Source organism: Roseofilum capinflatum BLCC-M114 (assembly GCF_030068505.1).
Lineage (GTDB): Bacteria > Cyanobacteriota > Cyanobacteriia > Cyanobacteriales > Desertifilaceae > Roseofilum > Roseofilum capinflatum.
Genome location: NZ_JAQOSO010000055.1, coordinates 1 through 57,671 on the forward strand (window position 1 = coordinate 1; position 57,671 = coordinate 57,671).

Genomic DNA, 57,671 nt, shown 5'->3' on the forward strand with positions numbered 1-57,671 from the left:
CTCACTGCTCTTGCTTGAGTATTTGTACTACATTTTGTCGTGCGGAATGTGGGTTATAGGGATGAAGTCGAAGCAGAGTATCAGGAAGTGCTGAAAACTAGAGAAGAAATTCGTCAATACTGGCAAGAGCGAAATCGAGAGCATTTTGCGCGAATATCTGCTCATTCTCCCGCACCTGGAAAAGAACATTTATGGAAAAAACTTGAGGAGCAAAAAGCTAAACATTCCTCGAAAAAATAATGAAATTTTTGGTCGATTACAATTGGGATAGCTATGAGGAGTGCGAGCATCTTGCTCGCTGGTTTCTCTAGCGAGCGAGACGTTTGTCCTGCGGACACACTACGCTACGCATTCCTAAAGCACCAAATTAGCTGAAACAATCTACTACAGATAGATGTAATGCGTAAGTCTTGATGATAAGTTTACGGTCAACTATCAACACGCCCCTGTCCACTGGTATAATTACCTTCAGCTATGCCTTGTCTCTCTGGGCCAAGGTATTGCATTCTGTTTCATCTGCAATTCCTCTATGATGTCTGCCATATCCAACAATTCCCTCACGTTCTTGATCTTACTGATTGCCCTGGGCATCTTGTTTTGGGGCTTTCAACGCGCTCGCCCCTATGGTAAGTTGGGAATCCTGGCTTGGTTGCAGTCCGTGGTGCTGATGGTTCCCTGGTTGTTGTTTTTTGGGCTGTTTTCCCTGGGAATTTATCTTAACCTGGCGGGAATTTTGTTTTTGCTGCTAGGTTCAACGGCAATTTATATTTTCTTGGGTAGGCAGTTGCGAGTATCGGGACAAGATGAGCTGTTGCGTCAACAGGTGGCTGAACGGTTGAAACAACGGGAAGAAAACACTTCGGCTCCGCTCAGTGACCAAGAGTTTGCGGGTCAGACGGGAGAAACGCCTTCATTAGTCTCTTCAGAACCTATGGGTATCCCCACAGAGGAGTTGAATAAGATTAAGGAAATTTTTGGCATCGATACCTATTTTTTGACGGAAACCCTGCCGTATCAGGAAGGAGCGATTTTTAAGGGCAATTTACGGGGTGACCCGGATAAGTCCTATGAGAAACTTGCGGAGCGGTTAAGGGAGCGGGTTGGCGATCGCTATCGGTTATTCTTAGTGATAGGGCCGGATAATAAGCCAGTGGCGATCGTACTACCCCAAAGCCAAGACCCCAAACCCCTCACCCTGGGTCAAAAGGCTTTAGCCGCAGGTTTAGGCGTTGCCACCATTGCCACCAGTTTAGAAGCGGGGGGAATTTTCCAAGGCTTTGACTGGTTTAGTGAATGGACAAGGTGGCCGGAAGCGATGCCGATCGCCCTCGGCCTGTGGGTGATATTATTAGTCCATGAGTTGGGCCATCGCTGGATGGCGCAAAAATACCAAGTTCGCCTCAGTTTCCCCTTTTTCCTTCCCACCTGGCAAGTCGGTTCCTTTGGCGCAATTACCCGGTTTGAGTCTATCTTACCCAACCGCAGCGTCCTGTTTGATATTGCCTTGGCCGGGCCAGCAGCAGGGGGTTTGTTATCCCTATTTCTGTTAATTTTGGGCTTATCCTTATCCCATCCCGGTAGTCTGTTTCAAATTCCCTCCCAATTTTTCCAAGGCTCAGTTTTGGTAGGAACTTTAGCGCGGGCAGTTTTAGGGGATGTGTTGCAAAATTCCCTGGTGGATGTGCATCCCTTAACCCTGATGGGATGGTTAGGTTTAGTTCTCAGTGCCATTAATCTGATGCCTGCGGGTCAATTGGATGGGGGGCGCATGGTACAAGCGATTTACGGACGCAGAATTGCTGGAATTACTACGGTTGCGACTTTGATTGTGTTGGGGTTTGCCTCATTTGTGACTCCTTTGGCATTGTATTGGGCGATCGTTATTTTAGTCCTCCAACGGGATCTAGAACGACCGAGTTCTAATGAAATTACAGAACCTAATGATGCTCGCGCTGCTCTGGCTCTTTTAGCTCTATTTTTAATGATTGCCACCCTCATGCCCTTAACCCCCAGTTTAGCTGGGCGCTTGGGGATTGGGTGATACAGCGCTTCGCGCGGTAATGGGTAATAGGTAATGGGTAATGGGAAAACCATTTTTCACACTATAGTTAATATTCGTAGGGTGGGCAGGGAATAAGCGGCATTATTCAAAGTCTACAACCCTACCCTGCCCACCTTACCCAGATACTTTAGTTAATTATCCGGATTTGATATAATTTGAAAAACAGCTTGATTAACTATGCAAATTCGGGACTACTTCAACTTTCTTGCCCCTGATGATATCCGAATCAAGGGCAGTCGTATCGGCATTGAAAGTGTTCTTTACGAGTATATTTATCGTGCCAAAACTGCCGAAGAAATTGCCCAACAATTTGAAACCATTACCCTAGAAGAGATTTATGCCACTATTCTTTACTATTTACACCACAAAGAAGAGGTGAGTGCTTACTTGGCAGATTGGCTAGAGTTTTGTCGTCAACAACGAGAAGCGCAACAACAAAATCCTTCTCCTGCACGACAGAGGTTTCGCCAATTGAAAGCAAAAGCCGAAGTTAGAATTCTAATGTCTTGACCCAATTCCTAAACATTTGCAGGGCTTGACTACTCCCCGATACTTTACTTTCCTCGACAGATTGATTTACCCATTTAATAATGGGAATGTTGGGAAATGTGGGACTTTGCTCTGAGGTAATATACTGTCCACCTTGTAAGAGATGAATTTCTAATCCATTGGAGGAATAGCGCCAGAGTTCTAGTACCCCTAAACGTTGATAATGTTCTAAGCGAGTTCGAGAAGTCAGATCGATTTCTATGGCTAAATCAGGAGGGGGGTCAAGGGTCAAATCGAGTCGCTCTTTGCCAATAATTGCTGCTTGATTTTGAATATAAAAACAGGCATCCGGTTCAACTGCTTGAGTCATTTGGGCATTTTTTAAGGTAGTTGACCCTAACGATTCATAATTTCTCCCCTGTTCGTTCAGTAGGATTTTGACCATATCGCCAATGATTTCTTTGGCTTTTTCATGTTCTGGGAGAGGAACCATTATTTCTAATAACCCATGACTATAAGACAGCCTGACAGCAGGATGTTCGCCAAATTCAGTTAAAAAGTTGTCTAATTGCTGCCAGCTCACATTGTCTAGCAAGATTTGCTGCCCAGCTTGGATTTTGAGGGGGTTGAATTCTAACAACATTAGAGAAAAAAGTGTTAGATGTAATTAATGGTATGATAATATATCATGCTTCAAAAGTCAATCATATATAGATAAGGAAGATGTTTATTTCTGTAGAATCCCTAACTTTCAATTAACCTCTAACTCATGAAAAGTCTACTGATTACCGGAACGGATACGGAAACGGGCAAAAGTGTCTTAACGACAGCCCTGATTGCTTATTGGCAAACCTATTATCCAAACCAGTCTCTGGGGGTGATGAAACCGATTCAATCTGGGGTGGGAGATCTGGAACTTTATCTCGATTTATTCACCCTCGACCAGTCTCCAGAATCGATTACTCCTCTCTATCTGCAAACTCCTGTAGCCCCTCCGATCGCCGCAGAAGTGGAGAATAGAACCATTGACCTTGCCCCTATATGGCAGGCGTTTACTAGCCTTCAGAAGAGCAAAGAGCGGGTGCTGGTGGAAGGTTTGGGGGGGTTGGGTTCGCCCATTACCCATGAGTTGGTGATTGCGGATTTGGCTAGGGATTGGAAGCTGCCGACGGTGTTGGTGGTTCCGGTTAAGTTGGGGGCGATCGCCCAAACCGTCGCTAATGTTGCCCTCGCTCGTCAATATCGCGTCCCTCTGATCGGACTGGTACTCAACTGCACCCATCCCTGCACCCCCACGGAGCAGGAACACTGGGCCCCCATTGACCTGATCGAGTCCCTGACGCAAATGCCAATTCTGGGCACACTCCCCTATTTAGAGAACCCCAGGGATGTCAAAAAACTGACTCAAGCAGCATCTAATCTTGACCTAGAGCGACTTTTTCAGCCATTAAAAATTAATAAAATTAAAGAAAGTTAATCGTTATTCTCTTTCAGTTTTGCGCTAGAATCCTGTTGCCATAGGCTTTTTTCTCTCATAAAGCAGAGAAATCTCAAGGTGATTCCTATAGTATTTTTAGAAGGTTTAGAACCGTGTTATTGTCGATTAAAAACCTTTAAAAAGCGTTATTTTGACAACATGAAATTAGGGCAAATTACTGGATTAGCGTAAGTGATGAAACTGAAGAACCTACTTTTTTTACCTTTGCTGCTGTTAATGGCCTGTGGTTCTCAGGAGATGGGGTCTAACTCCAATTCTAGGGAAGCGATCGCCGCTTGTCCACCGCGAATGACCTTAGCAGTTACCGATATTGTGGGAGAAGAGCGCCTCAAAAACGAGTTTGGCGCATTTCAAACCGCTCTGGGAGAAATCTTAGGGATTCCCATTGACCTCTTTCCCATGAACGATCGCGTCACCGCCGTTCCTGCACTCCTCTTTGAGCGCATCGATCTCGCCCTAGCTGGCCCCTCTGAATATGTCCTCTTAAAAGCCAATGCTGATGCAATTCCCTTAGTCGGGATTACCCGTTCTGGCTATCATACGGTGATTGTGTCTAATGCTAACAGTGGTATTGAAACCTTAGAACAGCTCAAAGGTAAAACCCTAGGGATTCGGGAAGAGGGATCGACAGCGAGTCACTTAGGCGCTCTGAAAATATTAGCCGGGATGGGGTTAAAACCCAATGAGGATTTTAAGGTCGAAATTATTGGCAGCGATCGCGGATTAGTCGTCCTCAAGGAAGGTCAACTCGACGCTTGGTCAGATGGCAACCCTCACTATCAGCGTGCCCTAGGAAAATACAATCTTCAAGCCTCAGATTTTACCCTAATTTCCGAGGGAGACCCGTTACCCAACGATCTGATTGTTGCTAATCCATCTCTGGATGCCAAGTGTATCACCGCATTGCAAGCTAGGATTGTTGAAAATGAAAGGAGGTTAATTGACGCGATTATCGCCTCTCCAGCGAACCAAAAATATGCACAATCGCGAATGGTTGCTGCTCAAGACGAAGATTACGACCTGATTCGGGAAGGATATCAGGCGATCGGTCAAGAAGATTTACTTTCACCCACTGAAGAATCCGTTATTATTCATGAAACCACTCAAGAAAACATGGAGAAATAACCCATGAAAAAATGGCTGACCAACTGGCAAGTTTCCAGTATATTCCGAAAAATTGCTTACGCCAACTTCCTAGTGGTCAGTATTTCCATTACTGGAACAGTTCTAGGATTTTTCATCGGTGATTATTATGAAGAGCAAGCGCAGAAAAACTTAACTCAAGCCACTCAACAAGAAGAGCTACTTCGCAGCTTAGAAACCTATATTCTTAAACTTCGCGCCCATCCTTATAAACTCATTGGCACAGTCGAACAAGCGCTATGGTTTCGTTACGAAATTCAGCAGTTTGAAGAACATATTGATGATATCAAAAGTTTAATTAATGAACTTAATCAATTAGGAAGTCTTTCAGGAAGTGCCGCCCAATCGATTGATGAATTTTGTGAAGAGGCTGAGATAGCGATCGATCGGTATGAAAAACGCTTTCAGGAAATCTGGCCCCAAGTCGATCCCCTGCGATTATCACCGCAAAGCCGAGCAGAGGCTCAACAACAAGTTTTGCTTTCTGTTCTAGAAGATGAAACTCAAAGTATTGATGTTCAATTTGAGAAATTAACCAGTCAACTTGATAAACTGCTTGACATTTCCGAAGAGCAACAAGAAACCGCACACTTACAAACAAAACAGGCAAAAAAAATACGAAAATTAATTATTTCTATTAGTCTAGTTATTTCTACTTCTATGGCATTTATTTTGGCCATTTATACCGGACGAAAAATTGCGAGTCCTATTGAATTAGTGACCAAAACAGCCCAAAAAGTAACCGCAGATTCCAATTATAATCTGGAAGCACCTGTGATTACAAACGATGAAGTTGGAATTTTGGCTAATGCATTTAATCAACTCATTGTCAAGGTCAAAAAACAGATTTATGAACTATCAGAAGCACAATACTTTTTAGAAAAAAGAGTTGAAGAAAGAACCCATAAATTACAGGAAGCTTTAGACTCCCTGCAAGAAACTCAGGCACAACTGATTCAAACCGAAAAAATGTCGAGTTTGGGTGAAATGGTTGCCGGAGTTGCCCATGAAATTAATAATCCCGTGAGTTTTATCCACGGCAATATTACCCATGCCCAGGAATATATAGATGACCTTTTAGATTTATTACTCCTTTACCAAGAAGTTTATGTGGATATTAAACCTGAAATTCAAAACAAAATCGAGGAAATAGACTTGGATTATATTCAATCTGATTTTCCCAAAATCTTAGCTTCAATGCGTATGGGAACCCGCCGAATACAGACCATTGTCTCGTCTTTAAGAAATTTCTCGCGTTTAGATGAATCAGAAGTCAAGGATGTTAATCTTCATGAAGGATTAGATAGCACGTTAATTATTCTCAGTAGCAAAATAAAACCAGAAATTGAAATCATTAAACAGTATGGAGAATTGCCCCAAATTAATTGTTATCCGGCTCAAATCAATCAAGTTTTTCTCAATTTAATTGTCAATGCAATTGATGCGCTCTTGAATAGTGATGTAGAACCCAAAAAGATCTCGATCATCACGGATAGAATCAGCCGCAATCGAGTTCAGGTTAAGATTGAAGATAATGGGCCGGGAATACCTAAAGAGATTCACCATAAGATTTTTAATCCGTTTTTTACCACTAAGCCAATTGGTGAAGGAACAGGGTTAGGTTTAGCGATTTCCTATCGCATTATTGAAAAACATGAGGGTAAACTTGAAGTTATTTCTGAAGTGGGTCAAGGCACTACTTTTAAAATCACGCTTCCCATAAAATCCTAGGGTGGGTAGCAGGGGGTTTTCAAAGTCCGGGGAAATCTTTAAAAGAAAAGATCCCCCCTTGCCCCCCCTTAAAAAAGGGGGATTTTCCGCAAGCGGACATGAAAGGGGGATCAAGATGTCCCACATAACAGCGAAAACTGCTGTCTTATAGCGCTTTCCGCTTCGCGGACATGAACGCGCTAGGGAATAGGGAATAGGGTTGTGGTATAATTTTGAGAATAAAAAAACCCTGCTTATTAAGGGTAATTTAGGGGGATCTCAAGAGAAAAGCTATATGATAGATAACCATGGATCGATCTGAGTATTATGGCCATTGAAATTGAACGCAAATTTCTAGTCAAAGGAGACAGTTGGCGAGGATTAGGCAAAGCTATCCACTATCGCCAAGGTTATATTCGCACTGAAAATCATGCAACTGTGCGCGTGCGAATTGCCGGAGATCGGGGCTACTTAACCCTGAAAACCTTACCCTCTGGGTCTTCTGGCATTCGTCGCCTAGAGTATGAATATCCCATCCCCTTAGAGGATGCCCAGGAAATGCTAGAGTATTTGTGCGATCGCCCCCAAATCGATAAAACTCGCTACACCTTTAACTGGGGCGGCATGGTTTGGGAAGTTGATGAATTTGCCGGAGACAATCAAGGCTTAATCCTCGCAGAAGTTGAACTCACCGATGCCAATCAAGAGATTCAATTACCGGAATGGGTGGGTGAAGAAGTATCCGAAGATTACCGGTATTTTAATTCTTATTTAGCCAGCCATCCCTATAGTCAATGGAAGTCTTGATAGTATTTTGCCCTCTCCCTTTCATGTCCGCAGGAAAATCCCTCTCCCTAAATCCCTCTCCCACGGGAGAGGGACTTTTCCCCCTTCTCCTGCGGGAGAAGGGGGCAGGGGGATGAGGGGCAGCCATTACATAACTCATTTAGGTTTGCTATATTTTCAAATAAATTCTAATTTTATGTCGATTCAACTTCGGACTGAAATCCTCAAATCCTACGGAGCAACCCCTTCAGAAGTGGAAGAACTTCTGACCTACAATCAAAATATTTTTGACCCCAGTCAACTCAAGGACTCTCCTACCTTTCCCTTAGAACCCGAACCGCATATTCAGACTTGGGAAACCTATCTGAGTGAATCTCAAAACCATGGCGTATTTCCTACCCTGAAATCTAAACTCGTTCAGTGGCAATTTCCCATTCAATCGGGTATCAGTGAAACAGAAAATTATCGCGCTGCCACTCGCAAAGGAAAAGCAACACATGAAATGCCAGAAGCAACGGGATTAGTGTTGCAAGAGCCAGAGAATTTAGCATTACAACTCTATGAAAGTTTAGCGGGAAAAATTCCCGTTTTAATCGTCGGATGTCGCCCCGATTTTGTCTCGATTATCCAAGCCTTAACCCAGCGCAATGAACCCCAACCGATTCCCGATTCTATGGGAGCCAGTATGATTGCAGGATATAATAATTGGGATCGAATTCGTGCCTATCGTCAAGGATGGGAAGAAAAACAAACTCAACCGGTTACAGAAATGCAGTGGAAACTTGAGTTTAAACGCCTCACTCCTCAAAAACATCTGTATCAAGACCGGTTTATTGTCCTCAGTTCTGGGGGATATAGTGGGGTGAGTGCTGCCGAAATGGGGATGACAGAATTGGAATGGTTGCAGGTTTCGCTTCAGATTCGTTTAGCCCATGAATGCACCCATTATTTTACTCGTCGGTTGTTAGGAGCAATGCGAAATAATTTGATGGATGAACTGATGGCAGATTATCAAGGAATTGTTGCTGGAAATGGTGGGGAGTATCGAGCAGATTGGTTTTTACGCTTTTTGGGGCTGGAGAATTTTCCAGAGTATAGAGTTGGGGGACGGTTGGAAAATTATCGCGGAGATCCTGAACTGTCTGAAGGTGCGTTTAAGGTGTTGCAGTCTTTAGTTAAGGATGCGGCAGAAAATCTAGAACGCTTTCATCTCCATCATGCTGAAGCCTTAGCTACTCCAGCAGGACAAGCGCGTTTATTGATTGCTTTGAGTCAGTTAACTTTGGAAGAAGTGGCTCATTCTCAGGAAGATTTTTTAAGTTCCCAGTTTCAATTCATATCAAATCCTTAAATAGTTGTCATTGCGACCGCAGGGAAGCAATCGCTGCAATTAGCTATCTGGATCGAGATTGCTTCATTCCGCTTTCGGCTGTCGCCGACATGAACGCTCCATTCGCAATGACGTACTATAACTAATCCAACGGACTTGATCTAGCTAAAAATATCCAATTCCATAGCCCATTTCTGCAAAACCAGAAGTGGTAAACATACTAAAGTTTATGTCTTGATCTTCGCATTGCTGGGCAGCAGCAGCTACAAATTCTTGATGTTGAGTCAAGGGGTGGGGGAGATTCTGACCGAGTTGACAAAACTGCTCAAATTCATTGAGTAATTGTGGATGGTCAAATTTTTTTAACTCAGTCTGGTAGTTAGATTGGGCAAATTTCCAAAATTCGCTCTCAAATCTCGATCCCATGGAATAGTGCCAACCGATAAATAGGGCTGTTCGCATGAGATGATTGAAGAGAATTTGATTAAAGCGTTGTAAATTGTCAGGCTTAAGTTTGGGTTTGGTGTGCTTGAAAACTAACTGACGTAGAGGCCAAACGGATAGCGATCGCATAAAAACCAAGATCCAGACGATCGCTGTGGCTTCGAGAGGTTCCAAAAATGACGCAGTATTGCCAATGCGGAACACTGCTCCATCAAAAAAGGAACGGCAGGTAAAGTTAGGGAATGTGAGCTGGCGTTCTTTAGCAACGGACGTTACACCTTCACTGTCTAGAAAAATATCAAAGTCCTGGGTTACGTCCTCAATACTGGTAATCAAATGGTTATAGATATAACCATAGGAGGTGCGGTGAGTGAGGGGAATCATAAAAATCCAACCATGGGGACGGGCGATCGCTCTGGTGGCTGAGTTGTATTCAAACGGATGACCATTGATTTTCAGGTCAACAATACCGCCAGGGATAGCTGGACATTGGCGCAGGAGAGCCGCATTGGTGGGAATAATGTTCACCTTGATATGCTCATCCCCTAGGGTTTTCGGGAGTCCCCGTGCATCGATCGCAAAGTCTACGTCTAGGTGAGTGCGATCGCTAAACTCAATCTTAGCCACCATCCCATCACTCTCCAGTGCAATGACTTTCTTATGAATAGAAGTTGCCGACACATACCGATCCAGCAACTTCACAATTTCCTCAGAAGAAAGATGATAAGCATACTCCTCTCGCAGGGGGCAAAAGTGATGAAAGAACGATTGATGTTGAGTTCCCCAATTCTCAAACTTAATGCCATACTTACGAGTCATAAAACATTGCTCGACTAACTCTAAGTCGCTTAAACCCGTCAGTTCTTGTAACCAATCCCGAAAAATAGCCGTTGTTCCCTCTCCCACACCAATAATGGGGATATTTGGATCGTAAATATGGTACAAATCGAAAGTCGGGAAATATTTGCTCAGGTGTGCAGCCGCCACAAAACCGGCTGTTCCACCCCCAATTACAGCAATTTTCATAACGGCTTACTCTGGCTTGATTCTAAAAGTTTAGTGGAAAAGAAGCTATCGTTTATAATCGTGAGTAACGGATAAACATTCCTGTAAATTAACCACACCATGATACATGCCTCCTGGTGTAAAAACAATATCTCCAGGCTCTGCTATGCCAGTCAGGACGCGATCTTTATCTGGAAAAAACCACCAGTATTTTGAACCATAAATACTCACATTCCAAGCATGACACTCTTCAACATCGATATGAGCTTCTGTCATTGAAGAAGGCGGGCCCAGAAAAATCCATCGATATTTGTCAGGTTGATATGAAGCGTCTGCAAAAAAAGGTGGGATTGAATAATCTTCCTCTAAAAAACGATTTTCTTCTATGGGAATATCACGCAGATAATTGGTCTTTCTATTGGAAAAAGACAATTGAGGGAAATTAGCTAAATATTTCTTGTAGTTATTAATGCAAAATTTCTCAGTGATGAAATTGCGATCCCACTTCTCAAACGCTTTCCAATTCAACGGAAAGTTTTTGATCATCACCGGAATATTTTGTTTTTCATACGTTTCAATAAATTCATCCGTTGAAATAGCTTCAATCACCTGCACTGGCTCATAACTCTTTTGGCGATTGTCTTGCTTTTTTCTAATCAGGTTTTTTAAGACTGATACACTATCTAGGGTTTCTGACATGGTGAGTTAAACTAAAACGACATTGGATTGATTTAAACCTTGCTCTGCCAAAACTTGATCGATACTCATAGCGTTAATCTCATAAGTTTCACCCAGTTTTTCCAGTAATGTCTTTTCAATGAATTGGCATTGATCGTCAGGAGTATAGCCACTAATTCGCGATCGACAGATACAAACCATCTGAATCTCAACGTTGTGGGATACCAAAAAGTTAACTAACTGTTCAATCCGATTAACAATCGCATCCTCTGAGACTTTCAATTGTCTATCAAAAGAGTCATCTGTGAACGGAAAATCATGAAATTGAATATAGTATCGATTCTCTTCAACTCGAATGGAAAAACGGCTGCCATAAAAAATTCTCAAGAAATGATATCGATCTTGGATTAAGGATTCATACTGCTCTTTCGTAATTTCAAGAATGCCTTCACCTTCAAAGACTTGCTCATTACAAGAAAAGTAATCTAAGTCGATATCTAGAACTACAGTTTGATCGTCTGGGAATTCATCATCCACCGTCAAATGTTGAATTTTGGCCAGCTTGCAAGAGGGATCGCCTAATAACTTAATCACATTTTTTAGACCCGTTTCTTCAGGCTTCAGGGGTTTGGCGACTAAGATATCATGCTCTGGATTGGGAAAGTACAGTTTATAAGTACGCCTTTTTGTCGATAATTTAGGCGAGGGATGTCTGAGCCAATATTCTTCCTTAAAGACTCCCTGATAGAGGGCGGGTACAATAAAATTGGCAATGTTTAGCTCATTGTAAGTAAACTGATAAACCTCGGATAGATCGCGGGTATTCAGTTGATCTAGCGGCTTTTTGAAGCTCGGATAATTAAAGTCTGAATGCTCATCGACATGAAACAAAATATTATCAGATTCTGGGATTAATTTTTTATGGATTGCATAATGCCAGATCAAAAAAGCTTCGTTGTGTTCTTCAAAAGTAAAAACGGGAATCATTATTAATCCTTAAATTAACTTTAACTGACTCTGATTAATTGGCGTTAGGAGGCGGAAATTGGTAAGCGACTGTAACTCGCAGTTTATTACATAAACGACTGGGAGCGCAACCCCGATGAGGGATAGTATTATCAAAAATAATTACTCGTCCGGGTTTAGGGAGACAACTATAGATCAGATCGGCCTGACTCAAATCACGATGGCTATAAAATTTGGTTTCTCCATCCCAATCTGCTCTCCACATGGGATTGATATAACAAACTGCTGTTTGTCCTGGATTCTCTAAATTTTCTGAATCCCGATGAATACTATCTCCGAGGGCAAAAACATGACCATTGACGATCGTTCTGGGAGTATCGGGTTTATAGTCGAGTTGTTCGGTAACAAGTTGTCTGAGTTGATCGATACTGTCTGGAAACTCTTCTGTTGCCCAAAAAGAAGTAAATAGGTCGTCTTCATCTCCGTAGTTTTTAAACTCCCAACGCAAGCCAGATTGATAGTAGTTATAGATCTCTGTTAATAAGTCGTGGGGGATTAGGTTATCATAGACTCTGATCCGACCAGAGTCTAGTTTGACTTCAGTGAGTGAGGCTGAGGAAGAACGACCAGAGGAGGAGCCAGATGGACGCTTTGATTCGGATAACTGCATAGAACTGACAATTTTTTTCTTCTCTTGCTTGTACTCTTCTCTTAATTGGTTATTTTCCCAAATTTCATCTAAGGAGAGAAATTGCAATGGATAAATTTGGCTCAGGCGCTCTACCAGTTGTTCTTGAATCCATGGCCATTGTTCTTCTCCCCTGAAGCCACTGATTTGAGAGCGACGAATACAAATCAGTTTGGGATCGATACTATTTTGCTTTAAGAAATCAACCAGTTCATCTATTCTCTGAAGCTGGTCTTCTGGATGAGCAGGACTGGAATTGATACTGAAGTAATCGGAGACAATATCCAAAACGACACCTTGCCGATCGGGTTGATCTAAAATGGTCGATTTGGGGTTTAATGTCTGAAATTCTTGGAGTTTATATTTCGGTTTGATCAGCCATTGCAAGAAAGTCTGGGAATCGATTTCTTCTTTGTGGAACGTTTTGTAGGTTAAAATCTCTCCACTTTGAGAGGTATAAGTACAAACCCACAGGGATTGAGACGGTACTTCTTGATTGGGATAAAGCCAATAGACTTCCTTAAACAAACCCCGATGGATCATGGGTACAAGGAAATGAGCGATGGATATCTCGTGGGGATAAATACCATACAGTGCTGCTAAATTAGGCTGGTCATTAATATATCGATTGATATGAAGGAGAATATTCCCGTCTTCAGAGATCAATTGTTTGTGTATGGCATAGTGCCATAGGATAGAAGACTCTTTCCGGTCTTCAAATATAACGGTATGGATCATTTTTGTCTTCGTTATTATTACGGGGTTTTATGTTTTTTTTGAACTATGTAGTCGCTCTAAATCTTGAAGCTAAATAATGGTAAATACTTACCCACAGTAACCCACAAGACTCATCAAAATCCATTAAATTTAATATTTTCTTAAAATGTATAAATAAAATATAAAGAAAAACAAGATAGCCTTGTCAATTCAGAAAGTACCTGGTTATGATGGCGGGCAAAGTTAGACCGAACTTAACCAACTTACATAAGGAGTTTTTGCTCAATGTCCATTGAATCTTTGTCTAAAAAAATCTCAGAATCCTCAGAATGGTCTCAAAAGTTTGAAGCTTGTGAGACAAACGACCAAGTTATTTTGACTCTTCTGAAGGGATCGGTAGACTTAGGTGAAGGAAACTTAACTGTTAATGAGTTGGTATCCTTCATTGATAATTTGAGTTCCGCAGACGATCAAGAGCTAGATGATGCGGAATTGGAAGCAGCAGCCGGTGGTGGCTGGGCCCGTCGGTCTTGGAGACGTGCCAGTAGAGGAACTTGGTAGTTGTACCCTGAATTCAACTTCACAGTTTGACCCAACGTTCAAGATATAGTATGGAGATTAAGAAGCTATGTCAATTGAATCCCTGTCTAAAAAAATCGCGGAATCTTCGGAATGGTCTCAGAAACTGGAAAGTGCTGAGAGTAATGAACAACTCGTTTTAACTCTCCTGAAGGGATCGGTAGACTTAGGTGAAGGAGACTTAACCACTAGCGAGCTGGTGTCCTTCATTGATAATTTGAGTTCCGCAGACGATCAAGAGCTAGATGATGCGGAATTGGAAGCAGCAGCCGGTGGTGGCTGGGCCCGTCGGGCTTGGAGAGGTGTCTCTAGAGTTTGGTAGTTTTGTCGCTAACCCACTGACCTGAACAACTATAAATCTCATGCAAGGTTTGTATCTTGATAAATATCTAGATATAAACCTTGTTGAGTTTTACAGCCCTTTTGCCTGTTGCCTGTTGCCTGTTGCCTGTTGCCTGTTGCCTTTTGCCTTTTGCCTTAACTGATAATGAATCAAAACCTAACTACTCAAACCCTGATTCGAGGTAATGAACCGCTTCTGTTGAATGACCCTAATCGAGTTTGGTTAATTGAGTCAGGTTCAATGGTCGTTTTTGCGGTCAATGTGGTGGATGGAGTGGCTCAAGGAGCGCGTCGTTATTTGTTTAGTGCTACAGCAAATGAAACTCTATTTGGGTTGGGCGATCTAAGCAATGCTCCTTATCAACTGCTGGCGATCGCCATAGAAGAAACAGCACTAACATCATGGAGTCTGAACGATTTTCTTGAGCCAGGACAAGGCAATGGCCATCATGCAGACTTTGCACAAATGCATGTGGAACAGTGGAGATCTCGCCTCAGCTCCCCTTTTTCCCATACCAATATTCCCTTTACGCCTCCAACGCTTGAAAACCTGGAATCCACTGCCGTTCTGTCTTCCTATCTCGATCACCTGCATCAAGACTTTCTCCACAGTTTAGACCAACTCGAACAGGAAGAACTAGCGGATAAACTCACCCAATTTCAAGAGCGCCAACGGCTGAATCAAAACACTCAGCGCAGCAGTATTGGCGATCTCGTCTCTGTCCTCAAACCCAAACAAGCGGAATTTCTGCAAGAAGGAACGCCTCTGTTGGTGGCTGCGGGGGCAGTGGGACGCTCCATGGGGCTTGAAATTCGCCCTCCTGCACACTCAGAAAATACGGAGCGGACGAAAAACCCCCTCGATGCGATCGCCCGCGCTTCCGGTATTCGCATTCGTCGCGTTCTATTGAGCGATCGCTGGTGGGAAAAAGACTGCGGCGCTCTCCTGGCCTATACTCAAGAGGATAACCATCCCGTTGCCCTGCTACCGGGAAAACGGGGCGGCTACGACCTCTTCGATCCCATTGCCGAAGCCCGCACACCCATCACTCGCGCCCTCGCTTTCCAACTCGATCCCGTTGCCTACACCTTTTATCGACCGTTCCCAGATAAACATCTGAATTTCCTGGAACTGTTGCGGTTTTCCCTGCGAGGTTTAGGACTCGATGTAATTACCATTGTGCTGATGGGCATTCTCGCCTCCTTAGTGGGAATGGTGGTTCCCCAAGCCACCGGTATTCTGATGGATCAAGCCATTCCCGATGCCAACCGCAGCCTAGTATGGCAAATTGGACTTGCTCTCTTAGCGGCTAGTTTTGGTAAAGCCATTTTCGAGTTAGCCCAGGGGTTTGCCATTCTGCGAACCCAAGCCCTTTTCAACTTTGCCAACCAAGCCGCCCTCTGGGATCGACTGCTGAAGCTGCGGATGTCTTTCTTTCGCCAGTATGCGACTGGGGATTTAATGGATCGAGCGACTGCCTTCGATCAGATGCGACAACTGCTGACTGCGAATGTGATGCGATCGCTCTTTACGGGCGTGTTTTCCTTGCTGAACCTGGGCTTGATGCTATTGTATAGCGTACCCCTCACCCTAGCGGCGGCGGCGATCGCGATCGTCAACGTGATCATCACCCTAATTGTCAGCAACATCACCCGCAAAAAAATGCAACCTCTGCAACAAATTCAAGGAGAAATCTTTGGATTAACCGTGCAACTCATTGGCGGCGTTTCCAAACTCAAAATTGCCGGAGCAGAAAAGCGAGGTTTTGCCTACTGGACAAAAAAATATAGAGAACAACTGATGTTAACCCTGAGTACAGAGGGTGTTGAAGATGCCGTAAACCTCTTTAATACCATCTTACCCACCGTCAGTTCCATTATTATCTTTGCCGTAGCCGTTCAACTAATTAACACCGCTCAAGCCCAAGGACAAGCCGGACTCTCAACCGGAAAATTTCTCGCCTTTAATGCCGCCTTTACCATTTTAATTACCGGTCTCACTAGCCTCAGCGATACCCTAATTCAAGTCCTAGAAGTATCCGTTCTCTGGGAGAGAACCCAACCCATTTTACAAGCCATTCCAGAAGTCGATTTATCCAAAGCCGATCCTGGAAAACTCAACGGCGATGTAAAACTCGACCGCGTGACCTTCCGTTACCGAGAAGATGGCCCCCTCATTCTCAATGAAGTCACCGTCGAAGCCAAAGCTGGAGAATTTATTGCCCTGGTTGGCCCTTCCGGAAGTGGTAAATCAACCACCATTCGTTTACTCCTCGGATTTGAAACTCCAGAAGACGGAACCGTATATTATGACGGTCAAGATTTAAGCGGTTTAGACATCTCCGCCATCCGCCGACAATTGGGAGTCGTTTTGCAAGGCGGACGCATTAATACTGGTTCCATTTTCGAGAATATTTCCAGTGGCGCATTAGTCACCATGGATGAAGTTTGGGAAGCCGCACAAATGGCCGGATTTGCCGAAGATGTGGAAAAAATGCCCATGGGAATGCATACCGTAATTTCTGAAGGTGGGGGTAATCTTTCCGGAGGACAAAGACAACGATTACTGATTGCCCGTTCCTTAGTTTTAAAGCCCAAAATCCTCATTTTTGATGAAGCCACCAGTGCCTTAGATAACCGCACCCAAGCCATTGTCAGCCAAAGTTTAGATAGTCTAGATGTGACTCGAATTGTGATTGCTCACCGTCTGAGTACCATTGTCAATGCCAATCGCATCTACGTGATTGAAGCTGGTATTGTTGTGCAGCAAGGAACCTTTGACGAACTGGCATCACAACCGGGTTTATTTGCCCAATTGATGGCGAGGCAAATGGCGTAGAGAGGCAATAGGCAAGAGGCAATAGGCAAAAGGCAAGAGGCAAGAGGGAATCATAAGGCAAGAGGGAATGATAAGGCAAGAGGCAAAAGGCAAGAGGCAAAAGTTTAAGAGGGAGGAGTGAACTGTGTCAGAGATTAAAGATTTTAAAGATTTAATGATTTGGCAAAAAGGAATGGATATTGCAGAAAAATGTTATTATCTTACCCAAAATTTCCCCAGAGAAGAACGGTATGTTATGGTGGATCAAATTAGAAGAGCTGCTGCATCTATCCCTGCCAATATTGCGGAAGGATATGGAAGACGTTCTAGAGGTGACTATGCAAGATTTCTGAATATTGCACAAGGTTCAATTAATGAACTCCAAACCCATCTTATTCTTTCTGAAAGAGTAGATCTATGTACGAACAAAGATATAGAAACAATCCTGTCATTACTACAAGAAGAAACGCGAATGATTGCAGCACTGATCAAAAAGCTCAATCCCTAACAATCCCTATTCCCAAAAGAAAAGGGTAAAATCAGTTTCTAACTCTTGCCTCTTGCCCTTTACCTCTTGCCTTTTGCCTTTTGCCTTTTGCCTTAAAACTATGCAACAAACCATCGCCCAATTCCCCTATTTTGAAGTCCTCAAATCCCAGGATATTGATTGGATTGTTTCCCAATCGACCTCAGAGGACTGTAAACCAGGAACGGTTCTGATTCAACAAGGATCTCCGGTTGAATCAATTTATCTGTCTCTGTCTGGGACTTTAGCGGTTACGGTCTCTGGAGAAAAACAAGCGGAACAAGAACTCAAGCAAATGCATGGGGGAGAAATGATGGGAGAGATGTCTTTTTTAGATAACCATCCCCCTTCGGCTAATATTAAAGTGGTTGAACCGTCGAAAGTTCTATCAATTTCTAAACAAAAGCTGGCGCGAAAGTTGGACAGTGATGGAGATTTTGCGGCTCGATTTTATCATTTGTTAGCCTTAAAACTCTCCGGTCAGTTGCGGGGACTGTCTAATTTGTTAACTCATACAGAAGCGACAGCAGCGAGTCAACCGTTACGCAAGGTTCTGTTGGTGTTTTCGATTTTAACCGATCGCGACATTTCCTGGGCGATCGCCAATGGTACATCCCAAAAAGTGACCCCCGGAACCACCCTGATTGAACAGGGAAAACCCGTACCGGCGGTGTATATTCTGCTCGAAGGAAATCTCGGCATCTATATTTCCCTCTCCGATAATGGAGGGAACCGCGAGAAACAAGTCGCCAATTCCTTTAAGGGAGAGATCCTGGGGGAAATGTCGTTTGTAGAAACCGGAATGGCTTCAGCAACGGTAAAAGCGGCGGAAAAATCTTGGATACTGGCGATCGATCAAGCCAAACTAGCCGCTAAACTGGAACAGGATCGCGGCTTTGCGGCTCGATTTTATCGGGCGATCGCCATTGTACTCTCGAATAGATGGCGCGATCGCCTCTTCCGTCGAGGCTTTGCTACCCTAGAGAGCGAGCCAAGCGACTTGTTATCCGAAGATATTGAAGCCGAAGATGAACTCGATCTCGATGTCATTGACGGAACAGCGATCGCCGGAACCCGTTTTGATTGGATGATTCGGCAACTGCGCTAACCCAGTAACCATAAATGAGGGGTGCATCTATTACATAGCGCTTCGCGCTAGGCAAAAGGCAAAAGGCAAAAGGCAAAAGCTTGTATTGCTTAGGGTCTAAGGCTTGAAGCTGTACTCAATAGAAGATAGAATTGCTATAAAAATTGTTAATTGTTAATTGTTAATTGTTAATTGTTATGCCTAGTCAAGAAAAAGATTCCAAACCGAGCATTTTTCGCCAAGAATCTTTAGACCAACTGTCTTCTCCAGAACGGCTCGATCAGCTCATGCAAGTGGTGAGTCCGAAAGACTGGCTGCCCTTAACGGTGTTGGGAAGTTTAGTCTTTATTGGATTAGTCTGGAGTGTTTTCGGACGCATCCCCATTACCGTTCAAGGCAAAGGCATTCTCATCGATCCGCGCCGCATTGTCGATTTCCAATCTCCTATTTCTGGACAACTGGAATCTTTGCATGTAGAACCGGGCGAATGTGTCGAAAAAAATACGCTTTTAGCGACGATTAATCCCTCGGAACTGCGAAATAAACTCGCATTAGCACAAACGAAAAAGGAAGAATTAGAAGACCAATATAACCAAACTGCTTTGGTCTTAAATCAGAAAAATAGCCGAGAGCTAGAGGCGATCGCCGCTTCTAGAGCCAGTATTCAACAGCGCCTTCGCGATACCCAAGCTGTTACCCCCCTGCTCAAAGAGCGCGGTTTAGACTCCATTGCCGAGCAGCGAGAGAGCTTGCAGGAACAGTTAGCCAATACGCAAAACCTCAGCCCCATCCTCAAAGATAAAGTGTTAGAGGCGATCGAGGAACAGCGCCAAAGCGTGCAACAGCGCCTCGATAATGCTAGAGAACTCGCTCCCGTTTTAGAAGAAAGGCTCACCAAGCGCCAAGAATTAGTGGTAGAAGGGGCGATCGAAGAAGATACCGTCTTAGATGCTCAACAATCCTACATCGGAGCCTTAGAAAATATTTCCGAACTCGAAGCCCAACTGAAAAATCTCGATGTTCAAGAAGCCGATGCTAGACGACAATCTGTGGAAAATCTCAGTCAAGTAAGCAATTTACAAGCCCAAATTAAAGCCTTAGAAGTTCAGGAAACGGAAGCGGAAAAGCGCTATTTAGATAATCTCAATGAAGTAGGCACACTCACCGCCGATCTAGAAGAATTAGACACCAGAGAAAAGCGCCTAGAGCAAGAAACCCTTGAGGAACTGAATACTAAAAGAAATCAAATTCGGGAAGTCGAGCGGGAGATGATTCAACTTGAACAACAAATTGCTGAAAAGAGTGAAATTCTCAGCCCTAACTCTGGATGTATTCTGGAAACAACCGCCACAACCGGGCAAGTGGTTTCCATGGGAACTCGCTTAGGATCGATGAATATGACCGGAGCAGAGGGAAAAATGATCGGCATTACTTATTTTGCCCTCAGAGATGGTAAAAAAATTCAACCCGGAATGCCCATTCAAATCACGCCCGATATTGTTAAACAACAGCGTTATGGTGGTATTGTGGGCACGATTACCTCGGTTTCTGATTTTGCTGTCACTGAAGCAGGAGCTACCACCATTGTGGGCAATTCCGATGTGGTGAAGGGATTAATTTCTAGTGGTGGCGTAATCGAAATTCGAGCCGAATTACAAGAAAATGAAAATAACTTTAGTGGTTATCAATGGTCTTCTTCTCAAGGGCCACAATTGGAAGTTAGCCCAGGAACAACGGCAACAGCACGAGTGAGGGTAGAGGAGCGATCGCCCATTACCTTCGTCTTACCGATTTTGCGAGAATGGACAGGAGTGTATTAATATCAATTAAAAATTAAAAATTAAAAATTAAAAATTAAATTCAACTATTACAATTCTCTAAAAAATCATGGCCCAAGCAACTGCGGAAAAAGAAACAAAAGAGAAAGTCTATAAGCGGGTAAAAACGCCGACCTTACTGCAAATGGAAGGGGTTGAATGTGGTGCTGCTTCTTTGGGTATTATTTTAAGTTACTATGGCCGGATTGTTCCTTTGCCCGAACTGCGAATTACTTGCGGAGTGTCTCGTGATGGGAGTAATGCGGCCAATGTGGTGAAAGCCGCTAGAACTTATGGCCTGCAAGCGAAGGGATTTAAGAAAGATCCCATGAAGCTTAAAGATGTGAAGCCTCCCTTCATTGTGTTTTGGAATTTTAATCACTTCCTGGTGGTGGAAGGGTTTGTCAAGGATCAAGTGTATTTAAACGATCCAATGGATGGCCCCAGGAAGATTTCGTTTGAAGAATTCGATCGCGCCTATACGGGAATCGTTCTGATCATGGAACCCGGGCCAGACTTCAAAAAAGGAGGGCGCAAACCCAGTATGGCTGCTGCCTTGTATAACCGCCTTCAAGGGTCTTTAGGCGCGATTCTATACTGTATTGTAGCGGGTCTGCTGCTCGTGATTCCTGGGTTAGCCGTCGCCGTTTTCAGTCAGGTCTTTGTGGACAATATTCTGGTAGAAAACCGGATGGAATGGCTGCGGCCGCTGATTTTGGGGATGATTCTGACGGCGATCGTGCAAGGGATGCTTTCCCTGCTGCAATTTCGGTATCTTAGACATTTGCAGATTAAACTTTCGGTCACCATGTCCGGTAATTTTCTGTGGCATGTTTTACGACTTCCTCAAAGATTTTACGCACAAAGGTTTGCTGGAGAAATCGGCGATCGCGTCAACCTGAATACCAAAGTCGCCAATGTTCTCTCTGGTGAGTTAGCCAAAACCGTCATTGATGCGATGGTTGTCGTCTTTTACGCGGCTGTCATGTTCGCCTATGACTGGGTACTCACCCTGATTGGCATCTTCTTTTCCGCCGTCAATGTCCTCGTTTTGCAATGGGTAGCCCGGCGACGCAAAGATACCCACAGTCGCTTAACCCAAGATGAAGGTAAACTTGCGGGTGTCAGTATTGCCGCCTTACAAAGTATTGAAACCCTCAAATCTGCTGCCTTAGAATCAGACTTTTTCGCCCGTTGGAGTGGCTATTACGCCAAAACCACCAACGCCCAACAAACATTAGGCGTTCCCGATCAAATATTAGGAATACTTCCTTCCCTCGTCACCTCTTTAACCACCTTATTTCTACTCGTAGTCGGTGGTTTTCGGGTAATGAGTGGCGAACTCAGTATTGGAATGTTGATTGCCTTTCAAAGCTTAATGACCAGCTTTCAACAACCCGTTAGCACCCTGGTTCAATTTGGCTCTACCCTACAAGAATTAGAAGGCGATATTAACCGTTTAGATGATGTCCTTGATAATGAAGTCGATGCCCAAGTCGCCCAAGAGACCAAAAATCAGAATGCTCTTCAAGTTTATGCCAACACTTCCTATAAACTACAAGGATATTTAGAGTTACGCAACCTTACCTTTGGCTATGCAAAAGTCAATCCCCCATTAGTGGCAGACTTAAGCTTAAAACTCCAACCCGGACAGCGTGTTGCCCTAGTCGGAGGCAGTGGTTCGGGCAAATCAACCGTTGCCAAATTAGTGGCTGGACTCTATGAACCTTGGTCAGGAGAAATTCTGTTAGACGGTATTCCTAGAGAAGATATTCCCAGAGAAGTATTAACCAATTCTCTCTCCATGGTGGAACAAGATATTTTCTTATTTGGCGGTACAGTCCGAGATAATCTCACCCTTTGGGATAGTACCATTCCCAATTCCCAATTAATTCGTGCCTGTGAAGATGCCCAAATTTTAGATGCCGTTTTAGCCATTCCTGGAGGACTGGACGGGAGTTTATTGGAAGGAGCTGGAAATTTAAGTGGAGGACAGCGCCAGCGTTTAGAAATTGCCCGCGCTTTAGTCAACGATCCTTCACTTTTAGTGATGGATGAAGCCACCAGTGCCTTAGATGCGGAAACAGAGAAAATTATCGACCAAAATTTGCGTCGTCGAGGTTGCACTTGTTTGATTGTGGCTCACCGTTTGAGTACGATTCGCGATTGTGATGAGATTATTGTTTTAGAACAAGGTAAGGTTGTACAGCGCGGAACCCATGAGGAGATGAAACAGGATGAAGATAGCGTTTATGCTCGATTAATTCAATCGGAGTAATACAGCGCGAAGCGCTGTAAAATTGAGAGTCATTGTATCGTAGTGCCGTGACACAGCTAAAATGAGGTCATCAATGTAGTGCGAGCATCTGGCTCGCTTCCTTTCTCTAGCGAGCCAGATGCTCGTATTCCTAATGTTAACCAGTCTTCAAAATCCTTGGGTGAAACAACTGCGAAAGTTACATCAACCCAAAGGGCGCAAACAAGCCCAATTATGTTTATTGGAAGGAACCCATTTGGTAGAAGCGGCTTGTCAGGTGAATGCCCGTTTAGAGAGTGCCGCCTATACTCCGGAATGGTTGGCGAAATATCCCCAGATTGGAGAAAAACTGCCAGAGTGCTGTGAACGGGTGCAACCGGTGAGCTATGAGGTGTTGAAGTCCATCGCCACTACGGTGAATCCCGATGGTGTAATTGCTACTCTGCGCCGAGATGCTCGTAAACCTCTTTCGCCACAACTGAACCGACTAGGGCTAATTCTGGAAACGGTTCAAGATCCAGGGAATTTGGGCACAATTATTCGCACCGGTGCAGGGGTAGGCTTAGAGGCGATCGCCCTCAGCCAAGATAGTGTGGATTTAGATCATCCCAAAGTCCTACGTGCTTCTGCGGGGGCTTGGTTTCGGGTTCCGATGGCGATGCAACCGAGTTTACCGGATTTTATTTCTCAATGCCGTCAAGAACAGATGCAAATTATTGCTACCACTGCGGATGCACCCCAAACCTATTGGGACATCAATTGGACACAACCAACTTGGGTATTATTGGGCAATGAAGGGGCGGGGTTATCCTCAGACCTGTTGGAGTTAGCCGATCGCCAGGTGAGCATTCCTATTGCGGAGGGAGTAGAATCTTTGAATGTGGCGATCTCTGCTGCTCTGATTCTTTACGAGAGCCAAAGACAATGGACGCAGAAGGATGGATAATTTCCTCAGATTCCATCTTTTGATAAAGTCAAAGATAAATCTGACCAGCTAAAACTTAAGGGAGGCTCAGGCATTTTGGCAAAGCACTGGTGGGAAATTCAAATACTCTGCGATCCAGCCTTAGAAGACCTGATCTTCTGGCGTTTAGACCTATTTGGCTGTCAAGGAACCAGCAGCGAAGCCAAAGGCAACTCTCGGTTAGTTCAAGCCTACTTGCCCCAAGAACAAGCCCAACTCCTCGATTTAGCTGCCTTATCGATTGCTTTTCGCCAAGATGCGATTACCGTTTCCTTGCCGGTTCCTGGAGTTCACTGGCATTTAATTGATGAAGAAGATTGGTCAGTCACCTGGAAAAAGCATTGGCAACCCCAACCCATTGGCGATCGCTTCCTCATCTGTCCCGCTTGGTTATCCGCTCCTGAAGCGCCTGAACGTCATCTTTTACACCTCGATCCAGGGATCGCCTTTGGCACAGGAGATCATGCCACCACCCAACTCTGCCTAGAGTCCCTAGAAATGCGCCTCAGCATCGACCCCCAAGAGAACCAAGAGATTGTATTAGCTGACATCGGCTGCGGCTCAGGGATCTTATCAATTGGCGCTCTTTTATTGGGCGCTCGTCAGGTTTACGCCGTCGATACCGATCCCCTAGCCGTTCGCGCCACGGTCTGTAATAGTAAACTCAACCATTTGGGAGGCGATCGCCTAATGACCTCCCAAGGAAGTATCAACGAACTGATCGAAACCCTTCCCGGCCCCGTCGATGGTATCTTGTGCAACATCCTCGCTGAAGTCGTAATTGACCTCATTCCCAAATTTGAAGCCATCTCTAAACCCAACACCTGGGCAGTCATCAGTGGTGTACTCTTAGATCAGGCCAAACCCGTAGCCGACACCTTAGAGCAACACGGCTGGACAGTTGCCACCCTGTGGCGACGGAAAGAATGGTGTTGTTTCAATATCCGTCGGGAAGAATAGGCAATGGTTAAGGGGTTAGGTTTTCCATCTCGGTGACGACTTGGGCGAGTTCTTGGACGAGGGGGGTATTTTCAGCCTGTTGGAAGGCTTCGACTAGAGCGCCGTAGTACCATAGGGTTCCGGCTTTTCCGCCCTTAAATCGCTCCCAGATGCTCTCTCCAACTTGACGATAGTCTTTGATAATGGAGCGAGCGTTATAGAGTTTATCCGCAGCAGAGACGAGACGAACAGAAGTCGAGGCTTGGGGTAAGTGCGCTAAATAGGCTTGTTTACGTTCTCGCCAAGGGGGTTTAGGAGTTGTGTAAGCATCGGTACATCCTTCGACTATGGCGGTTACTGTGTCTCCAAATTGTTCTCGAATGCGATCGCGGGTTGCTTCTCCTCCTTGGTCTTCGATGGCATCATGTAAAAGGGCGGCGATCGCCTCATCTTCAGTTGCACCGTATTCTAGAGCAATGCTGGCAACACCCAATAAATGGGCGATATAGGGCACTCCTGAACCTTTACGGAGTTGGGTTTGGTGCAGTTGGTGTGCCCAAATCAGGGCGTTTTCAAAGCGTTCAGAAAGCATGGTTGGATCGCAAGAGTAATCGGTAATGGGTAATAGGAAACCTATTTTTCTGTACTATCAGATCATAGATCCCAGGGGTAAGGCGATCGCCACACAATTATGCTTGTCCCTTGCGAGTCATTCCAATTCCAGACAGATAAAGATCGGGAACTTTATACCGTTCCACCTCATTTTCACTCCCTTCATAAATGGACAGCAACCCGACTTCCCTCGCTAGGCTCAACTCATCTTCTAAGCCAGTGATATCAGTTGCTTTAAACGGAGAATAACTAATCTCCTTCAGGCGATCGACTAATTCTTCAAGCTCCCGAAACTCTTCATTAATTAAAGCATCTAAGGCTTGTTTTGAAACTTTTTCCAGAGAAGAACTTAAAGCACGGGGACGAATAATCGTCTTCTCATAGGGATTCTGTTTCTGTTCTCTCTGTTCCCAGTTTTTTGCTTCTGCAAAAAGTTGCAAAAGAGCGCGAGGACTATGATTATCACTTCCATCAGCGATGCGTTTCCAGACCCAATTTCGAGTAAAGGCAGATTTACCACCTCTCATCCGTTCTCCCACGAGCAGATTCCAGATGGCAAAGACTTGTAATTCACTTAAATGATCGTAACTGTTCAAAATCCTACCTTGATCGGCTGATTCTACCACTTGTTTAAAACTTTGAGATTTCAAAGCTTGTTTAACCAAAACCTTAAAGAACGTTGCCTTATCTTTCCAGACTAAAGTCACTGAACGCCCGTAAAAATGACTTTGATTATCAAATTTCAGCTTTCTCCAGATATCCTCGCGCAACAAAACTTTGAATTTCAAATGTTGCAGACTGTCTCCTATATCCGTTACTAAAGAGAGCAAACCTTCAATCGCCCTAGTCCGTCTCTCTCGATCCGTCTGAGTATTACCAAAGCCCGTGTCTAATCCATCAATTAGTAGGAATAGAGGAGATCTTACCGCGCCATCGAAACGGGTTAACCAATCTCTGGATAATAAGCCAATTTGAGAAATAGGTAGGAGATTTTCAAACCAGCGAACGACTTCTAATTCGCTCCTTGGATGGCTTCCTAAAACTTCTAAAAAAGCTGTATCCGGTTTAGGTGCTTCTCCATCCCAGGAAATCCAGCAAGCTAAACAAATTTGTAGCAACCAAAAATCTCGCCAGTTCTTTCCATTCCTTTCTAATATTTGACTAATAAAACTAAATCCTTCCGAATTGATTATCCAAGGACGATTACCTTTAAGAGGACTCGGAGATAAAACAACAATAGAATTAAAATTTGAGTCTTCTAGTAAACGTCTAAAAATTGCTGTTTTACCCGTTCCTTTTCGACCTAGAATTAATGAAATATTCGATTGAAGTGCCCTGTTAACCAAGTCAGTTTGTACAAAGGTTTCTAGAAAATTATCTTGGGATTCTGCTGTTCCTCCTGAGAATCGCAATTCCTGCAAAATTTGGTTTTTACTACTTGACAAATTACTGGGAATCTGCTCTTCGCTGGCTGTAGGTAGAAAGCGCTCTAGCCATTCCGCGATCGCCTCAAAATCACGCCATGCATCGCGATTAAGCAAGATTTTGTCTGAAGTAGCAATAACTTCACGATAGGGAATAAAGTGGGTAATTTCAGGGGCTTTAATCGGTTCTGTACTCGATCGCTTTTCCCGTAAAATAGACAGCCATCCTTCAATCCAATCAATGGCTCGATGTTGATATCTCTCCACCACTTCTGGTGCTTGACTCGCAGGTATGGGAGAAACAAGAAATCGAGGTTCTGGTGTTAAAGATAATTTTGTTCGTCTTGTCTTTGCTGAGAGTAAAGCGCGAACGAGTTCACCTGTCCCGACTAGAGTTTGAGGATGGGGGAAAAATACAATAATAGCCAGGTCAGCTAAATCAAATAGCAGGGGGGCATTTAGAGGTGTAATACCTGTCCTAGCATCGAGTAAAATCACATCGGGTTTAAAGGTTAGATTCTGGCTTAAATTCTGGATCAATTGCCGTAATGGGTTCTGGTCTTCACGATACCATGCACCTGGATCAATAAAGTTGAGCAAACGAGCATAATTCGCATTTGGTAATCCTGCTGGCAGGCAATAAATTTCCTCTGTTTCTGATACTCTAATAATATGATTTTGGATGTTAGGATTTTCCCCTCGATCCAAACTCAATAAAATAGAAACCAAACCCTGTCCCTCCTCAATTTCATCTTCTTTTCCCCATAGAGCGGCTAACCCTGGTGCTTCTAAATCCAGATCCACACAGAGTACAGTTCTTCCTCGACTGGCAAGAATTTGAGCGGTATAAGCCAAGGCTGTCGATCGCCCCACTCCACCTCTGAGAGAATAGAAAGTAGTTACAATGGGGAGGTCAAGGTCATCATCCAGATCGGATGGAAACAGGATGGCTTCAGGATCGGGGGATTTAGCTAATGCTTCCGGCCACAGGGGTAAGTCTTCTAAGGTAGAATCAATAGGGAGAGAACCGGCCCATTCTTGCTCTTCAGGAGTAAGCAAATCTAACCACTGAATAGTCAAGTCTTCCAGTCCTTTTAAGGCTATATTCTTCCGTTCTGCGGGTGATTTTCCCTGAAATTCTGGAGAAATGACAGCAATACGCCAGCCCATAAAAGGATCGGGTTGAACTCGCAAGTCTTGAACCTCTAAAGTAGCCGATGACATATTATTAAGAATATGTTGTTTAAGATCTTGGTGATTCATCGACTTTTCCTCCTAGATTGACGACGAAGTTGCTGCTGTATCTGTCTGGTTAATTGTTTGGCTCCATCTAGTAATTCTGCAATAGAGATACTACTATCCAAACTGAGTTGATACCGTAAGGATGTATCCCAGGATTCGATAAAAAATGTCTTTGCTCCTTTAGAGTCGTGCAAATCTGAGAGGCGAAATTTTGCAGCTTCCCATAAACCCCGGAGGTTATGTCCCTCATTACCATGCTTGGGAAATCCCACATTGCGATCGCGCAGTAATGCTTTTAGGCTACATTCTATCGCATATCCAGCCATATAAACACAGCCGATAGAGGTAGGTCTAGCTTTGTAAATCGCGTCTGCATCACTAGCTCGCTCCTTAGCAAGATATAGCCAATCCTGGTATTGGTTGGGATGTTGAGAAGCCATAGTCATATCAAATCCGAATAATCAGTTACCGTATGTCATTGTGAATAGAACGCAGTGGAATGAAGCAATCTCAACCATCTCAGTAGTTTTGGAGATTGCTTCCCTGCGATCGCAATGACATGCCCTATCACTCAATTATCCACCAGTAACCTAGACGAAGCATTGCGGCCAAACTCCTCTGGTGCATATTGTAGGTGCGCTTCTGCACCCGGCCAGAGATAGGAACCGGGGGTAACCGATCGCGCCAAATAATGCACTTCATAGATCCCAGGGGTGAGGCGATCGCCGTAAGCCACCACTCGGTCTTTGTACACCTGTTGGTAGTCGATTTGCCAGCTATCGGCATCCGCTTGCACCGCTTGATTAGCCGTCTGAAACTCTGTATTCACCGCCTCAAAACCGGCGGGCAGGGGGTCAGTAATCACCACATGATCCACGGGATGATCCGTGATAATCTCTAATGCTACGTCAAACACTTGACCGGCTTCCACTTCAAAGGGTTGGTCGCGATCGTAGAGTCCTGTCGTCCGCAGCACCTCCTCCTCATTCGCTCGGCGCACTTGACGCACCACCCGCAGACCATTTAAGCGCCCCGGTTGATTGCCCGTTAAGCGGTAGCCGTAGGAGACGAGATAATGGAGGTTTCCAGGGCCAGATTTTTGCAACACTAGATCGCTGTTTCCCTTGGGTAACTGAGCCATGGGAACGCTCAAATTCCAGGTGGAATTCTCATAACCTTGAAACTGGGTATTGCCCAAACTTTGACCCGCGAACGTCACCCCTACGCCAAAATTGGGGGGCGTGCTTTCCGTTTGTGCGTAGGCAACCAAAGCATCCAGCGCTTGGGCATTATTATAGGTACTGCCCCAAGTGCCATTACGACGCAAGGATAGCAAACTGGTTAACAAGCGCCCGGTTTCTGCCGGTGTTGCATCTTGGGCAATGAACAAGCGCAAGGCTTCCGCTTGTGCCGTGGTTGCAGAGGACAACCATTGATAGCCCTCTGGTAAATTAATCGTTGCCCTGCGTCCCGTTTGATAGATAGACTCGCGAATTTCATTAAACAGGCTTTGGCTTTCTGTCCTCCATTGGGGGAAATTGGCCAAATAGCGAGCTAACTTAATCTGCGTGACGGGATCGAATTCGCTGCGGACGCTGTAGATATCCGAGAGGAACTCATTTCGCACATCTCCCCAGGCGGCTAGAGCGATCAGGGTTTCTAGGCGGAGGGTACTTTTACAGAGGGAAGAGGTACAGAAATCCTCGTTTTCCGGGTCGGCTAAGAGGTCTCGCAGATAGCGCTTGAGTGGGTCAACTTGGATACCTTCGAGGGCAAAACCAGCGTTGGCGGCTTTTGCGATCGCCTCGGCCACGTAGGGCGTAAGATACGGGTTAGACTGGCGCACTCCTGGATAGCTACTAAACCCGCCATCTTCCCGTTGCAGACTAGAGAGTTGATTGAGTGCTTCACTGGTTTTTTGGGACAGATTGACACCTCGACTCCGCTCGGTGACCGCTCCGTTCCCTGAGCGGAGTCGAAGGGAACCATATTGACTACTCAGACGTTGCAAACTGGCAGCAATCAGCAGTTGACTTGCCATGGGTTCGGCAAAAGGTAGGGGGTTCTCGGCAAACACCTGTTGAGCGGGTGCGAGAATTTGGGGCATTAAGGTACTGGCGAGGTTAATGTCTAGTCCTCCCGTATCGGTGGCCGTATCAGGCGCAACATTAACCGGTAGGGTGACGGTGTTGGTGCTGGTTCCTGACTCAACCACCTGTTCAGTCACTTCTAATGCTTTAATCTCTAAGGGGACTTCAAATGCATCTACGGGTTGGCCGTTGAAATTAGTCGCAAAGGTTACCGTAGCTGTGCCAGGTTCACTGACTGACCCTTCGGCTCCGCTCAGGGCAAGTAGGGGGAACCTCTCGCCCATGGTTCCTTGACTCGATCGCACCTGACGAGAATCCATACTGTTATTAGTAGACTCGAAGGTTAACCCGCCGCTCACGGTTCCGGTGATGTCTAAGTTACCGGTGGTTTCCGTGGTATTGGTGATCGAGAGACCGGCGTTTAGGCGATCGCCCGGTCGGACGAATTGCGGTAAAATCGGATTCGTGAGGATGGGCTTACTGGTGATAAACGTGGTTTCGCCATTGCCAAAGCGCAGACTACCATCTTTGGCAACCACCATCACCCGCCAGGTGGTCAGGTCATCGGGTAGGGTAAATGTAACACTAGCTTGTCCCTGGTTATTGGTGAGGACAGAACCATTGTAATAAGCCAGGGGTTGGAAGTCGCGACGGGTGCGGGTGTCGGCTGCTCCGGCGGAAAATCCCCCCCCATATCCCCACCCTTTAGCCAGGGGGGAAGCTTGGGGTTGCAAGACGACATCGGGACGGTTATCGCTAAACCGGGTGGAAATGGGTTGCTCGGCGTATACGGTGTCGAGCAGGTTGGGGGCGCGATAGCCCGTCAGTTGTAAGATGGCTTCGTTGACCACCATCACCGTCAGTTCTCCCGCTACCGGTGAGCCAGTGTTATCCCTGAGTTGCAGTTGCAGGGTTTGGGATTGTCCCGGTTGCAGTTGGGCATTGGATGGGGTAGCTTCGACGGATAAGAGGCGATCGCTCAAATCAATCTTAAAGGGCGCAAACCCGATTTTGACCAAGTTATCCACATCCCCTTCGACACTGCTCCCTTCGGCTTCGCTCAGGGAGCGTCCCTGACGCACTAGAACCGCCTCGAATGCGGCATTCGGGAGCATCTCTGGCGTGACTTCAAACTGCACTTGGGGGGCCCCGCCTTGTACGGGTTGCAGGGCTTGGAATAGGGGTTTATCGCGGATAATGGCAAAGTAGAGTTGCCCCTGTTCGTAGGGAGATTGAATCAGCGCGGTTGCCGTATCTCCAGGTTTATAGGTCTCTTTGTCCAGTTTAATTTCTAGCTTATCTTCATCTCCTCGACCCCAACGCACCCCACTGCCTCCAGTAGCCCAGATTTGCAAGTCTGTGGCAGTGGCGCTATTTTGACTGCGGGCAAAGTTGGCGCGGATGCGATAGGAGCCGGAGTCCGGGGGCGTAAGTTGCCCAGTGGTGGGGGTTTGGCCAGATCTGACCGTAGTTTCGCCGACGGTTTCATATTCGACTTGGGTGCGATCGCTCCGTCCCCCTTCTACCACACGAGTTACGCTAGAGTAGGTCATTTTCTGTAACTCCAGTCTCACCCGCTCACCCGCTTTCGGGTTCCCCTGTGCATCCGTAACCACCACTTCTACAGGAAAGGCTTGCCCGGCATCCGCCACAAAGTTACTCTTCAGACCGATAATATTGGCACTCGGCAACACAGTCAGGGTTTGGGAGTCACTCACGGACAAATTGGAGACATCGGAAACCGACACATCCACCTGATAGGTCATGGGATAGGGCAAATCGGCATCTAGGTTAAACCGTTGCTCTCCAGCACCCGAATCATCCAGGGTTTGCCGAGTTTGCAACACTTCCGTTTCTACCACAGGCGCTTCTTCCGGCCAAAACCATTGGGGGCCAAAAGTATACTCTTGCCATTGCTGGGGATTAAACTGGGTTTGGCGACGAGTGACATAATATTCTGCGCTGCCACCAATAACAGGAGCGCCAAATAAGTAGTTACTGCTCGTGGTCGCGGTGATAGCATCTCCGGGTTGGGCCACCTCTTGATTGAGAGCCACTTCTACCTTAAAATTGGGCGGATTAAATTCAGCCACCTGGAAGTTACCGGTTAAGGTGATGCCAGAACCTTGAGCGCGAATCACATATTCTCCGACTTCCTGAGTTTCATCTAAGGGAAACTCAACGGAAAACGTCCCAAATTGATTGGTTTGAACCGTTCCTAAGTCCGTTTCATTGCCTTTGGGGTCTTGAATTTCCACCCGATAATTGGCTCGTGCATCGGTTTTCAGGTCTCCCTGTTCCAGATAGTAGGCTACACCAGTAAATGTGGCTTGCTCTCCGGGTTGATAGAGCTGGCGATCGGAAAATATTGTACCCCTAGAAACAGGTTTTGTATCTTCCCAATCGGCATAAATGCCATAACCATAAGCCCCACTATAAGACTCAGTGCGGGTGAATGCCCAATCTTGACCTTCTCTGGCAATAACGAGCAATTCTGGAGCTTCAGAAAACCGACTTCCTCCCATACAACTTCGCAAGTTTTGGGCCGTTAATTGTAGTAATCCTAAATCATCGGTTTGTCCCGTGGCACAAGCTCTAGGTTGGGGTCTCGATTTTGCTCCTAATTGGGATTGATAAATCTCTACGGTAGCACCGGCAACCGCTTGCCCATTATCCAGGTGATTGACACGCACTAAACCCGACTCTGGAAACCATTGGGCAAATACTCCCAGATTGGTCAGTTCTACTAATCCATAAAAGGTGGGGGTATTCCATCGCCGTTCCCCGTTGTCTTCATAGGAGTTGGTTCTGGCTTTCACCCCATAGGCAAGTAGTCCTGATTCTCCGCCTAATTGAGATTTTAAGTTGACTGAATTAATGATCGTTTGGTTTTGTTGACCGGAAACTTGATAGGATTGCCATTGATTTTCGGAGGGTAAAATATCGTTACCATTCCCTTGAGGATAGGCGGAATCGATATAAACTAAATCGGTGGGTTGTAGGCGACGGAATGCGGCTTGATATTCTCCATCGGGGAGGTTAACACTGGAAATATCAAGCTGAATATCTTCGGTGTTGGGTAAAATATTTAATCCACGCTGCACCCAAATATCCGCAGCTACATTACCCGTCTCGTACTGTAGAGTAACTGGATTTTCTAGGGTTTGCCCAAATCGATCCTCTAACTCCGAGCCGATGGTAATCGTATAATTGGTATCTGGCTCTAATGCCCAGGGATTAAGCTGAATTAGGTTGGGTTCATAGGTGAATCGCACCAGGGGAGGGGCGTTTGGTGCAGGAGGGGGATTAATCGTAATCGCATTAACAGCAGACTCAGCAACAATGGGATTATTAAATCTCAATTGGGGGCTACCCTGAACAAAGCGCCCATAGGTTCCACCCTGCCCCGGTTTGCCAGTTGTTTCGAGTTCGTCAAAGTTGAGGGCATTGTAGGTTTTAAATTGACTGGAAAAGGGGATTTCGCTGGCTAAGTTTCCGTTGGCGGGTTCTAATCCGGCGGAGATTTCTAGGCTGTAGGGGGTGTTTTTTTCGAGGGTTCTTTCGGGGGTAATGGTATAGTCGTACTGTTGCTGGGAGGGATCGAATTCGGTTTGGGGCGTGGGGTTTGTGCTGTTTTCATCAAGGGCAATATTCAGGGGGATGTCGCGATCGCTCCCCGCAGAGACTAAGCGAGTATGTTCGGCTAAGGAATTCAGGTCTAAAGCAACGTTAGAGGTAAACTTCAATTCGGGATTAATATCTACCGGTTCCGGGTTTCCCTCCCGATCCACACTCATCCCCGGAAGGTTGGAGAGCTGAATGGGAGGGGTGTTAAACGTCCAAGCAAAATCCCGGTCTAATTGATGGTTATTCAGGTCTTGTAACCCTTGTTTGAGCGTCACTTGTACCCTGGTGGCTAAGGGGAGAGCGCGATCGGCTTGAAATCCCACCATGCGCGGGGTTAAAAAGCGAAACGTTCCCGGTATTCTGGGGGTAATTTCAAATTTATTCAGCAGATCCCGTTGTTGGGGAGAGTCGAGACTTTCTAGGGGAATGAGGGGATCGGTAAAGATAACATTAATTTGATTCAGAGGTTGTGCTTCTTCCGTGGGGTTAATACTCTCGATCCAAGCTGGGGGAGTGGCTAAGGGGAGGGGAGAGACGCTAGGGAGGGGTTGATTTCCCGATCGCATCCCACCGAGTCTACATCCTGTCAATGTCACTGTCAATGTCAGCACAAAGAGCAAGATGAACACCAATGCTCGATGCTTGCGGTAATACTGGCCAATTCCACGACGAAGTTGGCGATATTGTCTCATTCCGAGTATGGAGCGACGACGGGACATTACTGAATCTTCCCTCACTGAATCTGATCTTGTCTTACCTGATGAGGGCAGGATTTGGGAAGGTCTTGTAGATATACTTTACAATCTGTGACCTAACGTTATGGCGCTACGCGCAGGGAATGGGGAATGGGGAATGGGGAATGGGGAATAGGGAAACAGCCAAAAATAATGCTGTATCAGGGTTTCATTGCTTTTCCAGACGGTGGAGAATCTCTACAAAGGTGCTGATAATTGTCTGCTCATTCTCTGGATGGAGGATCGGGACGTGGATGAATAGAGCGCGAGTGGGGAGATTGAGGGTTTTAATCTCGTTTAAGACCCCATAGTACAGGTCTTCACAGACAAATCGACCGGCATAATCGCTAATGTACACCCAATCTAGACCCGCAATGAGCTGTTCTAGGTCGATCGCCGGTCTTAAGATTTTATCCCCTTGCGTCGCATTCGACTCAATACTGAGGCTATCGCGTTTTTCTGCCATACCGCAACACAGCACCCAAACCGGTTGCTCGCGGTGCAAAGACAACAGAGTTTTGGCGATCGCCTGTTGGGAATGCACCGGCAGCTTTCTCAGCAACGATAACCGTTCTGGATGGGGATAATATTGACCAATGCGCTCCAGGAGATCGTCGGAAGAGTTACTTTTCTGATGCGGTTTCCAGGTGGTAAATGAGGTTAACAGAAAGGGTATAGTCATCGCTATCGCGTCCAGTTCAACAATGATTAAACTTGATTGACATGCCCAGGAGGTAAGGGGTAATGGGTAAGGGGTAATGGGTAATGGCAATACTGGCGATCGCTGACCCAACTCAACTATCCGTTATTTTAGTTGAGACGGGCTACAATGTTAAGATAATGGATAAGTTACTCAATCCTGGGCGTTATGGAAAACCCTAATAACATCACCCAAAAATGGCAAATGTTATCCTATTTTCTAGGACAGACAAGATGGAAACAGGCTGATTATGCGACCAGAGATTTGATGCTAACAATTGCTGGAGCTAACACCAGAGTCGATCCCTTGCTGACGCAATCCGATCTCAATAATTTTAGTTGTAGCAGTTTGCAGAAAATCGATCGATTATGGATGAGTGCCAGTCAGGGAAAATTCGGCTTCACAACAACGCTAAACATTTATGAAGACGTGGAAGAAGACTTTCGCCAATTTTGCGCGAGAGTGGGCTGGTTTACCAATGACCATTGGCTTAAACATAATGAAATTCAGTTTAATCTTGAAGCTCCTCCGGGTCATTTACCCGTCACTTGGTTGGTTCCGTTAACATTTGGAGATTATTGGTGTGCCCGATTTTCTCGACCAGGATGGAGAATGCTATTGGGCCGTTTTAAGGAATGTTGTTAGCCCGCGATCTTAGGGATTGCGTCCCTTCAGCTGCATGGTCGCAATAATTCTAATACGGGAGTATTTTCTTGTACAAATCGTGCGGGACGTACCCAGGAGGCGATCGCAGTTTCTGGGGATAAATCTCCCTTAGCTAGGGGGCCAGCCAATTGTTTAAAGTTAATAATTCCCCGAATATCATCCAGGGAATCAGCCATGACTGGATAGCGAGAATGGCCCGTTTTTGCCACTTCATCCGGACGTGAGCAGAAAGCGGGTAGAGTGGTTGAGTATCCAAATGAAGGGATTAAAAAAGCGAGCGATCGCCCAACTGGGTGGCCCTAACACCCTCGCGAGTTGTTCTGAATAGAGCAGAGCAACGGATTTCGGGCATAATTCCCCTAAAACGATCTGTAAATAGGCAATTAGGATAAAGGCTAGGGGAATGAGGGGATCGGTAAAGATAACATTTGAATCGCCCTCAATCCGCCCTTAGACAACACTCACAGGGACTTTCTTACTCATTACTCATACTTTACAGCGCAAAGCGCTGTAAACCCCCAAAGGCATTAAAGATAAGATTTAAGCACTTTACAAGTCGCTTCTCCAGTGCGAGACCAACTAAACTGTGCTGCTCTGTTCAGACTCCCTTGACGAAGATCTTCTCGTGCTTGCGGATCTTTGACTAGGGTTTCCATGGCGGATGTGATTTCGGAAACCTGATAAGGATCGACCAAAAGAGCGGCATCGGCGGTAATTTCGGGAAGGGAGGAGCAGTTAGAGGTAATAACGGGAGTCCCGCAAGCCATGGCTTCGAGGACGGGTAAACCAAAACCTTCCCAGAGACTAGGGAAAATGAGTGCGATCGCCTGATTCATCAGTATCGGCAGTTCTTTTGCTGACACATAATCAATAAATTTGACTTGCTCGGTTACTCCCAGTTCATTAACTTGAGCGATTAAATGGGGGGTGTAGCGGCGATCGCTTGGCCCGACTAACCACAACTGATAGTCTTGACGTTGGGACAAGTTCGCAAATGCCTCAATGACGCGATGCAGATTTTTATAAGTTGCATGGCGACCGACATAGAGAAAATAGTTAGAAGTGGGTAAATTTAATGGCTGAAATTGATGCTGATTATAGCCGAGTAAAATGGGAGTAATCTGCTTAGACTCGATGGAAAACCAGTCCATCATATCATTAGCCGTGGCTTGGGAATTACAGATAATATGAGTGGCTTGCTTGAGAACTTGTGGCAGATAATACCGGGAATAGAGAGTAAGCGGCGATCGCCTTTCCGGAAACCGCAACGGAATCAGATCATGAACCATTACCACAAACCGACACCCCTGCAATAACGGCGCTTCCGGTAGAGGAGAAAACAGCAAGCGCCCTTGCAGCTTGCGATAAATCTTAGGTAACCTAAACTGAGTCCAGAGTAACCGTTTCAGATGTCCCTTAGCCCCCTGTTCCGGCGTTTGTCCCCCTGGAATGGGATAATGGGAATACCCCTCCAATCTCTGGGCACTTAACAGGGTTGGATGCAAAGAAGTCAGATAGGGTAAAATATTCAGAGCATAGGTACTAATTCCCGTCGGTTTGTTCATTAGCACCCCTAAGTTAATTAAAAGGCGATCGTTCATTTTATCAAATAACTATAAATATTCAGGAACTTTTTTATGGCTGAACCACAAATTAAAAATCACTCACTCTATTAAAATTATACAACACATATCGATAAGCTAATCATGATGTCTCATGTTCAACCGAAGCAAGCGTTTCGTATTACTAACAATATTGTTCTTGTCGATGGAGATATGTTCTTTTCTAAGATGCAAACGCTCACCATTACTGTTAATTTACAAGGAGTGATGGGCAAAGGATTAGCTGCTAGGGCAAAGAAAGAGTTTCCTGATGTTTTTGTTCGATATCGGGATGCTTGCAAGAGTACGCAAGTAACTGTCACAACCCCTTATCTGTATAAACGAGAAGCTTCCGTAGATCAAGAATTAGCTGATTTACAGACTCCATTAAATACTCCGAATTCTGTCAAATGGTTTTTACTGTTTGCCACGAAACGACATTGGCGACAAAACTCTAGAATAGAGGATATTGAAGCGGGATTGAATTGGGTTAGACATAATGCCGTTCAACAGGGCATTAAATCTCTAGCTATTCCTGCATTGGGTTGTGGGCTAGGAAAACTGGAATGGTCACAGGTTGGCCCTTTGATGTGTCGCTATTTATCGGATATTGGTATCGACGTGGCTATTTATTTACCCCGCGAACAGCAACTCGATCCTAAATTATTAACTCCTGAGTTTTTACTCAATACTTAATTATAGTGGGGCTATTTTGTATGCAAGTCTTATATAAGCATACCCAAATTGGGACAATTATTCTCATTCTCTTAGCTGCTCTTCTGCCTTTGGTCTTTTTCTATCTCTCCAAAGGCTTTGTGGGGATGGCAGCGAGTCTTTTGATCGGAATTTTAGTGATTACGGTTTTGTTTAGCACCTTAACGGTGACGATTACAGCCGATCGCATCAAATGTTCGTTCGGGGTAGGTTTGATTCATAAAAGTTTTTCCTTGTCCCGAATCACTAATACCGTGACGGTCAAAAATCCTTGGTATTATGGCTGGGGAGTTCGCCTGACTCCTAGGGGATGGATGTTTAATGTGTCGGGGTTGGATGCGGTGGAGATTGAGTTAGATTCTCAGTCCTATTTTCGCATTGGCACAGATCAACCGCGAGCCTTAAAAGCAGCGATTGATGAGGCAATTGAAATCAATCATTAAGGACTTGATCTGATACAGCGCTTTGCGCTGTAATGAGGGACAGCAGGAAACGATCGCCCCTAAATCTCCCTGCTTTCTGAGCTGTGGGGGAGCGATCGCTAACTCCTCACCCAAGTTTAAGTGGATATACTTAAAACAGAACTTATGCTTCTCGATGCTTAAAGAAAGGCGCACATTATGTCATAATAATTCACAGAAATTTTAAGATTTCTATAAAAACTCCCAAGGTTCTGTTAGGGCAATGAGTACCGGATCGTCTGAGACCCCAGAAACATCTAAGCAAACTCCAGAGACGGCACTCGATCGCTATGAGTGTCGTGCCTGCGGCTATGTCTATGAGCCAAGCAAAGGCGATGGAAAACGCCAAGTGCCCCCAGGCACACCCTTTGAGGAATTACCCGAAGGCTGGCGCTGTCCCGTCTGTGGCGCACAACGCCGCAAATTTGAGAACATCGGTACAGCCAGTGAAGGAGCCGGCTTTGCCGAAAATGTGGGCTATGGATTTGGGGTCAACGCCTTAACCCCCGGCCAAAAAAATCTCCTGATTTTTGGGGGGTTAGGATTGGGATTGTTGTTTTTTCTGAGTCTTTACGGTTTACAGTAAAACCCTAACTGGCGGTAAAATCCGGAGTCATGCAATCAATTGTGAAAATTCTGCAACGAGTTGTAACATTAATCGCGGTTGTTCTGCTGTGCGCTAGTTGTAAAAATGCCTATTTACCTTCTGTAGAGTCCAGTCCTTGGCAAGTGATTCAGTTACCCACTGAAGACACCGTTCAAGATATTGGCTTTACAGGCGATCCCAACCATGGGTGGCTAGTCGGCAGTAATGCGACCTTATTAGAAACCAACGATGGTGGCCAAACCTGGCAACCCAAATATTTAGACATCGATCCGAGGACTCGGTTGACCTCGGTTAGTTTCCGTGGTAGTGAAGGATGGATTGTGGGAATGCCTTCAATTCTGCTTCATTCCACCGATGAAGGGGCCTCTTGGTCAAGTATTCCCCTAAGCGCTAAGTTGCCAGGAACCACAAAAACCATTTTGGCTTTAGGGCCTTCCTCAGCCGAAATGACCACAGATTTAGGCGCGATTTATCGCACCGAAGATGGGGGCAAAACCTGGAAGGGTTTAGTGGAGTCTGCGGTTGGGGTGTATCGCAATATTTCGCGATCGCCTGATGGGAAGTATGTCACGGTTTCCGCCAATGGCAACTTCTATTCCACCTGGGAGCCAGGAGATTCTGCCTGGGTTCAGCATAACCGCAATAACTCCAAACGCTTGCAAAAAATGGGCTTCACCACCGACGATCGGTTATGGCTACTCGCTAGGGGAGGCGCTCTCCAGTTTAGTAAAGTCGAAACGCCAGAAACCCCTGAAGATTGGCAAGAAACCCAAAACCCAGAATTTGCCAGCAGTATTGGCTTTCTGGATTTAGCCTATCGTACCCCAGAAGAAATCTGGGTATCGGGTGGCAGTGGTAACCTGATTGTCAGTTTTGATGGCGGAGAAACCTGGCAAAAAGACCGCACCGTGCAAAATGTGCCCTCTAACTTCTACCAGATTGATTTTGAATCTCCCGAAATCGGATTTGTGATTGGCAATGGAGGAGTAATTTTAAAATATGACGACTCCACCCAATCGGCCTAATCTTTCGTATGATATAAACTAATGATCTCAATTGTCCTGTTCTAAAAAGGAGGAAAATTCATGGCAGGTGGTTCCACCGGAGAACGCCCCTTTGGGGATATTATTACCAGTGTTCGCTATTGGTTAATCCATAGCATCACTATTCCCATGTTGTTTATTGCCGGTTGGCTGTTTGTTAGCACCGGTTTGGCCTATGATGCCTTCGGGACTCCTCGTCCGGATGAGTATTTTACTCCCCAACGTCAGGAGCTTCCGATCGTAACGGATCGTTATGAAGGCAAAAAACAAATCGAGGATTTTATTGGTAAGTAGTTTTTCAGAAACTGATCGAAAATTATGACAAGCAGTAACCAAAACCAACCTGTTTCTTATCCCATTTTTACCGTCAGATGGCTGGCTGTTCATACATTAGCTGTGCCTTCTGTCTTCTTTTTAGGCGCGATCACAGCAATGCAATTCATTCAGAGATAGGAAAAAAACATGCCCACCCGTAATCAAAATCCCAATAAGCAACCTGTTGAACTCAATCGGACATCCCTCTATCTGGGCTTGTTGCTGATTTTTGTCTTGGGTATCTTATTTTCCAGTTACTTCTTTAACTAATTGGGTTGCTCTGAAGATTTCCCCACCCACTCATTTTAGGGTGGGGAACTGGTTAATTGTTGTGTTGTGTAAATTAGGAAGAAACATCAAATGTCGGATTTTAAAATTCCTCTTTGGATTGTTGCAACTGTCGCCGGAACTGGCATATTAGTTGTCGTTGGCTTGTTCTTTTATGGAGCCTACGTTGGTGTTGGGTCTTCGATGTAAACGATTGCTATAGTTGCATATCTGTCTTTAACCCACGCTCTACTCAAAATTGGGTAAGTGTGGGTTAATTGTATTGGAAAGATGGCATGATAACTGATGTTTCAAACCACCCGTCGCCGTTTAGCTTTGTGGTACACTGCCGTGACTGCGGTGCTGCTGCTGTGTTTTGCTGGGGGGATTTATGGGTATGTGCGGGCGACGTTAATTGAGCGGATTGATGATACGCTCAATCATGTGGTGGAGGTGGTGGAGCGATCGCTGATTTTTGAGGCTCTGTCTAGCGCTAATCATCAATCTCCCCATTTCCAGATTAACCTAGAAGCGAGTTTTCAAGACCAAGTGGAACCGGCAGAGGACGATCGCATTGATTTAGAATGGTTTAGTCCCACAGGAGAGCTGTTATGGTCAACTTGGGAAACGCCTCTAAATCTGCCTCTCCATTTTAATCGCATGGGGGAAACGGTGCGAATTGAGCGATCGCCCCAGGAGAATCTTTGGAATTATACGGACGATGTACTGTTGCGACAAGTGACCGACCGCGTACAAGTGGGTCGGGAGGTGTTAGGATACCTGCGCGTCAGCCATCCTTGGTTTGAAGTGACGAAACCCACACGCCAGTTAATGGTCGATTTGGCAGCAGTTGTCAGTGTAACCATCTTAGCAGTAGGGGCGATCGGCTGGTTCTTGTCGGGTTTAGCCATGGAGCCGGTGAGAGTGAGCTACCTGAAACTGAAGCAATTTACCTCCGATGCATCCCATGAATTAAGAAACCCCATTGCCACCATTCAAACCAACGTTCAAGTTGCCCTTGCCGATCCCAGTTTAGATCCTCAACAACATCAACATTTACAAGTCGTCGAACGACTGACGCGACGGATGGGAGGATTAGTCAACGATCTGTTATTTTTAGCTCGGCAAGATAGTGGTATGGCAGAGCAGCAATGGCAACCTATTCCTTTAGATGCTTTAGTGATGGAAGTGATGGAAGAACAGCAACTGATTGCCCGATCGCGCCAGTTAACCTTAGAGTTTAACTTAGATGCTCCCGATTCTGCTTGCGATCGAGATCCCTTTACCGTTGCTGGAGATTGGACTCAGTTAAGTCGTCTCTGCACGAATTTAGTGAGTAATGCTCTGCAATATACCCCGACTGGAGGAACGATTACGGTGAGTTTAACCCAGAGTTCTGGGATACAATTGCAAGTCAAAGATACAGGGATAGGCATTGCTAAAGCGGATTTACCCTATCTGTTCGATCGCTTTTATCGAGTCGATCCCGCTCGCAGCCGAGATGCGCGAGATCCTGAAGGTAAAGTAGCCACCGGATCGGGGTTAGGATTAGCGATAGTGAAGGCGATCGTTGATAACCATCAGGGCAGCATTAAAATAGAGTCCCAATGCGATCGAGGGACAACCGTTACTGTGAATTTACCAGAGTATCGCGCCGATCAAGGATTATCGAGTTAGGGAGGAATATCTGTTATTTTGGATCAATCTTCCCATCTGAAATTTCTCCAAAAAATAGAGTGCGTTAAATAACGCACCCTATCAGAAATTGTAACTCTAGGGTATTTTGCCACAACTGAACAAAATAGAGATACTCTCAAAAAGTTAAACAATGATACACAGCCTCATAAATGCCAATTATCCTCAATTGCTTTAATTAAAGATCGAGTAGGATATTCAACCTCTGTACAATAAGCCCATTTTAACCAAGCATGAATTGCTGTTTTTAATCTTTGTGGGTATTGTGCGACAACTGCGAGTAACTCTGAACTCTCAAGGTTGACACCTTGGTGCTGAAGTTCCAGGCTTCTAGGCAATTGAGCAGAATCAAACACTTTTTGAGTCGAGGTGTAACCAGAGGTATTGGTCACTTCAATCGTTTTTAATGAAGGAGAAGCGTCAGCAGCAAAACTCATCAAAGTATTTTTTTGTACCAATTCATGTACCAAGGCTAAGATTTCATATCCTTTGGGATGATTCATGGCAGCCATAGCAACATCCGTACTATTGAATTCGTTATTCATGATTTTCTACTTACTTGGTAAACCAATATAAACATAGCGCCCGTCACACGCGATGTCAAGTGTGATTTTGCAAAAAGAGATGTGGCACTCTTCAGGAATTGTGTTACTATGGTTATGGCAATCACGAATCGTACAATATACAAGCACTATGGTTTCTGAAACGACTACTTTCTCTGAAGCTAACGACAATCAGAGAGACGATGACTCTTTGGTGACGGAAGAACTGACTAAAGCTATCACTGATAGCATTCAACCGATTATGGTCAAGTGGTATAGAACAGGACAAACCTATTTGGCCATCGGATCTCAGCATGGAGGTCGTTTGATGCTTCAAATCAATGCTCATGTTGCGGAAATCCCTACCCTTCTCAGAGGGAGAAGTGTCACTCATCATAGTAATGATCCCAGTTCTGGGAAAAATCGTCCCATTAATGAGGAGCATGTAAAAAGGATTAAAAACTATATTATTGAACGGGCTGAATCAAAAAACAAGTGGATTTTGGGAGCAATTACTGCTAATGTTGATCCATCCAAAATCAAATATCAAAAGATTTGGGGAGATTTGTATGTTGTAGTCATTTTGAATAATACATCACTAGAGATTACTGATGGACAACATCGCAGAAGGGCAATTGTTGAATTAATTGAATCTGATGGAATAGAGCGCGATCTGATTAAAGATTGTACTTTTCCGATTAACTTAATCCTTGAGGCTGAGTTGGAGCAATGTCAAACTGATTTCTGTGATATGGCTCAAACTCTTGCAATTCCTCAATCCCTTTTAGTCGCTTATAGTGGCTTTGGGAAAGATGCAATTGCTAGAATTGTTGTTGAAAATGTCAATATGTTTGATGAAAAAACACAAAAGATAAAATCCACACCCGGATCTAAGACCGGTTACATTTACACTATTAATTATGTAGCCAAGCTGGTCAGTTGTGCATTTACAGGCTATCCTAATGACAAGTTATCTGAGGTGAACAAACAGGATTTGGTCAAACAGTATGGACAAGAACTGAGTAACTGTCTAAATTCCTTTTTCCTTTTCTATTCACAAACCGCAGAATTTCCAAACAAAAGCCGAGAGTGGCAAAAAACAGCACGTTTAGCTGGAGAGATCATTGGCAAAGACCAACTGTATTGGAAGGATGCCGCAAAATTTCGTGAGTCTTGCATTTTAGGCATTAGTGTTGGCTTGGAAATTTTAGGCTCTCTCTTGCACTATATTCGTCAATACAATGAAAATGACGGTTTTGATGAAGAAATGGTGAAACAGATTGCTCAAGATATCGATTGGTCAAAACAAGGGCCATGTTGGAAAGATACAGTTATTGTTCCAGATGGAAAAGGTGGTACTAAAATTAGTGCGGGTCGAGGTTCTGTGAAGACAGCCTTTCAAAAGTGTCTCCAACAACTAGACTGGGAATAGTGACAAAGTAGGGGTAATTGTTAATTGCAGGTGGTGGCTATGTCTTTTATTCGCGATCGCTCTTCCCATCTGAGCAGATCGCCCCATTCTCCTCAATTTTGGTTCTTTTTAGCCTTGGGGTCAATCTTACTCCATGGATTAGCCCTATGGTTCTTACAGCCCCTATTGCGTTTGCGGATCACTGAGGTAAACTCTGCATCTTTTATTCCCATTGAAATGTTGGAGGTTACGGTAGAGGAAACCCCAGCACCGGAACCGACTCCTTCCCCCATTGAGCAGAGGGAACCTGAACCCCCATCCCCATCTCCTGCACCTCCTCCACGTCCTGTAGTGCCAGAAGTGCAACCTGAGCCAGAAGAGGCAATTCCTACCTGGGAAGCATTTCCGGAAGCTTTTCCTTCTCCCACCCTTTCCCCCTTTCCGTTTCCCGAACCAACTCCTGAACCGGAACCAAGTCCTGAACCGGAACCAAGTCCCGAACCGGAACCAAGTCCTGAACCGGAACCGAGTCCCGAACCGGAACCGAGTCCTGAACCGGAACCAAGTCCTGAACCGGAACCAAGTCCTGAAGCGACTCCAACTCCGGAACCGACTCCAACTCCGGAACCGGAACCAAGTCCTGAACCGGAACCAAGTCCGGAACCGGAACCAAGTCCCGAACCGGAACCCACGCCAGAAGAGTCTCCAGTTCCCACACAGAGCGTCGTTCCTCGTCCTGTAGTGACTCCATCACCAGATCTAGAGTCGGTTCCCGTGCGATCGCCTGTTCCCTCTCCGACTCCCCAACCTTCCGCCTCTCCACTCAACCCTTCCCCCCCAGATCCACCGGTTGCAGAAGAAGAATTACCCAATATTGAGGACATCAAACCGGAACAATTTGCCCCCAAACTCTTAGGAGTCCAACCCCCTCCCCCCGAACAACAAACCGATATCCCCGACGAATGGGCAAAAGCCAAACCCTTAGACACCCCCCTGATTTTTGACTCGGAGAATCCCACTTGTCCCCTAGAGTCTGATACGCGGCAATACTTTGGTCAAACGATTACCCTATTCGTCACCATTGATGAGAATGGCAGAATTTTGCCCAGTTATACCAGGGTTTTAGATGCTCAAAATACCAGTATCGCCTATCAAAATTTAGTCCAATGCCTGGTCAATCAGCAAACCTGGACATTTGAAGCGGCGATCGCCGGAAATAACCCAGTAGTCAGCAATGCCCAGCTAGAAATCACCCTCGATCCAATTCTGCCCGATCCTATTCCCGAATCGGGGAAATTTTCTGATTAGACTCCCCTTGAGCTTGTAATTGAGTTAACAAAGCTAACAGTTCTTCTTCTTCAAATTTCAGGGCAAGTTCACGAATGTGTTGGGCTAAAGGTTGCAACCTCCGGTCTTGTTTTTCTAGGGTATCCGCTTCTCGAATAATGCCTTTTAAGTTACCTTGTTGAGCCAGGTGACACAGATGATCTAAGGAATGGGCATCGACTATCATCAATTCTAAGCTTGAGTGTTGCGCTTCACCCTTCTCTAGTCCAACTGTATATTCCTCCTCATAGATCCAAGTCAAGTTCAGTAAGCGTTCCAATTGACACAGTAATTCTTCCAACTGGATGGGTTTACAGATTACCCCATTTTTTTCCTGATTGAGTGTGGAGGCTTCAGGGTTGATGAGACAGGGATCAACAGTGGTTAAAATAGGAGTATCCTGAAACTGAGGATGCGATCGCAGGCGATCGAGGATTTGAGGGCTGTGCTGAGGGTGTTCCCCGAAGGGGTTGCGGAGCGAATCGCCACCCAACCCATCTACAATAATTAAATCCGGTTTTCTGTCCCAAAACTGCCCAATTTCTCCGAGTTCACCCATCATCACCTCAAAACCCAAAGAGGTTAACAGATCTTGGATTAACCCTCCCGAATCATATAATCTCCGATCCCAATTAAAAGCCTTAAACCCACAACGACTTAAGATTAACACTTTTTTCCCTTTTCCCTCATATCCCCGAACTTTAGTCCCAAGGGCAACCGGAGCCTCTAAGCCGCGATCGTTTTGATATTCTAAATCTAGAATAAACTCAAATCGACTCCCTTCCCCCAAGGTACTGGTAACCGTAATTTCACTGCCCATCAAGCGAATAATTTGTTGACTAATGGCTAATCCTAAACCCGTTCCTTGGCTATTTTTTTCCCGATCACCAACCTGTTCAAACGGTGAAAATATCTTTTTGATCTGCTCTTCTGTCATCCCAATTCCGGTATCAGCAATGACAAATTTCAGAGTCGCAAAATCAGCACAGTCTAAAACTTCAACAGTAAAGGTCACTTCCCCAGCATCCGTAAACTTAATCGCATTTCCCAACAAATTAATTAAAACTTGACGTAAGCGCTTTTCATCAGCATAGATAACTTGAGGAATCTCATTCACCCATTGATAGGTTAATGTTAGGTTCTGGCTATGGGCCCGAACTTGCAGCAAATGAACAATCGTTTGCAGAAAGTTAGGAAAATCAATATTATGAGTCACCAATTCTAGTTTGCGGGCTTCTATTTTTGAAAGATCGAGAACATCATTAATCAAGGTTAATAAATGGGAGCCACATTGATGAATCACTGAAATAGCCTTGCCATATTCACAAGTTAATTGAGTATTGCGCTCTAAAATTTGGGCATAGCCTAAAATTCCGTTTAACGGGGTTCTGAGTTCATGGCTCATATTAGCTAAAAATTCACTTTTGGCCTGATTCGCAGATTCGGCTGCTTGTTTGGCTTCCTCTAACTGTTCTTGAGAGTTGCGTAAGGCTTCTTCAACGGCTTTACGCTGTTCAATTTCGGCTAAGAGTTCTAAGTTGAGTTCCGCTTGAGATTGGGTATGATGTTGAATTTCTTGGAAGGCATTGAGGATGCGATCGGCCATCTGATTAAAATTGGCAGTTAAATGGCCAATTTCATCCGTAGATATGACCGGAGATCGCGCTCTTAAATTTCCTTGAGAAAAGGATTGAGTCACCTGTTGCAATCGTTTAATGGGGCGAGTGATGGTAATGCCTAATAAAATAGCTAAAATAATATCAATACCTAATGCAAAAGCTGCGACAATGGCTTGGAAAAGAAGACTTTCTTGGGTTAACTCTGCTAAGGAGGTTTCAGACGTTCCGCGCACTAAAATACCAATGGGTTGGCCTTGGTAATTATGAATGGCTTTGGCGGCAACAGTGTATTGCTGTTCCCCTAGCTGAATTCGCTGGGTAACCGGGTTTTGATTGGGGGTATTAATAGCCTTTTGAAGTAAGCTAAAATCTGGAAGTTGATAATCTAAGACATATTCGTTATACACTGCTGCATAGGCAGAACTTTGGGAACGATCGTCGATTTTTTTAATGGAGGTAATTAAGTGAAACTCCTGTGTTGGTGGATCGTAAAGATAAATGCCACTATAGCCTCCATCGAGAGCTTCTAGAGTTGATTGGACAATCTTTAACTTTTTATTGACTAAATCGCCAGAAACCAGGACGGCAATCGGTTTATTAGTTTGTGGATCTTTTACGGGGGTAATGGTATACCGAATTAAGCCCGGTTTTCCAGGAGTTAAGGCAGCAAGATGTTCGGGAGATTCAGATTCTAAATCTTGCCAAGAGATGATTTCACTGGTTTTGATTTGCTCGCCGGTGTTTAAAGCAATTTTAACCAAGTTGTTTGGATTAAATAATCCACCCGTTCGGTTATGATTGCCATTGACAATAATTTCGAGGTTGTTTCCGACTAAAGTCGCATATTCAATATTACGCGCCCTGAGTTCGTTTTCTAAAATTTGATGAACTTGTGCTTCTAGCTCTGGAGGAATGGGTTGATCTTGACGGTGATATTTTGCTGCTTGGATAATGGCTAGATTATCGGATTGGCCGCGAAAGCCAAATCCCATTTGATCGATTTTGATGTTGTAATTGATTTGGCTAACGGCTAATTCAGATTTGGCTTGATTTTCTAATTGATTTCGTCCAGATTTAATGATTAAATAGGCTCCGACTCCAACGAGTCCAACAATGGAGATGATTTCCGAGGTAAACAGTCCAATGAGTTGTTTTTGGCGAATGGGCAGATTTTTGAACCACTGAATGAATCCAACTCTAGCAGAAGGAGGATGGAGAGATTTTGGGGAAACCAGTTGAGGGTTAGAGGTTGGGTGAGTTAATGGGGCTTCAGATACGGTTAAGTCTGAGGAATTGGGGTGATCCATGGTAAGTCAGAGCATAATATTTTCTCGGTAGATATGGTATAACTGGTTGCAATTATAGCGTTAAAAGACGGTGGTGTTCGTTAAGTAAGATACCAATTGTTGAAGATAGGCTAAGTTTTACCACTCTTGTAGAGCGATCGCCAATCCATCTTGCAGTTTCCTAGGTACATTGGCTTGTTCACTCAGATACTGGAGTTGTTGATAAGCCCGATCGCCAAATGGTTTCAGAGCGGCGATCGCATGAAGACGCACCGTCATCTCCTCTTGAGCTAATAACTCAATTAAACTCGCCAGAGCGCGATACTCCTTTGGAGTCGCTTCGCGATCGCATTTTAAATACCCCAAACTTAAGGCAATTTCCCCCTTAACCCTGGGGGAAAACTCCAAATTTAAGCCCTCAATCAATGCGCTCGTGACTCGTTCTCGTTGTTCTTGCGGTTGCACCTGTGCCACCCCTTTAACGATCTCTAGGGTTATAGTTTCCGAATATCGACCACTCAGAAAACGTTCTAGCAAAGTCTCCAGGGCAAAATGAGCGACTTCTGAATCTGAATCTAGCATCAGTCCCAATCCCTGAATGGTACTCTGTTGTAAGGGTTTAGGGGTACAGTGAGAACGAAGGATCGCAGAGAGCGCGATCGCCCCCTCCAGGGTTGCCAAACGTCCCAGAGCGATCGCCGCCTGTTTACACACTTGCAGATCGAAATCCCAGAGGCGATCGCGCAACTTCCCAACCACCTGCTCCTTCGATACCAGACTTAGGGAATGGCGATCGCAGCGCAATCCTAACCCCACCACCGCAGCAGAGCGCACCCTTGCCATCACATGCTCCAACCCCATCATCAAAGCCGGAACCACACGGGGATCTTGAAAATAACTCAATCCCTCCAGAGCCAAAGTATACACCTGGGGATTCTCATCCGGAACCACCTTTAACAAAGCAGAAATCACCTCTGGATGGCGAATCCGAATCAGAGCGCCCACCGCCAACTCCCTCGTCATCGGATTTTCCAGTAACTCTTGCAACACCGCCAGGGCAGAATCACCAAAACTACTGAGAATATCAGCGCCCAAAGCGCGTAATTCTTCACTCTCAGTCGTTCTTAAAACCTCTAGCAACCCTGCAATCACCACCGGTTGGTTAAACTTCTCCAAAATACTGCCCGCAAACCACCGTAATTCTTCATCCTCCTCTTCATCTGCCAAAAGTTGCAATAATGGGGCGATCGCCCTCGATCCCAACTTGGGTAACAGCTTCGCCACATCCCACCGCATCTGAAAATCCCCAGAGCGCAAAACCCTTAACCCTAAATCCAATAGCTCTAATCGGCGATCGTCCCCTATTCCTTCTTGCCAAACCTGCACCTGATGCTGAAACTCAAGATACAACTGATCCTCTTGTTCTCCATCATGGTGGCCCTGAGACGCGATCGCCGTTTTTAACCTTTTCATATAGTACGACTCAAATATTATGTTGAATTTTTTTTAGAGTATCCAGTCACCCTAAGCAAGTTTTCTCTCGATTTTAGTAATGGAAACAACAAAAATTATAACCCTATGAGCTTTATGCATCCAATCTATGCTTTTTTCCACCCAAGTTAGCCCTTATCGCCAAGCTAAAATGGTGTTCAAGTTTGTTATCCGTGCTAGATCTAGACAGCCATGATTCAACTCTATCCCCATCCCAAGCAGAAATCCCTGCCCACCATGTATGAGCTACCCAGCGAAAACCCGGAGGAACCTGGATTGCCTGATGAATTTCATGACTACCAACCCGATTTACTCACCCAAACTTGTCAATCTCCCTGCTACCAAGAACAAGACTATTTTATCGCCAGCGATCTCAATCTCTACTATGACAGCAATCATCCCCTCTGGTACAAACGCCCCGATTGGTTTGTGGTGTTGGGAGCCAAGCGTAGCCGAAATCAACAAGAGTTACGCCTCAGTTATGTGATTTGGCAAGAAGAAATCAGTCCCTTTCTGGTGATTGAGTTAGCCTCCCCAGGAACGGAAGATGAAGATTTAGGACGTACAGAGCGTGAAGAGAAAAAACCACCGACAAAATGGGAAGTTTACGAACAAATTTTACAGGTTCCCTATTATCTGATTTACGATCGCTATCAAAATCAGTTGCGGGGGTTTATCCTCAATGCTGGCAGATACGAACCCCTGGATTTATCGGAAAAGAAGGTGTGGTTAGAAGAATTAGGTTTAGGTTTGGCACTATGGCAAGGAGAATATGAGGGAGTGGAGGGGTTATGGTTGCGTTTCTGCGATGCAGATGGCAACTGGATACCCACACCAAGCGAGCGAGCAGAACGAGAGCAGCAACGAGCAGAACGAGCGAAATTAGAATTACAACAACTACGGGATAAACTGCGACAGCTCGATATCGATCCCGACTCCCTGTAATATCAAGTCGGTTGGATCGGTTAGTGTTGTTTCGTCCATTGAATTTCGGTTAAACTTTAGACTAACAATCTAGCAATATAGAGAATGACTTGTATGAGCAATGAAGCCTCTCAAAATGCCCCAACTAATATCGAAGTGCAGATGAACTTCAAAAGTTCTGTGAATAGCGCAGTAGGGAAAGCGGGGACGGTAAATGTTAATCTGAAGCAGAGTCTGGCGGATTCGGCGGCTGAAATTCAGCAGTTACTGCAATTGCTCAATCGCTCCTACCCGGAGGACTTGCCTGCGGAGACTCAGGCAGAGATTGAGGTTGCAGTGAACGGGATAGAGAAAAATCCGGCGCTCAAGGAGCGAGTAATGGCAGCGTTGAAGGCTGGAGGAGTCGAGGCGCTGAAGGAACTGACGGATAATGCTTATGTGAATATTTTCGTGGCAGCTTATGAAGGGTTCCAGAATCCATAATGCCCTTTTTAGAAAAGCATGAGGTTAGACTGATGACAGTTGAATCATTTCGCTACGGTAAGGAAGAATTTGCGCGACGGGGGAATGAGATTTATCAATCTCAGGTGCGTCCTCAAGTTGAGGAAGGCAATTATGGCAAGATTGTGGCGATCGATCTGGAGACTGGAGCATTTGAACTAGCAGAGGATACCATGACGGCTTCGGATCGATTAATGGAACGATACCCGGATGCACAAATCTGGTGCGTTCGCATTGGATACAAGGGTGTTCATCGCTTTGGAGTCGGTCGCTTACTGTAACATTATGATGCAGGGAATAGTTAATCACAATTGCGAGGCCATACTCCGGCTGGTGGTGGGTAATGTGGGTTCGCAAAGGCAAGTTATTGATGCTGTGATTGATACGGGTTTTACTGGTTTTCTAACTTTGCCTGTATCGGTGCTGACCGATCTCCAACTCAGAGCTTACAGGCGGGAAGAAGGCACTTTAGGCGACGGAAGCAGTTGTGTTTTTGATGTTTACCGTGGTTCTGTAAATTGGGATGGAGAGATTCGACAAATTGATATCAATGCCTCGGAGACTACGCCTTTGGTTGGGATGAGTCTGCTGTATGGCTATCAGATACAGCTTGATGCTGTGATTGGAGGTCGTGTTACTGTTCGTTCGTTGAGCAGTTTGAACTGATGGGTAGGAAAGAGATTACTGAGGACTGGAGGTTAACCGGTTATGCCGGAAGAGGAGTCTAAGCCAGAAATACAGATGAATTTCGAGGGGCCAGTGGGGACGGCCATTGGTAAGATTGTCCATCAACCCCCAAAACCCCTACCGGTAGGGGTTCCGCAGAACTTGCCACTGACGGGGGCTAGGGTGTTTGTGGGACGGGATGAAGTGATGGAGCGGTTACACGAGCAGCTCCAGAGAACGGAGCGGGTGGCGATTACTTCGGTGACGGGGATGGGGGGAATTGGCAAGACGGAGTTGGCATTACAGTATGCTCGTCGGTTTCTGGAAAAAGCTTATCCGGGGGGAGTGTGCTGGTTGGAGGGGCGCGGTGTGGATGTGGCGGTGCAGTTTTTGAGCTTTGCTAGGTCGCGGCTGGATTTGAATCCTTCGGAAGAGTGGAGTTTGAAAGAGCGGGTAGATTACTGTTGGCAGCACTGGAAGCCAGAGGGTAAGGTGCTGGTGGTGTTTGATGATGTGCAGGAGTACGAGACGATTGAGGGAGTGCTGCCGTCGGATGGACGGTTTAAGGTGTTGGTGACCACGCGCAAGCAAAAGTGGGAATCCTTTCAACGCCTAGAGTTGCAGGTGTTGACAGCAGAGGCGGCATTGGAGTTATTGGTGTCATTTGTGGGAGGGGAGCGGATAGAGCGGGAGTGGGAGACAGCGAAAGCCCTGTGTGCGGATGTGGGCTATTTACCCTTGGCGTTGGAGTTGGTGGGACGGTATTTGGCCAAGAAACGGGATTTATCGTTGCTGAAGATGCGGGAGCGGTTGGGATTAGAGCATCGCTCTTTGCAGGATAGGTCGGCGGAGATGACGGCCGAGCGGGGGGTAGCTGCGGCGTTTGAGTTGAGTTGGCAAGACTTGACAGAAGAAGAGAAGGAGTTGGGACGGTTGCTGAGTTTGTTTGCTCCAGCACCGATAACTTGGTCATGGGTAGAAACGATTCATTCGGAGGTAGATGAGGAAGATTTAGAGGACTGGCAAGCAGGCTTGGTGGAATTGAGCTTATTGCAACGGGTGGAGGAAGAGCGCTATCAACTGCATCCGTTGATGCGAGAATTTTTTCAAGTAAAACTTGTCGATCTACATGATGCTGAGTTGCCAGAAAGTATAACTCATGAGTTTGCAAAAATTGTTAAAAAAATTCATTTAGTGCATCCCAGATACTTCATCAAAAAATGTTAGATTGGGATTTTGGCATACAAAATCCAGCACTTTCTGCTCTGAGAATTGGCAAACTATTTCGAGTTGCGATGCAGAGTTGGTCAATAGGAATTGGTTCTCTCAGTCAATTAGTCATTACCTTCACTAAAGATGGTGATTTCCCTAGGATAGGCACGGCTATGGTTGATGCAAAATGGACGGATGACATTACTCTAACTTCTATGGTCATTGCCTACTACTTCGGTGATAAAATGGGTGATAATGTTGTTTGTTTGCCTCCAGGAGTAAGTCAATATTTTGCAAGTAGAAATTCTAGTTATGATTCAGAACTTAGAACTCTTTTAGATGAAGGATGGAATATTAACTGTATGCCATATGAACCAAAACCTTCTTGGGTTTGGAAGAAAAGTTTTCAAACTATTACTAAAAAACTGTCTAAATTGATAAACCAGAGATCTATTCCTGTTTCAGGAAGTTATCTTTCTTTCGAGGCAGCTTGGCATGGAGCCTTATATGTAACAGGAATACGTTACCCTGATTTTGAACCAATTCGGATAGATGAGATTGAATCTAGGTTAGATAAACTAGAAATTTCTAAAGCTTCACCAATGATTAAATTTTGCATCAGTCAATTAGAAGATCAATTAAACAAAAGTCGTTCACAAGATGAAACTTATTTAACTCTTCCATCCACATTCAGATATTTCTGTGAAACTGATATAGTCTCTCCTGAGATTGTGCTTGAATATGTAGAAGATGTTTATCAAAAAGCAATTGATAGCTATCAACAGTTGCTTGATACTTGGTTCAGTCATCTTCTACCAGAGTTACAACTTGCATCAATCCTACCTGCTAAAATCGTAGGTGTGGTTACACCCCCTAAACATAAGCGAGGCTCAGTTAGTATTAGTTGGTGTTGGGTTCCCTTGCCTAAAGGTTCTAAAAATCGTGTAGATTTTAAATTGGGCGACCAAAGGTTATTAAGGGAAGATTCCCGCTTGCCTCACTTGTCTCGGAAGATAGTGCAAGATCGCTTACATTTACGAGATTGCAGTGAGCCAATTTATCCTTATATTCATATGAGAGAAGATTCTTTAGGATGCTATCCAGTAACTAAGATGGTTTATCGGTGGTTGTGGCACGATTTAGAAAGAATTGGCTGGGTTACAGGTAACTTCAAAGATGAGTTCTCTTGGAAATAACGCCACAAATGCGATCGCCTTCTCCTGAACCCTCTGCTGTCACTTTCGGCGATCGCGATCGCTAACCCTGCAAGACTTCTAGAATGAGAATTACAACAACTACGGGATAAACTGCGACAGCTCGATATCGATCCCGACTCCCTGTAAAATCTCTATCTTCCTCTCCTTATATCAAGTCCGGTTTCCGCAAGCGGACATGAAAATTTGTTAAGAAGCGGGCAAGATGCCCGCACTCCTCAAATTCTTTGATATGACTGGAGTGGGAGCATCTTGCTCCCTGGATTTTTAATTAGGGTATTTCCGCTTCGCGGACATGAATAAGCGAACTTGATATTACTGGGGATAAAAAACAACAGCTCGCTTGAGCCAATCCGCTTGGTTAGGGTTGACATCGGCTGGCGGATAGGCGATCGCCTCCACCTGAAGCCGCTTGGGATCGATGCCCTGCTGAATCAGCACCTTTTGCACCGCTTCCGCCCGTTGACGGCTCAAGGTTTGACCGTTTTCTTCTTCCTGATCGGGACTAATATGGCCGGCAATTTTCAGGTTTAATTCGGGGTAGCGTTTCAACAGCGTTACCAAGGGAATAATTTTTACTCGGATATCTGTCGTCGGTAACTGGGCGGAATTGACGGTAAAATAAATGCGAATCGGAATTTGTGGGGGTTGCACTTGCACCGTATTAGTTACCGCTTCGACTCCGGGAATTTCCGTAAACGCTTGAGTGATGCGAGTAGCATCAGCAGCTTGAATCACCGTCCCAGTTACCGTAACTTCCCCATTGGCATACTCAGCCGAAATGGAAATACCATCTAACTGATCCAATGTTGCCTCTACCCTGGTGACCTCTGCTTGAATTTCTTCCGGTGTGGGAGGGGGGGCAATAATTTCTACCTGATTCTCTAACTCCAAATTCGGGGCATTTTCCTCCATCACCCGTTCTACGGTTGCTTGTAAACTCGGATCGGGCAATTGTCCGGTTAACGTCACCTCATCCCCTCTCACTTGTGCATCTAAGCGATAGGGCGCAAGGGTGGGTGAAGCCGCCAAAACTTCTGTAATTTGGCGACTTAACCGGGTTTCCCGCATCGAGCGATAGGCAAACCAGCCTAATGGCAACAGGGCGATCGCCACCACCCAAGCCAGAGCCGCCAGCCAAACCTTAGAAATACCGCCAGAGCGCAGGTTTTCCACTTTTTCCTTAAACACCAAGGTAGCCGGTACATGGGGTGCTTTTTCTCCCTCTCCAGTCCCCCCTTTAGCGGCGATTAACTCCTCAATTTGGGGACTGAGCAGTTCCATTAACTCTTCTGGTGTGCGTTGTTCCGAGGGTTCAGGTGCTGGAGGCAATCCGGCTAAGGCAGTTTCGATCTTTTCTGCAACTAGCGCTTCTACGCGACTATCAATTTTGGCTTGCACTAATCCTTCTAACTGACTCAATAGGGCAGATTCGAGCTGTTGCATATCCGGATTTTCCGGCAGGTTGATCTGTCCCAATAATTCCCCTTGTACCTGCTCCACCCGTTGTCCAATTAAGCTCTCTAGCGTCGGTTGCAAACTTTTTACCAGCTCCGAAGAATCCGGTAATGTTTGGTTTTGCACATACTCTGATAACTTCTCAGACAATTGAGTGTTCACCTGAGCGGCGATCGCCGGTTGCAGATCCTCCACCGAAGGCAACGCAGGCTGCTCCTTGGGAGTCAGCAACCTTACCAACTCTTCCCGCGACTCTTGCAGTCGTTGCGTCATCCACTCCGTTAACTGCTGCTGTAATTGGCTTTCGAGTAGTTCCTGTTGCTGTTCTAAATAGGGTTGGAGGGCGCGTTTAAGTTGCTTTTGCAACGGCGGCACTAACTGAGGTAAAATCAGATGCACCACATCCTCCGAGTGAGTTTCAATATACTCCATCAGATCCGTCCGTAGCCAGCGATCGAACTGCTTACGGGTTCGCTCATCCGACTCTTTCAAGGACTCTTCAATCCGCTCATCAACTCCCCGCAGCAGTTCATCCAACAGCCGATCCCAATTTCCTGGAGAGAGCATCCCCTGATTCTGTTTCGGCATCAGAGGAATCAGGGTTTCGGCAATTTCCTGCTTGTTGTCTTTAATGGTGCTAGTCAAGGCTGGATGAAGCCATTGCATCAGGCTAGTGGGCGATCGCATTAAATACCGCTTCACCTCCTCCCCCACCACCGGCACTAACACCCGCGTTAACTCCTGCACATCCGGCCCTTTCTTCTGTAAGCTTGCCAATTCTTGCTTCAGCTCTTGCAATTCTTTTTGTTTGCTTTGCAACTCATAAGATTCCGGTGGGATAAGTAGATTCCGCAGTTGTGTTAAAGGATCTTCTTCAATTGACTCTTCTGTTTGTGGTTTGTTTAGATCCTCTGCCATTGATCCTAGTCCTTACTGTAATTAATGGGTTCTACAGATTCTTTGCCGTTCTTTACCAGCGCGTTTTCAGTCATTTTGCACCTTTAACCCCTATTGAATCGGGGTTTGAGACCTTCACACTTGAATTACTTATGTAAGTTTTGCACTTTTATCATACAAGAACTTCATAAAAATAAATATTTTGTAATTTGAAATACGAAACCTTGCGATCGATCTCCCTAACATACTAGCTAATTCACGGCGGAGCAGACCCAGATCAATTCTTACCGAACTTAAAGAGGTTCTTTATCTATGACCACCGTTCCCTCCACCGAAAAACTCAATAAATTTGAACGATTTAAGGCCGAAAAAGACGGATTAGCCGTCAAAGAGGAACTCGAACAATTTGCCCAAATTGGGTGGGAATCCATAGACGAAACTGACCGCGACCAACGGCTCAAATGGCTGGGAATCTTCTTCC

The 57,671-nt window shown here is 45.3% G+C and carries 50 protein-coding genes and 2 pseudogenes (1 of these 52 running past the window's edge); 36 read left to right on the top strand and 16 right to left on the bottom strand.

Annotated features, from left to right (window positions below; translation table 11 throughout):
• Nucleotides 1–63: 63 nt before the first annotated feature.
• The 3 genes and pseudogenes from PMG25_RS09595 to PMG25_RS09605 all read left to right on the top strand — a co-directional run.
• A pseudogene (locus PMG25_RS09595) lies at nt 64–240 on the top strand (DUF433 domain-containing protein); the annotation flags it as partial.
• A 292-nt stretch (nt 241–532) separates the two neighbouring features.
• Complete coding sequence (locus PMG25_RS09600; RefSeq protein ID WP_347178796.1) at nt 533–2,041, top strand: site-2 protease family protein; 1,509 nt, start codon at nt 533–535, stop codon at nt 2,039–2,041.
• Nucleotides 2,042–2,239: 198 nt separating this feature from the next.
• Nucleotides 2,240–2,572, top strand: coding sequence for a DUF433 domain-containing protein (locus tag PMG25_RS09605; RefSeq protein WP_283766679.1), 333 nt, complete (start codon nt 2,240–2,242; stop codon nt 2,570–2,572).
• Here the strand turns inward: PMG25_RS09605 and PMG25_RS09610 are convergent.
• Nucleotides 2,553–3,194, bottom strand: coding sequence for a Uma2 family endonuclease (locus tag PMG25_RS09610; RefSeq protein WP_283766680.1), 642 nt, complete (start codon nt 3,192–3,194; stop codon nt 2,553–2,555). The two genes, PMG25_RS09605 and PMG25_RS09610, sit on opposite strands and share 20 nt — an antisense overlap.
• A gap of 126 nt (nt 3,195–3,320) precedes the next feature.
• Here PMG25_RS09610 and bioD point away from each other — a divergent pair, with 126 nt between their 5' ends.
• The 5 genes from bioD to PMG25_RS09635 all read left to right on the top strand — a co-directional run bounded on the left by bioD (nt 3,321) and on the right by PMG25_RS09635 (nt 9,039).
• Nucleotides 3,321–4,028, top strand: a complete 708-nt coding sequence (gene bioD, locus PMG25_RS09615; protein ID WP_283766681.1) for a dethiobiotin synthase — start codon at nt 3,321–3,323, stop codon at nt 4,026–4,028.
• A 195-nt stretch (nt 4,029–4,223) separates the two neighbouring features.
• Nucleotides 4,224–5,174, top strand: coding sequence for a PhnD/SsuA/transferrin family substrate-binding protein (locus PMG25_RS09620; RefSeq protein ID WP_283766682.1), 951 nt, complete (start codon nt 4,224–4,226; stop codon nt 5,172–5,174).
• Between the two features lie 3 nt (nt 5,175–5,177).
• Complete coding sequence (locus PMG25_RS09625; RefSeq protein ID WP_283766683.1) at nt 5,178–6,923, top strand: sensor histidine kinase; 1,746 nt, start codon at nt 5,178–5,180, stop codon at nt 6,921–6,923.
• A 306-nt stretch (nt 6,924–7,229) separates the two neighbouring features.
• Nucleotides 7,230–7,709, top strand: coding sequence for a CYTH domain-containing protein (locus PMG25_RS09630; RefSeq protein WP_283766684.1), 480 nt, complete (start codon nt 7,230–7,232; stop codon nt 7,707–7,709).
• Nucleotides 7,710–7,884: 175 nt separating this feature from the next.
• On the top strand, nt 7,885–9,039 hold the full coding sequence (locus PMG25_RS09635; RefSeq protein WP_283766685.1) for a DUF7005 family protein: 1,155 nt from the start codon (nt 7,885–7,887) through the stop codon (nt 9,037–9,039).
• Between the two features lie 144 nt (nt 9,040–9,183).
• Here PMG25_RS09635 and PMG25_RS09640 read toward each other — a convergent pair whose 3' ends face one another.
• From PMG25_RS09640 to PMG25_RS09655, 4 genes are read right to left on the bottom strand one after another with little or no spacing between them, the layout of a single operon-like run.
• Nucleotides 9,184–10,488, bottom strand: coding sequence for a tryptophan 7-halogenase (locus PMG25_RS09640; RefSeq protein ID WP_283766686.1), 1,305 nt, complete (start codon nt 10,486–10,488; stop codon nt 9,184–9,186).
• Nucleotides 10,489–10,533: 45 nt separating this feature from the next.
• A complete protein-coding gene (locus PMG25_RS09645; RefSeq protein WP_283766687.1) occupies nt 10,534–11,166 on the bottom strand; it encodes a cupin domain-containing protein in 633 nt (210 codons plus the stop codon).
• A gap of 6 nt (nt 11,167–11,172) precedes the next feature.
• Nucleotides 11,173–12,132, bottom strand: a complete 960-nt coding sequence (locus tag PMG25_RS09650; protein ID WP_283766688.1) for a peptide arginase family protein — start codon at nt 12,130–12,132, stop codon at nt 11,173–11,175.
• 34 nt (nt 12,133–12,166) lie between these two features.
• Nucleotides 12,167–13,537, bottom strand: coding sequence for a 2OG-Fe(II) oxygenase (locus PMG25_RS09655; protein ID WP_283766689.1), 1,371 nt, complete (start codon nt 13,535–13,537; stop codon nt 12,167–12,169).
• 264 nt (nt 13,538–13,801) lie between these two features.
• On the opposite strand from PMG25_RS09655, the gene PMG25_RS09660 reads away from it, so the two are divergent.
• The 9 genes from PMG25_RS09660 (at nt 13,802) to prmA (ending at nt 24,866) form a co-directional block, all read left to right on the top strand.
• A complete protein-coding gene (locus PMG25_RS09660) occupies nt 13,802–14,077 on the top strand; it encodes a hypothetical protein (protein ID WP_283766690.1) in 276 nt (91 codons plus the stop codon).
• A gap of 67 nt (nt 14,078–14,144) precedes the next feature.
• Entirely contained in the window at nt 14,145–14,417 is a 273-nt protein-coding gene (locus PMG25_RS09665) for a hypothetical protein (protein ID WP_283766691.1), read from the top strand.
• A 165-nt stretch (nt 14,418–14,582) separates the two neighbouring features.
• Complete coding sequence (locus tag PMG25_RS09670) at nt 14,583–17,276, top strand: NHLP bacteriocin export ABC transporter permease/ATPase subunit (protein ID WP_283766692.1); 2,694 nt, start codon at nt 14,583–14,585, stop codon at nt 17,274–17,276.
• Between the two features lie 124 nt (nt 17,277–17,400).
• Nucleotides 17,401–17,763: a four helix bundle protein gene (locus PMG25_RS09675; RefSeq protein ID WP_283766693.1), complete on the top strand. Its 363-nt coding sequence runs from the start codon at nt 17,401–17,403 to the stop codon at nt 17,761–17,763.
• A gap of 100 nt (nt 17,764–17,863) precedes the next feature.
• Nucleotides 17,864–18,889 (top strand): cyclic nucleotide-binding domain-containing protein, encoded by a 1,026-nt coding sequence (locus PMG25_RS09680; protein WP_283766694.1) that lies wholly within the window; start codon nt 17,864–17,866, stop codon nt 18,887–18,889.
• A 176-nt stretch (nt 18,890–19,065) separates the two neighbouring features.
• Nucleotides 19,066–20,688, top strand: a complete 1,623-nt coding sequence (locus tag PMG25_RS09685) for an NHLP bacteriocin system secretion protein (RefSeq protein WP_283766695.1) — start codon at nt 19,066–19,068, stop codon at nt 20,686–20,688.
• A gap of 67 nt (nt 20,689–20,755) precedes the next feature.
• Nucleotides 20,756–22,963, top strand: coding sequence for an NHLP family bacteriocin export ABC transporter peptidase/permease/ATPase subunit (locus PMG25_RS09690; RefSeq protein ID WP_283766696.1), 2,208 nt, complete (start codon nt 20,756–20,758; stop codon nt 22,961–22,963).
• A 133-nt stretch (nt 22,964–23,096) separates the two neighbouring features.
• A complete protein-coding gene (locus PMG25_RS09695; protein WP_283766697.1) occupies nt 23,097–23,888 on the top strand; it encodes a TrmH family RNA methyltransferase in 792 nt (263 codons plus the stop codon).
• Nucleotides 23,889–23,963: 75 nt separating this feature from the next.
• The gene (gene prmA / locus PMG25_RS09700; RefSeq protein ID WP_283766698.1) at nt 23,964–24,866 is read left to right on the top strand and encodes a 50S ribosomal protein L11 methyltransferase; all 903 of its coding nucleotides are present in this window, start codon (nt 23,964–23,966) and stop codon (nt 24,864–24,866) included.
• A 7-nt stretch (nt 24,867–24,873) separates the two neighbouring features.
• On the opposite strand, the gene PMG25_RS09705 is transcribed toward prmA, so the two are convergent.
• The 5 genes from PMG25_RS09705 to PMG25_RS09725 all read right to left on the bottom strand — a co-directional run bounded on the left by PMG25_RS09705 (nt 24,874) and on the right by PMG25_RS09725 (nt 35,256).
• Nucleotides 24,874–25,437 (bottom strand): HD domain-containing protein, encoded by a 564-nt coding sequence (locus PMG25_RS09705; protein ID WP_283766699.1) that lies wholly within the window; start codon nt 25,435–25,437, stop codon nt 24,874–24,876.
• 97 nt (nt 25,438–25,534) lie between these two features.
• A complete protein-coding gene (locus PMG25_RS09710) occupies nt 25,535–28,144 on the bottom strand; it encodes a ParA family protein (protein WP_283766700.1) in 2,610 nt (869 codons plus the stop codon).
• On the bottom strand, nt 28,141–28,563 hold the full coding sequence (locus tag PMG25_RS09715; RefSeq protein WP_283766701.1) for a HEPN domain-containing protein: 423 nt from the start codon (nt 28,561–28,563) through the stop codon (nt 28,141–28,143). The genes PMG25_RS09710 and PMG25_RS09715 overlap by 4 nt, the downstream gene beginning before the upstream one ends.
• A gap of 131 nt (nt 28,564–28,694) precedes the next feature.
• Nucleotides 28,695–34,406, bottom strand: coding sequence for an alpha-2-macroglobulin family protein (locus PMG25_RS09720; RefSeq protein ID WP_488199669.1), 5,712 nt, complete (start codon nt 34,404–34,406; stop codon nt 28,695–28,697).
• A 337-nt stretch (nt 34,407–34,743) separates the two neighbouring features.
• Nucleotides 34,744–35,256: a pyroglutamyl-peptidase I family protein gene (locus PMG25_RS09725; protein ID WP_283766703.1), complete on the bottom strand. Its 513-nt coding sequence runs from the start codon at nt 35,254–35,256 to the stop codon at nt 34,744–34,746.
• A 186-nt stretch (nt 35,257–35,442) separates the two neighbouring features.
• On the opposite strand from PMG25_RS09725, the gene PMG25_RS09730 reads away from it, so the two are divergent.
• The gene (locus PMG25_RS09730; RefSeq protein WP_283766704.1) at nt 35,443–35,919 is read left to right on the top strand and encodes a GUN4 domain-containing protein; all 477 of its coding nucleotides are present in this window, start codon (nt 35,443–35,445) and stop codon (nt 35,917–35,919) included.
• A 41-nt stretch (nt 35,920–35,960) separates the two neighbouring features.
• Here PMG25_RS09730 and PMG25_RS24430 read toward each other — a convergent pair.
• Both PMG25_RS24430 and PMG25_RS09740 read right to left on the bottom strand, forming a co-directional pair.
• Nucleotides 35,961–36,345, bottom strand: a pseudogene (locus PMG25_RS24430) (CNNM domain-containing protein); the annotation flags it as partial.
• A 122-nt stretch (nt 36,346–36,467) separates the two neighbouring features.
• Complete coding sequence (locus PMG25_RS09740) at nt 36,468–37,541, bottom strand: glycosyltransferase family 4 protein (protein ID WP_283766706.1); 1,074 nt, start codon at nt 37,539–37,541, stop codon at nt 36,468–36,470.
• 105 nt (nt 37,542–37,646) lie between these two features.
• Between PMG25_RS09740 and PMG25_RS09745 the strand changes: the two genes are divergently transcribed.
• The 9 genes from PMG25_RS09745 to PMG25_RS09785 all read left to right on the top strand — a co-directional run bounded on the left by PMG25_RS09745 (nt 37,647) and on the right by PMG25_RS09785 (nt 42,625).
• On the top strand, nt 37,647–38,237 hold the full coding sequence (locus PMG25_RS09745) for a macro domain-containing protein (RefSeq protein ID WP_283766707.1): 591 nt from the start codon (nt 37,647–37,649) through the stop codon (nt 38,235–38,237).
• A 20-nt stretch (nt 38,238–38,257) separates the two neighbouring features.
• The gene (locus tag PMG25_RS09750) at nt 38,258–38,698 is read left to right on the top strand and encodes a hypothetical protein (RefSeq protein ID WP_283766708.1); all 441 of its coding nucleotides are present in this window, start codon (nt 38,258–38,260) and stop codon (nt 38,696–38,698) included.
• 241 nt (nt 38,699–38,939) lie between these two features.
• Entirely contained in the window at nt 38,940–39,302 is a 363-nt protein-coding gene (locus PMG25_RS09755; protein WP_283766709.1) for a rubredoxin, read from the top strand.
• Between the two features lie 29 nt (nt 39,303–39,331).
• A complete protein-coding gene (locus PMG25_RS09760; protein WP_283766710.1) occupies nt 39,332–40,348 on the top strand; it encodes a photosynthesis system II assembly factor Ycf48 in 1,017 nt (338 codons plus the stop codon).
• Nucleotides 40,349–40,408: 60 nt separating this feature from the next.
• Nucleotides 40,409–40,660 carry a cytochrome b559 subunit alpha gene (psbE, locus tag PMG25_RS09765; RefSeq protein WP_283766711.1) on the top strand — a complete coding sequence of 84 codons (252 nt, stop codon included), beginning with the start codon at nt 40,409–40,411 and terminating at the stop codon, nt 40,658–40,660.
• Nucleotides 40,661–40,684: 24 nt separating this feature from the next.
• Nucleotides 40,685–40,819 carry a cytochrome b559 subunit beta gene (gene psbF / locus PMG25_RS09770; protein ID WP_271942776.1) on the top strand — a complete coding sequence of 45 codons (135 nt, stop codon included), beginning with the start codon at nt 40,685–40,687 and terminating at the stop codon, nt 40,817–40,819.
• Between the two features lie 9 nt (nt 40,820–40,828).
• The gene (gene psbL, locus PMG25_RS09775) at nt 40,829–40,951 is read left to right on the top strand and encodes a photosystem II reaction center protein PsbL (protein ID WP_271942773.1); all 123 of its coding nucleotides are present in this window, start codon (nt 40,829–40,831) and stop codon (nt 40,949–40,951) included.
• 90 nt (nt 40,952–41,041) lie between these two features.
• Nucleotides 41,042–41,158: a photosystem II reaction center protein J gene (locus PMG25_RS09780; protein WP_283766712.1), complete on the top strand. Its 117-nt coding sequence runs from the start codon at nt 41,042–41,044 to the stop codon at nt 41,156–41,158.
• A gap of 96 nt (nt 41,159–41,254) precedes the next feature.
• Nucleotides 41,255–42,625, top strand: a complete 1,371-nt coding sequence (locus PMG25_RS09785; RefSeq protein WP_283766713.1) for a sensor histidine kinase — start codon at nt 41,255–41,257, stop codon at nt 42,623–42,625.
• A gap of 164 nt (nt 42,626–42,789) precedes the next feature.
• Here PMG25_RS09785 and PMG25_RS09790 read toward each other — a convergent pair whose 3' ends face one another.
• Entirely contained in the window at nt 42,790–43,188 is a 399-nt protein-coding gene (locus PMG25_RS09790; protein ID WP_283766714.1) for a hypothetical protein, read from the bottom strand.
• Nucleotides 43,189–43,336: 148 nt separating this feature from the next.
• On the opposite strand from PMG25_RS09790, the gene PMG25_RS09795 reads away from it, so the two are divergent.
• Both PMG25_RS09795 and PMG25_RS09800 read left to right on the top strand, forming a co-directional pair.
• Nucleotides 43,337–44,617, top strand: a complete 1,281-nt coding sequence (locus tag PMG25_RS09795) for a DNA sulfur modification protein DndB (RefSeq protein WP_283766715.1) — start codon at nt 43,337–43,339, stop codon at nt 44,615–44,617.
• 39 nt (nt 44,618–44,656) lie between these two features.
• Nucleotides 44,657–45,904 carry a hypothetical protein gene (locus PMG25_RS09800; RefSeq protein WP_283766716.1) on the top strand — a complete coding sequence of 416 codons (1,248 nt, stop codon included), beginning with the start codon at nt 44,657–44,659 and terminating at the stop codon, nt 45,902–45,904.
• Here PMG25_RS09800 and PMG25_RS09805 read toward each other — a convergent pair.
• Complete coding sequence (locus PMG25_RS09805; RefSeq protein ID WP_283766717.1) at nt 45,873–48,848, bottom strand: ATP-binding response regulator; 2,976 nt, start codon at nt 48,846–48,848, stop codon at nt 45,873–45,875. The genes PMG25_RS09800 and PMG25_RS09805 overlap by 32 nt on opposite strands.
• Before the next feature lie 117 nt (nt 48,849–48,965).
• On the bottom strand, nt 48,966–50,300 hold the full coding sequence (locus PMG25_RS09810; protein WP_283766718.1) for a HEAT repeat domain-containing protein: 1,335 nt from the start codon (nt 50,298–50,300) through the stop codon (nt 48,966–48,968).
• Nucleotides 50,301–50,510: 210 nt separating this feature from the next.
• Between PMG25_RS09810 and PMG25_RS09815 the strand changes: the two genes are divergently transcribed.
• The 6 genes from PMG25_RS09815 (at nt 50,511) to PMG25_RS09840 (ending at nt 54,817) form a co-directional block, all read left to right on the top strand.
• Nucleotides 50,511–51,263: a Uma2 family endonuclease gene (locus PMG25_RS09815; RefSeq protein WP_283766719.1), complete on the top strand. Its 753-nt coding sequence runs from the start codon at nt 50,511–50,513 to the stop codon at nt 51,261–51,263.
• A gap of 93 nt (nt 51,264–51,356) precedes the next feature.
• Nucleotides 51,357–51,725 (top strand): hypothetical protein, encoded by a 369-nt coding sequence (locus PMG25_RS09820; RefSeq protein ID WP_283766720.1) that lies wholly within the window; start codon nt 51,357–51,359, stop codon nt 51,723–51,725.
• A gap of 32 nt (nt 51,726–51,757) precedes the next feature.
• On the top strand, nt 51,758–52,024 hold the full coding sequence (locus PMG25_RS09825; RefSeq protein ID WP_283766721.1) for a hypothetical protein: 267 nt from the start codon (nt 51,758–51,760) through the stop codon (nt 52,022–52,024).
• Nucleotides 52,025–52,028: 4 nt separating this feature from the next.
• Nucleotides 52,029–52,409, top strand: coding sequence for a hypothetical protein (locus PMG25_RS09830; RefSeq protein ID WP_283766722.1), 381 nt, complete (start codon nt 52,029–52,031; stop codon nt 52,407–52,409).
• Nucleotides 52,410–52,451: 42 nt separating this feature from the next.
• Nucleotides 52,452–53,636 (top strand): NB-ARC domain-containing protein, encoded by a 1,185-nt coding sequence (locus PMG25_RS09835; RefSeq protein WP_283766723.1) that lies wholly within the window; start codon nt 52,452–52,454, stop codon nt 53,634–53,636.
• Nucleotides 53,630–54,817, top strand: coding sequence for a hypothetical protein (locus PMG25_RS09840; protein ID WP_283766724.1), 1,188 nt, complete (start codon nt 53,630–53,632; stop codon nt 54,815–54,817). The genes PMG25_RS09835 and PMG25_RS09840 overlap by 7 nt, the downstream gene beginning before the upstream one ends.
• 333 nt (nt 54,818–55,150) lie before the next feature.
• Here PMG25_RS09840 and PMG25_RS09845 read toward each other — a convergent pair whose 3' ends face one another.
• On the bottom strand, nt 55,151–57,211 hold the full coding sequence (locus tag PMG25_RS09845; RefSeq protein ID WP_283766725.1) for an OmpA family protein: 2,061 nt from the start codon (nt 57,209–57,211) through the stop codon (nt 55,151–55,153).
• Nucleotides 57,212–57,502: 291 nt separating this feature from the next.
• Between PMG25_RS09845 and PMG25_RS09850 the strand changes: the two genes are divergently transcribed.
• Nucleotides 57,503–57,671, top strand: partial view of a ferredoxin--nitrite reductase gene (locus PMG25_RS09850; RefSeq protein ID WP_283766726.1) — the beginning only. Its footprint extends 1,694 nt past the window's final position; the window shows 169 of its 1,863 coding nt (coding positions 1–169); its start codon is at nt 57,503–57,505; the stop codon falls past the right edge of the window.

What these genes read in the sequence shown, in the direction of transcription:
- PMG25_RS09720 (WP_488199669.1), bottom strand. Translation starts at nt 34,406, where the DNA reads ATGCGATCGGGAAATCAACCCCTCCCTAGCGTCTCTCCCCTCCCCTTA.
- PMG25_RS09665 (WP_283766691.1), top strand. Translation starts at nt 14,145, where the DNA reads ATGTCAATTGAATCCCTGTCTAAAAAAATCGCGGAATCTTCGGAATGG.
- PMG25_RS09835 (WP_283766723.1), top strand. Translation starts at nt 52,452, where the DNA reads ATGCCGGAAGAGGAGTCTAAGCCAGAAATACAGATGAATTTCGAGGGG.
- PMG25_RS09600 (WP_347178796.1), top strand. Translation starts at nt 533, where the DNA reads ATGTCTGCCATATCCAACAATTCCCTCACGTTCTTGATCTTACTGATT.
- PMG25_RS09740 (WP_283766706.1), bottom strand. Translation starts at nt 37,541, where the DNA reads ATGAACGATCGCCTTTTAATTAACTTAGGGGTGCTAATGAACAAACCG.
- PMG25_RS09705 (WP_283766699.1), bottom strand. Translation starts at nt 25,437, where the DNA reads ATGCTTTCTGAACGCTTTGAAAACGCCCTGATTTGGGCACACCAACTG.
- PMG25_RS09810 (WP_283766718.1), bottom strand. Translation starts at nt 50,300, where the DNA reads ATGAAAAGGTTAAAAACGGCGATCGCGTCTCAGGGCCACCATGATGGA.
- PMG25_RS09840 (WP_283766724.1), top strand. Translation starts at nt 53,630, where the DNA reads ATGTTAGATTGGGATTTTGGCATACAAAATCCAGCACTTTCTGCTCTG.
- psbE (WP_283766711.1), top strand. Translation starts at nt 40,409, where the DNA reads ATGGCAGGTGGTTCCACCGGAGAACGCCCCTTTGGGGATATTATTACC.
- PMG25_RS09805 (WP_283766717.1), bottom strand. Translation starts at nt 48,848, where the DNA reads ATGGATCACCCCAATTCCTCAGACTTAACCGTATCTGAAGCCCCATTA.
- PMG25_RS09695 (WP_283766697.1), top strand. Translation starts at nt 23,097, where the DNA reads ATGTTAACCAGTCTTCAAAATCCTTGGGTGAAACAACTGCGAAAGTTA.
- PMG25_RS09780 (WP_283766712.1), top strand. Translation starts at nt 41,042, where the DNA reads ATGTCGGATTTTAAAATTCCTCTTTGGATTGTTGCAACTGTCGCCGGA.
- PMG25_RS09820 (WP_283766720.1), top strand. Translation starts at nt 51,357, where the DNA reads ATGAGCAATGAAGCCTCTCAAAATGCCCCAACTAATATCGAAGTGCAG.
- PMG25_RS09755 (WP_283766709.1), top strand. Translation starts at nt 38,940, where the DNA reads ATGAGTACCGGATCGTCTGAGACCCCAGAAACATCTAAGCAAACTCCA.
- PMG25_RS09815 (WP_283766719.1), top strand. Translation starts at nt 50,511, where the DNA reads ATGATTCAACTCTATCCCCATCCCAAGCAGAAATCCCTGCCCACCATG.
- PMG25_RS09730 (WP_283766704.1), top strand. Translation starts at nt 35,443, where the DNA reads ATGGAAAACCCTAATAACATCACCCAAAAATGGCAAATGTTATCCTAT.
- PMG25_RS09800 (WP_283766716.1), top strand. Translation starts at nt 44,657, where the DNA reads ATGTCTTTTATTCGCGATCGCTCTTCCCATCTGAGCAGATCGCCCCAT.
- PMG25_RS09750 (WP_283766708.1), top strand. Translation starts at nt 38,258, where the DNA reads ATGCAAGTCTTATATAAGCATACCCAAATTGGGACAATTATTCTCATT.
- PMG25_RS09725 (WP_283766703.1), bottom strand. Translation starts at nt 35,256, where the DNA reads ATGACTATACCCTTTCTGTTAACCTCATTTACCACCTGGAAACCGCAT.
- PMG25_RS09715 (WP_283766701.1), bottom strand. Translation starts at nt 28,563, where the DNA reads ATGGCTTCTCAACATCCCAACCAATACCAGGATTGGCTATATCTTGCT.
- PMG25_RS09650 (WP_283766688.1), bottom strand. Translation starts at nt 12,132, where the DNA reads ATGATTCCCGTTTTTACTTTTGAAGAACACAACGAAGCTTTTTTGATC.
- PMG25_RS09825 (WP_283766721.1), top strand. Translation starts at nt 51,758, where the DNA reads ATGACAGTTGAATCATTTCGCTACGGTAAGGAAGAATTTGCGCGACGG.
- PMG25_RS09670 (WP_283766692.1), top strand. Translation starts at nt 14,583, where the DNA reads ATGAATCAAAACCTAACTACTCAAACCCTGATTCGAGGTAATGAACCG.
- PMG25_RS09795 (WP_283766715.1), top strand. Translation starts at nt 43,337, where the DNA reads ATGGTTTCTGAAACGACTACTTTCTCTGAAGCTAACGACAATCAGAGA.
- PMG25_RS09830 (WP_283766722.1), top strand. Translation starts at nt 52,029, where the DNA reads ATGATGCAGGGAATAGTTAATCACAATTGCGAGGCCATACTCCGGCTG.
- psbL (WP_271942773.1), top strand. Translation starts at nt 40,829, where the DNA reads ATGCCCACCCGTAATCAAAATCCCAATAAGCAACCTGTTGAACTCAAT.
- PMG25_RS09635 (WP_283766685.1), top strand. Translation starts at nt 7,885, where the DNA reads ATGTCGATTCAACTTCGGACTGAAATCCTCAAATCCTACGGAGCAACC.
- PMG25_RS09640 (WP_283766686.1), bottom strand. Translation starts at nt 10,488, where the DNA reads ATGAAAATTGCTGTAATTGGGGGTGGAACAGCCGGTTTTGTGGCGGCT.
- PMG25_RS09785 (WP_283766713.1), top strand. Translation starts at nt 41,255, where the DNA reads ATGTTTCAAACCACCCGTCGCCGTTTAGCTTTGTGGTACACTGCCGTG.
- PMG25_RS09745 (WP_283766707.1), top strand. Translation starts at nt 37,647, where the DNA reads ATGATGTCTCATGTTCAACCGAAGCAAGCGTTTCGTATTACTAACAAT.
- PMG25_RS09845 (WP_283766725.1), bottom strand. Translation starts at nt 57,211, where the DNA reads ATGGCAGAGGATCTAAACAAACCACAAACAGAAGAGTCAATTGAAGAA.
- psbF (WP_271942776.1), top strand. Translation starts at nt 40,685, where the DNA reads ATGACAAGCAGTAACCAAAACCAACCTGTTTCTTATCCCATTTTTACC.
- PMG25_RS09645 (WP_283766687.1), bottom strand. Translation starts at nt 11,166, where the DNA reads ATGTCAGAAACCCTAGATAGTGTATCAGTCTTAAAAAACCTGATTAGA.
- PMG25_RS09680 (WP_283766694.1), top strand. Translation starts at nt 17,864, where the DNA reads ATGCAACAAACCATCGCCCAATTCCCCTATTTTGAAGTCCTCAAATCC.
- PMG25_RS09790 (WP_283766714.1), bottom strand. Translation starts at nt 43,188, where the DNA reads ATGAATAACGAATTCAATAGTACGGATGTTGCTATGGCTGCCATGAAT.
- PMG25_RS09630 (WP_283766684.1), top strand. Translation starts at nt 7,230, where the DNA reads ATGGCCATTGAAATTGAACGCAAATTTCTAGTCAAAGGAGACAGTTGG.
- PMG25_RS09710 (WP_283766700.1), bottom strand. Translation starts at nt 28,144, where the DNA reads ATGAATCACCAAGATCTTAAACAACATATTCTTAATAATATGTCATCG.
- PMG25_RS09760 (WP_283766710.1), top strand. Translation starts at nt 39,332, where the DNA reads ATGCAATCAATTGTGAAAATTCTGCAACGAGTTGTAACATTAATCGCG.
- bioD (WP_283766681.1), top strand. Translation starts at nt 3,321, where the DNA reads ATGAAAAGTCTACTGATTACCGGAACGGATACGGAAACGGGCAAAAGT.
- PMG25_RS09660 (WP_283766690.1), top strand. Translation starts at nt 13,802, where the DNA reads ATGTCCATTGAATCTTTGTCTAAAAAAATCTCAGAATCCTCAGAATGG.
- PMG25_RS09690 (WP_283766696.1), top strand. Translation starts at nt 20,756, where the DNA reads ATGGCCCAAGCAACTGCGGAAAAAGAAACAAAAGAGAAAGTCTATAAG.
- PMG25_RS09610 (WP_283766680.1), bottom strand. Translation starts at nt 3,194, where the DNA reads ATGTTGTTAGAATTCAACCCCCTCAAAATCCAAGCTGGGCAGCAAATC.
- PMG25_RS09620 (WP_283766682.1), top strand. Translation starts at nt 4,224, where the DNA reads ATGAAACTGAAGAACCTACTTTTTTTACCTTTGCTGCTGTTAATGGCC.
- PMG25_RS09605 (WP_283766679.1), top strand. Translation starts at nt 2,240, where the DNA reads ATGCAAATTCGGGACTACTTCAACTTTCTTGCCCCTGATGATATCCGA.
- PMG25_RS09625 (WP_283766683.1), top strand. Translation starts at nt 5,178, where the DNA reads ATGAAAAAATGGCTGACCAACTGGCAAGTTTCCAGTATATTCCGAAAA.
- PMG25_RS09685 (WP_283766695.1), top strand. Translation starts at nt 19,066, where the DNA reads ATGCCTAGTCAAGAAAAAGATTCCAAACCGAGCATTTTTCGCCAAGAA.
- PMG25_RS09655 (WP_283766689.1), bottom strand. Translation starts at nt 13,537, where the DNA reads ATGATCCATACCGTTATATTTGAAGACCGGAAAGAGTCTTCTATCCTA.